General features: G+C 42.8%; 47 protein-coding genes (1 of these 47 only partly in view). 35 read left to right on the top strand and 12 right to left on the bottom strand.

Features of this window, described 5'->3' with window-relative positions; translation table 11 throughout:
- From LN995_RS03695 to LN995_RS03665, 7 genes are all read left to right on the top strand, one after another.
- Window positions 1-305 carry the 3' portion of a Gfo/Idh/MocA family protein gene (locus tag LN995_RS03695; protein WP_229958489.1) on the top strand. 733 nt of this gene lie to the left of the window's left edge, so 305 of the gene's 1038 nt are visible here — the last part of the coding sequence; its start codon lies beyond the left edge, outside the window; it ends in the stop codon at window positions 303-305.
- 5 nt (window positions 306-310) lie between these two features.
- Window positions 311-1435, top strand: a complete 1125-nt coding sequence (locus tag LN995_RS03690; protein WP_229958486.1) for a glycosyltransferase family 4 protein — start codon at window positions 311-313, stop codon at window positions 1433-1435.
- Window positions 1436-1528: 93 nt separating this feature from the next.
- A complete protein-coding gene (locus LN995_RS03685; RefSeq protein WP_229958484.1) occupies window positions 1529-2668 on the top strand; it encodes a CgeB family protein in 1140 nt (379 codons plus the stop codon).
- Window positions 2658-3764 (top strand): CgeB family protein, encoded by a 1107-nt coding sequence (locus LN995_RS03680; RefSeq protein ID WP_229958482.1) that lies wholly within the window; start codon window positions 2658-2660, stop codon window positions 3762-3764. The genes LN995_RS03685 and LN995_RS03680 overlap by 11 nt, the downstream gene beginning before the upstream one ends.
- Window positions 3761-4885, top strand: a complete 1125-nt coding sequence (locus tag LN995_RS03675) for a CgeB family protein (RefSeq protein ID WP_229958481.1) — start codon at window positions 3761-3763, stop codon at window positions 4883-4885. The genes LN995_RS03680 and LN995_RS03675 overlap by 4 nt, the downstream gene beginning before the upstream one ends.
- A 132-nt stretch (window positions 4886-5017) precedes the next feature.
- A complete protein-coding gene (locus LN995_RS03670) occupies window positions 5018-5848 on the top strand; it encodes a TIGR04290 family methyltransferase (protein WP_229958479.1) in 831 nt (276 codons plus the stop codon).
- Between the two features lie 105 nt (window positions 5849-5953).
- Window positions 5954-6517, top strand: coding sequence for an NUDIX hydrolase (locus LN995_RS03665; protein ID WP_229958477.1), 564 nt, complete (start codon window positions 5954-5956; stop codon window positions 6515-6517).
- A 55-nt stretch (window positions 6518-6572) separates the two neighbouring features.
- Here LN995_RS03665 and hisC read toward each other — a convergent pair whose 3' ends face one another.
- The gene (hisC, locus tag LN995_RS03660) at window positions 6573-8714 is read right to left on the bottom strand and encodes a histidinol-phosphate transaminase (RefSeq protein WP_229958475.1); all 2142 of its coding nucleotides are present in this window, start codon (window positions 8712-8714) and stop codon (window positions 6573-6575) included.
- A gap of 652 nt (window positions 8715-9366) precedes the next feature.
- On the opposite strand from hisC, the gene LN995_RS03655 reads away from it, so the two are divergent.
- The 4 genes from LN995_RS03655 to LN995_RS03640 all read left to right on the top strand — a co-directional run bounded on the left by LN995_RS03655 (window position 9367) and on the right by LN995_RS03640 (window position 14336).
- Window positions 9367-9957, top strand: a complete 591-nt coding sequence (locus tag LN995_RS03655) for a nitroreductase family protein (RefSeq protein WP_229958473.1) — start codon at window positions 9367-9369, stop codon at window positions 9955-9957.
- 21 nt (window positions 9958-9978) lie between these two features.
- Entirely contained in the window at window positions 9979-10692 is a 714-nt protein-coding gene (locus LN995_RS03650; protein ID WP_229958471.1) for a pirin family protein, read from the top strand.
- Window positions 10693-10993: 301 nt separating this feature from the next.
- Window positions 10994-12175 carry a serine hydrolase domain-containing protein gene (locus tag LN995_RS03645; RefSeq protein WP_229958469.1) on the top strand — a complete coding sequence of 394 codons (1182 nt, stop codon included), beginning with the start codon at window positions 10994-10996 and terminating at the stop codon, window positions 12173-12175.
- A 442-nt stretch (window positions 12176-12617) separates the two neighbouring features.
- The gene (locus LN995_RS03640; RefSeq protein WP_317206925.1) at window positions 12618-14336 is read left to right on the top strand and encodes an alpha-amylase family protein; all 1719 of its coding nucleotides are present in this window, start codon (window positions 12618-12620) and stop codon (window positions 14334-14336) included.
- A gap of 77 nt (window positions 14337-14413) precedes the next feature.
- On the opposite strand, the gene LN995_RS03635 is transcribed toward LN995_RS03640, so the two are convergent.
- Complete coding sequence (locus LN995_RS03635) at window positions 14414-17686, bottom strand: amidohydrolase family protein (protein ID WP_229958783.1); 3273 nt, start codon at window positions 17684-17686, stop codon at window positions 14414-14416.
- A 267-nt stretch (window positions 17687-17953) separates the two neighbouring features.
- Between LN995_RS03635 and LN995_RS03630 the strand changes: the two genes are divergently transcribed.
- From LN995_RS03630 to LN995_RS03610, 5 genes are all read left to right on the top strand, one after another.
- Complete coding sequence (locus LN995_RS03630; RefSeq protein ID WP_229958465.1) at window positions 17954-18556, top strand: RNA polymerase sigma factor; 603 nt, start codon at window positions 17954-17956, stop codon at window positions 18554-18556.
- A gap of 59 nt (window positions 18557-18615) precedes the next feature.
- The gene (locus tag LN995_RS03625) at window positions 18616-19629 is read left to right on the top strand and encodes a FecR family protein (protein WP_229958462.1); all 1014 of its coding nucleotides are present in this window, start codon (window positions 18616-18618) and stop codon (window positions 19627-19629) included.
- Window positions 19630-19786: 157 nt separating this feature from the next.
- Window positions 19787-23323: a SusC/RagA family TonB-linked outer membrane protein gene (locus LN995_RS03620; protein ID WP_229958460.1), complete on the top strand. Its 3537-nt coding sequence runs from the start codon at window positions 19787-19789 to the stop codon at window positions 23321-23323.
- A 138-nt stretch (window positions 23324-23461) separates the two neighbouring features.
- Window positions 23462-25234, top strand: coding sequence for a RagB/SusD family nutrient uptake outer membrane protein (locus LN995_RS03615; RefSeq protein ID WP_229958458.1), 1773 nt, complete (start codon window positions 23462-23464; stop codon window positions 25232-25234).
- A 100-nt stretch (window positions 25235-25334) separates the two neighbouring features.
- Window positions 25335-26186, top strand: a complete 852-nt coding sequence (locus LN995_RS03610) for an endonuclease/exonuclease/phosphatase family protein (RefSeq protein WP_229958456.1) — start codon at window positions 25335-25337, stop codon at window positions 26184-26186.
- A gap of 103 nt (window positions 26187-26289) precedes the next feature.
- On the opposite strand, the gene LN995_RS03605 is transcribed toward LN995_RS03610, so the two are convergent.
- The 4 genes from LN995_RS03605 to LN995_RS03590 all read right to left on the bottom strand — a co-directional run bounded on the left by LN995_RS03605 (window position 26290) and on the right by LN995_RS03590 (window position 30749).
- Window positions 26290-27063: a creatininase family protein gene (locus tag LN995_RS03605; protein ID WP_229958453.1), complete on the bottom strand. Its 774-nt coding sequence runs from the start codon at window positions 27061-27063 to the stop codon at window positions 26290-26292.
- Window positions 27064-27159: 96 nt separating this feature from the next.
- On the bottom strand, window positions 27160-28584 hold the full coding sequence (locus LN995_RS03600; protein ID WP_229958451.1) for a hypothetical protein: 1425 nt from the start codon (window positions 28582-28584) through the stop codon (window positions 27160-27162).
- A 98-nt stretch (window positions 28585-28682) separates the two neighbouring features.
- Window positions 28683-29987, bottom strand: coding sequence for a M20/M25/M40 family metallo-hydrolase (locus LN995_RS03595; RefSeq protein WP_229958449.1), 1305 nt, complete (start codon window positions 29985-29987; stop codon window positions 28683-28685).
- A gap of 198 nt (window positions 29988-30185) precedes the next feature.
- The gene (locus LN995_RS03590; protein WP_229958448.1) at window positions 30186-30749 is read right to left on the bottom strand and encodes a GNAT family N-acetyltransferase; all 564 of its coding nucleotides are present in this window, start codon (window positions 30747-30749) and stop codon (window positions 30186-30188) included.
- 196 nt (window positions 30750-30945) lie between these two features.
- Here LN995_RS03590 and LN995_RS03585 point away from each other — a divergent pair, with 196 nt between their 5' ends.
- On the top strand, window positions 30946-32322 hold the full coding sequence (locus tag LN995_RS03585) for an HTTM domain-containing protein (RefSeq protein ID WP_229958445.1): 1377 nt from the start codon (window positions 30946-30948) through the stop codon (window positions 32320-32322).
- A 316-nt stretch (window positions 32323-32638) separates the two neighbouring features.
- Here LN995_RS03585 and LN995_RS03580 read toward each other — a convergent pair whose 3' ends face one another.
- From LN995_RS03580 to fabG, 3 genes are all read right to left on the bottom strand, one after another.
- Window positions 32639-33238 (bottom strand): pseudouridine synthase, encoded by a 600-nt coding sequence (locus tag LN995_RS03580; protein WP_229958443.1) that lies wholly within the window; start codon window positions 33236-33238, stop codon window positions 32639-32641.
- A 72-nt stretch (window positions 33239-33310) separates the two neighbouring features.
- Complete coding sequence (locus LN995_RS03575) at window positions 33311-35392, bottom strand: VWA domain-containing protein (protein ID WP_229958441.1); 2082 nt, start codon at window positions 35390-35392, stop codon at window positions 33311-33313.
- Window positions 35393-35665: 273 nt separating this feature from the next.
- Window positions 35666-36412, bottom strand: coding sequence for a 3-oxoacyl-[acyl-carrier-protein] reductase (gene fabG / locus LN995_RS03570; protein WP_229958439.1), 747 nt, complete (start codon window positions 36410-36412; stop codon window positions 35666-35668).
- A 287-nt stretch (window positions 36413-36699) separates the two neighbouring features.
- Here fabG and LN995_RS03565 point away from each other — a divergent pair, with 287 nt between their 5' ends.
- From LN995_RS03565 to LN995_RS03555, 3 genes are all read left to right on the top strand, one after another.
- A complete protein-coding gene (locus tag LN995_RS03565) occupies window positions 36700-38052 on the top strand; it encodes a peptidoglycan DD-metalloendopeptidase family protein (RefSeq protein ID WP_229958437.1) in 1353 nt (450 codons plus the stop codon).
- A gap of 744 nt (window positions 38053-38796) precedes the next feature.
- Window positions 38797-39789 carry a gliding motility protein GldB-related protein gene (locus tag LN995_RS03560; protein WP_229958435.1) on the top strand — a complete coding sequence of 331 codons (993 nt, stop codon included), beginning with the start codon at window positions 38797-38799 and terminating at the stop codon, window positions 39787-39789.
- A 225-nt stretch (window positions 39790-40014) separates the two neighbouring features.
- A complete protein-coding gene (locus tag LN995_RS03555; protein WP_229958781.1) occupies window positions 40015-40362 on the top strand; it encodes a nuclear transport factor 2 family protein in 348 nt (115 codons plus the stop codon).
- A gap of 93 nt (window positions 40363-40455) precedes the next feature.
- Here the strand turns inward: LN995_RS03555 and LN995_RS03550 are convergent, their stop codons facing one another.
- Window positions 40456-41562 (bottom strand): glycoside hydrolase family 43 protein, encoded by a 1107-nt coding sequence (locus tag LN995_RS03550; protein ID WP_229958433.1) that lies wholly within the window; start codon window positions 41560-41562, stop codon window positions 40456-40458.
- 220 nt (window positions 41563-41782) lie between these two features.
- Here LN995_RS03550 and LN995_RS03545 point away from each other — a divergent pair, with 220 nt between their 5' ends.
- The 3 genes from LN995_RS03545 (at window position 41783) to LN995_RS03535 (ending at window position 44083) form a co-directional block, all read left to right on the top strand.
- Window positions 41783-42274 (top strand): YybH family protein, encoded by a 492-nt coding sequence (locus LN995_RS03545; RefSeq protein WP_229958431.1) that lies wholly within the window; start codon window positions 41783-41785, stop codon window positions 42272-42274.
- Window positions 42275-42322: 48 nt separating this feature from the next.
- On the top strand, window positions 42323-42895 hold the full coding sequence (locus LN995_RS03540; RefSeq protein ID WP_229958429.1) for a pentapeptide repeat-containing protein: 573 nt from the start codon (window positions 42323-42325) through the stop codon (window positions 42893-42895).
- A gap of 246 nt (window positions 42896-43141) precedes the next feature.
- Window positions 43142-44083 carry an NmrA family NAD(P)-binding protein gene (locus LN995_RS03535; RefSeq protein ID WP_229958428.1) on the top strand — a complete coding sequence of 314 codons (942 nt, stop codon included), beginning with the start codon at window positions 43142-43144 and terminating at the stop codon, window positions 44081-44083.
- 269 nt (window positions 44084-44352) lie between these two features.
- Here LN995_RS03535 and LN995_RS03530 read toward each other — a convergent pair whose 3' ends face one another.
- Entirely contained in the window at window positions 44353-44979 is a 627-nt protein-coding gene (locus LN995_RS03530; protein ID WP_229958426.1) for a tetratricopeptide repeat protein, read from the bottom strand.
- A gap of 205 nt (window positions 44980-45184) precedes the next feature.
- On the opposite strand from LN995_RS03530, the gene lpdA reads away from it, so the two are divergent.
- The 11 genes from lpdA (at window position 45185) to LN995_RS22010 (ending at window position 55253) form a co-directional block, all read left to right on the top strand.
- Complete coding sequence (gene lpdA, locus LN995_RS03525) at window positions 45185-46579, top strand: dihydrolipoyl dehydrogenase (RefSeq protein ID WP_229958424.1); 1395 nt, start codon at window positions 45185-45187, stop codon at window positions 46577-46579.
- A 189-nt stretch (window positions 46580-46768) separates the two neighbouring features.
- On the top strand, window positions 46769-47482 hold the full coding sequence (locus LN995_RS03520) for a hypothetical protein (protein ID WP_229958422.1): 714 nt from the start codon (window positions 46769-46771) through the stop codon (window positions 47480-47482).
- A gap of 208 nt (window positions 47483-47690) precedes the next feature.
- On the top strand, window positions 47691-48278 hold the full coding sequence (locus tag LN995_RS03515; protein WP_229958420.1) for a carboxymuconolactone decarboxylase family protein: 588 nt from the start codon (window positions 47691-47693) through the stop codon (window positions 48276-48278).
- 31 nt (window positions 48279-48309) lie between these two features.
- Entirely contained in the window at window positions 48310-49167 is an 858-nt protein-coding gene (locus tag LN995_RS03510; RefSeq protein WP_229958418.1) for a hypothetical protein, read from the top strand.
- 10 nt (window positions 49168-49177) lie between these two features.
- On the top strand, window positions 49178-49531 hold the full coding sequence (locus LN995_RS03505; protein WP_229958416.1) for a response regulator: 354 nt from the start codon (window positions 49178-49180) through the stop codon (window positions 49529-49531).
- A 481-nt stretch (window positions 49532-50012) separates the two neighbouring features.
- Window positions 50013-51344, top strand: a complete 1332-nt coding sequence (locus tag LN995_RS03500) for a DEAD/DEAH box helicase (RefSeq protein ID WP_229958413.1) — start codon at window positions 50013-50015, stop codon at window positions 51342-51344.
- A gap of 242 nt (window positions 51345-51586) precedes the next feature.
- The gene (locus LN995_RS03495) at window positions 51587-52108 is read left to right on the top strand and encodes a GNAT family N-acetyltransferase (RefSeq protein ID WP_229958411.1); all 522 of its coding nucleotides are present in this window, start codon (window positions 51587-51589) and stop codon (window positions 52106-52108) included.
- A 204-nt stretch (window positions 52109-52312) separates the two neighbouring features.
- Window positions 52313-53371: an AI-2E family transporter gene (locus LN995_RS03490; RefSeq protein ID WP_229958409.1), complete on the top strand. Its 1059-nt coding sequence runs from the start codon at window positions 52313-52315 to the stop codon at window positions 53369-53371.
- Between the two features lie 167 nt (window positions 53372-53538).
- The gene (locus tag LN995_RS03485; RefSeq protein WP_229958407.1) at window positions 53539-54183 is read left to right on the top strand and encodes an NAD(P)-dependent oxidoreductase; all 645 of its coding nucleotides are present in this window, start codon (window positions 53539-53541) and stop codon (window positions 54181-54183) included.
- Window positions 54184-54428: 245 nt separating this feature from the next.
- Complete coding sequence (gene ygiD / locus LN995_RS03480; RefSeq protein ID WP_317206924.1) at window positions 54429-54998, top strand: 4,5-DOPA-extradiol-dioxygenase; 570 nt, start codon at window positions 54429-54431, stop codon at window positions 54996-54998.
- A gap of 81 nt (window positions 54999-55079) precedes the next feature.
- The gene (locus LN995_RS22010; protein WP_317206923.1) at window positions 55080-55253 is read left to right on the top strand and encodes a hypothetical protein; all 174 of its coding nucleotides are present in this window, start codon (window positions 55080-55082) and stop codon (window positions 55251-55253) included.
- A gap of 179 nt (window positions 55254-55432) precedes the next feature.
- Here the strand turns inward: LN995_RS22010 and LN995_RS03475 are convergent, their stop codons facing one another.
- Window positions 55433-56341, bottom strand: a complete 909-nt coding sequence (locus tag LN995_RS03475; protein WP_229958405.1) for a DMT family transporter — start codon at window positions 56339-56341, stop codon at window positions 55433-55435.
- 309 nt (window positions 56342-56650) lie between these two features.
- On the opposite strand from LN995_RS03475, the gene LN995_RS03470 reads away from it, so the two are divergent.
- The gene (locus tag LN995_RS03470) at window positions 56651-57652 is read left to right on the top strand and encodes an MBL fold metallo-hydrolase (protein WP_229958403.1); all 1002 of its coding nucleotides are present in this window, start codon (window positions 56651-56653) and stop codon (window positions 57650-57652) included.
- Window positions 57653-57671 lie beyond the last annotated feature (19 nt).

The following is a 57671-nucleotide window of genomic DNA, read 5'->3' as shown; positions in this document are numbered from 1 at the left end:
GTACACACATGCAATTGAGCTGTTCCTGGAACCTTCCTGCAGGACAGGAAGCTGTAATCAGCGCTGTGTTTTACGGTACACAAGGGGGTGTTGCTCTTAAGAATGTAAACGGCTCCTTTTATGACTTTGTGGCCGAACGTTATTATGGTACTCGAGCTGAAGTATTAACATCTCCGCCAGACGATTGGTCGGGTAGAGCAGGAGTAGACTGGGCAGAACGCTTGTCAAAGGGTGAAAGCTTTAACGAGGAAGCAGAAGAGTTTGTGAAAGTGGCTGAAGTTTTAGACAGAATTTATAAGAGATAACATATATGGAAGTACATCATCCTTCAAAAATATTAATGACAGCAGACACCGTAGGTGGTGTCTGGACTTATACCTTAGAGTTGGTGCGTGCCTTAGAACCATTTGGCACCAAAGTGCATCTGGCAACAATGGGAGCACCTCTAAGCGAAAGTCAGTGGGAGCAGGTTGAAGGAATAAGCAATTTAACCATTTATGAAAGCAACTATAAGCTGGAGTGGATGGAGAACCCTTGGGAAGATGTAGAGAAAGCCGGACAGTGGTTGTTACAGTTAAAAGAAGAGATACAGCCGGAACTGGTGCATCTTAACAATATGACGCATGGCAGTCTTAACTGGGGAGTACCTGTAACAGTGGTTGTTCATTCCTGCGTTATGTCGTGGTGGCGGGCTGTTAAAGGCGAAGATGCTCCGAAGGAGTGGAATAAGTACCAGGAAATGGTAAAGCAGGGTTTGCAGGCTGCTGATATGGTAGTGGCCCCTACACAAGCCATGATGCGACAAGCTGAGGAATTATACGGGCCATTTAAACAGAGTACTGTTATCTACAACGGGCGTGGTCAGTATGGTTTTCAGTTTGGCAAAAAAGAGCCTTTTGTTTTCAGTATGGGCCGTGTTTGGGATGAGGCAAAAAATATTTCTATGCTAGCTCATATTGCTTCTGAACTTCCTTGGCCAGTTTATATTGCCGGTGATGAAGTGCATCCGGCTACAGGTAAAGCAGTTGAGTTGGAAAACGTACACTTTCTGGGGCAGCTCTCAGAAAAAGAAGTTTCAGAATGGCTATCCAGAGCCTCTATATATGCTCTGCCCGCCAAGTATGAGCCATTTGGATTAACTATTCTGGAAGCAGCAATGTCGGGTTGTGCGCTGGTTGTAGGTAATACAGAAAGCCTGACTGAAGTATGGGGTAATGCGGCCCGATACATTGCTCCTGGCAATGCAGACGAGCTTCGTGATACAATCTTGAGATTAATTGAGGATGAGTTTAGCCTTAATATTATGGCCTGCCGTGCCGTAAAACGCTCACATGGCTATACTTCTGACCCAATGGCACAGGATTACGATCATTTATATCGGTTGATCATGAAAAAAGAAGTACAATCTGAAGAAAAAGATGTTATTAAATTGTAATTATTCTTTTTTTATTTATATTTAAACCACAGCAAAAACTTGTAAGTGGTTGATTATTGTCAATCACTATTTTTATTTAAGCGAGAAAACTCAATGAATATTACTCTTTTCTACCACTCAATACTTTCTGACTGGAACCACGGAAACGCTCACTTCTTACGTGGCGTTGTGCGGGAGCTTGAGGAGAGGGGCCACCAGGTAAAAGTATATGAGCCAAAGGACGGCTGGAGCTTACAAAACCTGATTGAGGGATATGGTGAGGGGAAACTGGAAGAGCTGAAAACCTATTATCCGAATGTCAGTACTAACTTTTACACACTGGATACCTTAGATCTTGATAAAGAACTGAAAGGTGCAGACTTGGTACTGGTACACGAATGGAGTGAGCATGAACTGGTAAAGCGGGTAGGGGAACACAGCAAAGAAAGTGACTATAAGCTACTATTTCACGATACACATCATCGCGCTATAACAGAGCGTGAAAGCATGGCCAAGTACGACCTTAGTAACTACGATGGTGTACTTGCATTCGGACAGGTAATACGTGACCTGTACCTGAAAGAGGGGTGGACTGAAAAAGCCTGGACCTGGCATGAAGCGGCGGATACTTCTGTGTTTTACCCGCATGAGCGTAAGCCCTATGAGGGAGACCTGGTTTGGATCGGTAACTGGGGCGATGAGGAAAGAACAGCTGAATTGCATGAGTTTCTGATCAACCCTGTGAAAGAGCTGGGCTTAAAAGCTAAGATATATGGTGTTCGGTATCCGGAACACGCCAGAAAAGCTTTAGCCGATGCCGGAATAGAATATGGTGGATGGCTGCCAAATTATAAAGCTGCTGAAGAATTTGCGAAACATAAAGTAACAGTACACGTACCACGCAGACCTTATGTGGAGGCGCTGCCAGGTATACCTACTATTCGTCCGTTTGAGGCAATGGCTTGTGGTATTCCGCTTATCTCCTCCCCGTGGGATGATGCTGAGAATCTTTTCACACCAGGCGAGGACTTTCTGGTAGCCCGTACTGGAGAAGAAATGAAAAAACATTTGCAAACCATACTTTCAGACGCTGATAAAGCAAAGGAACTGGCGGAGCATGGCCTGCAAACAATAAATAACCGACACACATGCGCTCATCGTGTAGATGAGCTGGAGAAAGTTTGTGAAGAGCTAGGTATAGACTCTTCTAAAATTTATCTCGTACAAAAAGAACAAGTTCTGCATGAAGAATAATAAACTTGATATTGCTTTCTTTGGTTCAAGCCTTGTTTCTGCTTACTGGAACGGAGCAGCAACATATTATCGTGGTATAATCAGAGCGCTGAACGAGCGCGGCCATAAGGTCACTTTTTATGAGCCCGATGCTTATGATCGTCAACAGAACAGGGATATACCAGATCCAGACTGGGCCAAAGTAGTTGTTTACGAAGCTACGGAAGAGGCCGTGTATGCCTGCTTAGAAAAAGCAGCAGCGGCTGACATGGTGGTAAAAGCCAGTGGTGTGGGTGTTTTTGATGAATTGCTGGAGCGTGAAGTGCTGAAATTACAGACCGATGAGCGCCTAGTGGTGTTTTGGGATGTGGATGCACCAGCCACACTTGATCGGGTACATAATAATGCCGAAGATCAGTTCCTGCAATTGATTCCGCAGTACGACATGATTCTGACGTATGGCGGTGGAGACCCCGTAGTAAATGCATATAAGACATTGGGAGCTAAGAAGTGTGTGCCCATTTATAACGCACTGGATACTGCCACACATTTTCCTGTTGCCTCTGATACACGTTTCGAATGTGATCTGGCTTTTTTGGGCAATCGATTGCCTGACCGTGAAGCACGTGTAGAGGACTTCTTTCTGAAGCCTGCAACGGCAACACCGGGTAAGACATTTATGATAGGGGGCAGTGGCTGGGGCGATAAGCCGATGAGTGAAAACGTAAAGTACATTGGCCACGTTTATACAAAAGACCACAATGCTTTTAACTGCACTCCAAAAGCCGTTCTTAACATAAGCCGTGAAAGTATGGCCCGTTACGGTTTTTCTCCTGCTACACGCGTGTTTGAAGCAGCGGGAGCTGGTGCCTGTATCATAACAGATTACTGGGAGGGGATAGACTTATTCTTTGAGCCCGGAAAGGAAATTATGGTAGCTAAAACGGGAGACGATGTAGTGGCTATACTTGCAGAGCTGACAGAGGAGAACGCAAAGGCAATTGGCGAGGCAGCCTATAGGAAAGTTCTTTCGGCCCATACCTATAGCCATAGAGCAGAGCAATTAGAAACGTTATTATATGCAAAAGTGAAACAACAAAAGGAGGCAGTAGCATGAATATAGTAATTATTGGTCTTTCGATCACATCATCCTGGGGCAATGGCCACGCCACTACCTATCGCGGTTTGGTTCGCGAGCTAAATAAAGTTGGTCATAATGTGTTGTTTTTGGAGAGAGATGTGGCGTGGTATGCCGGCAACCGTGACTTACCTAACCCACAGTTTTGCAAAACCGAACTTTATGTTTCATTGGAAGACCTAGAAAACCGATTTACAGAACATGTTCGTGAAGCGGATATGGTTATAGTAGGGTCTTATGTACCCGATGGCGTGCAGGTTGGAAAGTGGGTTATTAAAACTGCAAAAGGCATCAAAGCCTTTTATGATATTGACACACCGGTAACACTGGCAAAACTGGAGCGCCAGGATTATGAGTACCTTAACCCTACGCTGATTCCTCAGTATGATCTGTACCTGTCGTTTACTGGCGGTCCTACACTCGATCTGCTGGAACAAAAATATGGCTCACCAATGGCTCGCCCTTTATATTGTGCTGTTGATCAGGAGCTGTACTTTCCGGAGTACCAGGAAACAGTATGGGACTTAGGTTATCTGGGTACTTATTCGGAAGATCGCCAGCCTCCATTAGAGAAATTAATGCTTGATGCTGCAAGACAGTGGGACAGAGGACGCTTTGTAGTGGTTGGGCCTCAATATCCGAAAGAGATACAATGGCCTGCTAACACAGCCTATTCAGAGCATTTGCCTCCATTGGAACACCGTCGGTTCTATAACAGCCAGCGCTATACGTTAAATGTTACCCGTGCTGATATGGTTAAGGCTGGTTACTCACCAAGTGTGCGTCTGTTTGAAGCTGCAGCCTGTGGCACACCAATAATCTCAGACTATTGGGATGGCCTTGAAACTATCTTTGAGCTGGATAAGGAAATTTTAGTTGCTAAATCAGCTAAAGATACCTTATGCTATCTGCGGGAAATGTGTAAATCTCAACGTAAATCTATAGGTGAGCTTGCTCGCCAAAAGGTACTTTCTAAGCATACAGCCGCACACCGTGCACAGGAACTGGAGAGTTATGCGCACGAGCTGATGACAATAAACAACGATTCTTTATCAACAGCTGATGGAGAAGGAACTGCTGTTAAAAGCTTTATTTCCTAATACTTAAAAAAAGTTGCGTTGGTTAAGTTACTGAGCTAAAGTACCAGTAACTTAACCAACGCAACTTTTTTTTACGATTAACGATTAACCGAAAATACATATACTTATTACATTATTTACGCATTATAATTAATGGATATACAGCAGGAGATAGAACAGCTTGGGCCATGGTTTCATAACTTACATTTACCGGGAGGAGAGCAGACAGCACCTAACCACAGGTTAGGAAACTTCCCTTCTTTTAAGTGGCAGGAGTTAGAAAACAGTATTCCAACGGATTTATCAGGATGGAATGTGCTGGATATAGGTTGTAACGCTGGTTTTTACTCTATAGAGCTTGCTAAGCGAGGTGCTAATGTATTAGGTATTGATGTAGATCCTCATTATCTGACACAGGCGATGTGGGCGGCAAAACAGTTTGGGCTTGATGACAAGATTGAGTTTAAACAAATGCAGGTATATGATGTAGCACGCCTTGACCGTCAGTTTGACCTGATCTGGTACATGGGAGTGCTTTATCACTTGCGTTACCCATTGCTTTCGCTGGACATACTGTCTCAGAAGACAAGAAAGATGATGGTGTTTCAAACGCTAACTATGCCAGGAGAGGAAAATAAAGCTACCCCGGAGGATATTGGCATACATGATAGAGTGCACATGCTGGAGAATAGTTGGCCTAAAATGGCTTTCATTGAAAAAAAGATGGCTGGTGACCTGACCAATTGGTGGGCTCCGAACCACGCCTGCATCGAAGCAATGATGCGTTCCTGCGGCTTAAAAGTTACCAGTCGCCCCGGGCATGAAATTTATATTTGTGAGGTTGATGAAGAACTTAGACAGCATCAGCAATGGAACCAGTCAGAGTATCTTTCTGCTGTAGGCTTAGACTGGCAGGAGGCTGTTCAGGAAAAAGTTGGCAGTAAAAACGAATATATGGTATCAGAATCAGACGATAAAAAATAAATTCTCACCTTAAATAATGCTGCCACGCCTGCTATTACTTAATAGCAGGCGTATTTTTTATGCTATATTGCTCTTCCAACAGCTGCAATATCAACATAATTCAACATGAAAGAAACACAACAAACTCCGAAACCCTGGAAAGTACTAAAATCTGAACTGGTATTTAATGAGAAGTGGTATAAGCTTAGACGTGACGAAGTTGAACTGCCAAACGGAATGGTGTTGGATGATTACTATGTGAGCGTGCGGCCTAATGTTGTGTTGACTTTTCCGGTTACAGAAGATAACCACGTGCTGTTTGTGCGGCAGTACAAGCATGCAGCTGCAGGTATATTTATCGAATTGCCAGGAGGCGTAATAGATGAGGGAGAGGATGTGCCTGTAGAGGCGGCTAAACGTGAGTTGTTGGAAGAAACAGGGTACACTTCTGATGAAATAGAGTTAGTTTTAGAAGTGATTGATAATCCTACCAAAGACACAAATAAAATTTATTTTTTTCTGGCTAAAAATGTGCGGAAGGTGGCAGAACAGGACTTGGATGAAACTGAAAATATTGAGGTGCTGAGAGTGCCGCTGGAAGATGTTGAAAACATGATTCTGAATGGTGAAGTTAGCGTTTCTGGTTCTGTTGCATTAAGCCTTCTGGCACTTAAAAAGCTTAGTTTCTGAATAAACCACCAACGGTTATCCATCAATAACTGTTGGTGGTTTACTATTCATGCTGCTATACCCAGGCAGTAGAAGAAATGACAGGCGTTCCTTTCCAATGCAATGTATAACCAGCTCCATTAGGCACCAAGGTAAAGTTCTCATGCAGGCGCAGCGCATATATTAGATCTTCAGCCATATCTTGTTCCTCGTAAGGAATAAAACCTAACCTTGTCAGGCGTCGCTGCCAGGCTTCATTACGCTCATGGCGCTCCACTCGTGCTGCCCCCTCACATGATGTTACGTTGATAATCTCCCTCCCAAAGAACTCCTGCTCTATTACCTGCCGCTCAGGCATATCTGCTGGTAACAGGGTTCCTAGAACATCAAAAACCGTATAGTAGTGGCGCAACGATTCCCGCAGGCGAGGCATAAACTCCAGTTTGTTATGTTCAGAGTCGGGCTCTGTTAAAGTGAAAACAGTTGGGCTTAATGCTTTAATTTGCTTTAACACCCCATCCCGCTGGTCCGGGCTTTTTACCAACTGATCAAAAATGTGGTGCAGCGTTAGAGCTGAGTTTATTACCAGTGTCTCACTAGGTGTGAATGTCAGTGTTCGGAGGTCAAACTCTTCCAGTTTTGTAGCAATACAACTATAGGTCGCATTAATGTTTAAGGAGGCAGCATGCTGCATTAACCTGTTACCTGTTTCCTGTAGGCGATGCTCTGGGGCACCTGTTGCTGCAGCAATATCGATACCTGTAAAGCGTATTTTAGGAGCACCGCCTGGTCTTGCTGCAAGTTGGTCTAACAAGTGAAACCATTGTACGCCACTACCTATTCCTAAATCAAGTATATGTACTTCCTGTGCATTTGCGACAGCATTAACTATCGTCAGGTTAGCGAACATATGGCCAAACGTTACCAGTGGAGTAGACTTTACTAACACGCCAAAGGCAGAGATCATATCTAACTCGCCAAAGTCGCTGCTGTACAGGTTACCGGAATACAAGCTGCCGTCTTGCTGGCAGGCCTGAAATGCTCTGGTATAAGCTAAGGCTATTCGTTCTGCCGGAGTTCCGGCCTTGTTGGCAAAGGAAGCTAGTGTTTCAGTAGCGCTTCTAAAGTCTGCTTTTTGAGAATCTGCCAAAGCTTGACCTGTTTCAAGTATTTGCGCTAAAGGCTGTTCTTCTAAAAGATGAGAGGGTGTTAGCATTGTTTTCAAAATATGGTGTAGGTAATCCTGGTGTTTTTTTGTTCCGATAGTTATGCGCAAGGAAAAAGAATCCTCACCTAACCGCACAAGTACACCTTGCTGCTGCAGTTGTTGGCAAAGCGGCCTGGCAGGCAATCCGGCATCAACATAAAGAAAGTTCCCTTCCGATGGCCAGTACTGTATGCCTAGTTTGTCCAGAACAGACTGCAGGTGTGCCTTACCAGTTGCCGTTTCCTGTAATGTGTACTGTAGGAAATCTTCATCCTGAAGGGCTGTCGCAGCGGCTATTTGTGCCAGATGATTTACATTAAAAGGCTGCTTAAGCTGTTTAACCTTGTCTATGGTTGCTTCCTGTGCCACCATATAGCCTACCCGAAGTGATGCCAGTCCATACACCTTTGAAAAGGTTCGTAGCACAACTAGGTTATCACGCTCCTGTAGGAATGGTAAGGCACTGCCAAAATCAGGTGAGGAGGCATATTCAATATAAGCCTCGTCCAACACCAGTGTTACATGGGCGGGAAGCTCCTGTATCAATCTTTTTAAATCTGCTACAGACAGGCAGGAGCCTGTAGGGTTATTAGGGTTAGAAATAAAGCAAAGCCTGGTGCTGTCATTAACTGCGTAAAGCAGATCATCTACCTGGATGTTATAGCTACTGTCTAAGGATATTGCCTCATAGCGCACCCCAAAGTCCCTGGCCTCCATCTGGTAAAGCGGGAAAGTTGGCCTAACAGACAGAATAGCCGATTCATGAAATGGGTAACAGTAAGCCTGTACAAGCAGTGATATTAATTCACCGGAACCGCTGCCTACTATTATCTGTGTTGAGCGAACAGACAGCTTTTGGGCAAGAGCCTCCCGAAGAGGAGTAGCATCCGGCTCCGGGTAACTGTTTAAGGTTACCAGTGCCTCTGTTACGGCAGCAGTTACCTTAGCAGAAGCGCCAAAAAGGTTCTCATTGGTGCCTGCGTTATAAACTGCTGTATTCTTATAAATCATCCGGATAGTAAATTAAAATAAAGTCTTAAAAGTAAATTTTAAACTTAAAAGGTCACAATATAAATCTTTCTTGATGTTATCACGCTGTTTTTGATATGAAAAAACTGTTAATATCCTTAACAGTTCAAGAATCAGAGTGATAGCAGAAACACATTTAAGGTGTTGGTAAAAGAAGAAAGCTTTCTAAGCTGCAGCCTGATTGTTATCAAAAGTGGTAACAGTAAAACCCAACTTTGCTTGTTTTCTACAAGTAGAAAATAAGTCAATAATAATTTCTTTTCATAATGTTTATCAGTACGAGGAGTACTTTTATGAAGTATATCTCTTTTACTGTTCATTTTGTGCTTTCTGAAAGAGTACTTCTTGAAGCAATTTGTGTCTAAAAAAACGATACTACTGTTGTTATGAAAGCTTTTGACTGATAGGGAACAGCAATAGTTATGTCTTCATTTTTCAAACTAAACTTTTTTTTAATTAATAATGTATATACATTTGTTGTATGTACATTAAAATATGACTAAGTCAAATAGTAGTGGACAAATGGTGGAAACGGAAGGCAAGCATGAAGCACCTACCAAACATCATTCTAATTTAAAGAGTAATTTATAACAAACAGGTAGCCAGTCTGCCAGTAATTTGTAGAAATATAAATATGAATACTGTGGAAGAAATCAGAATACATGATTTGATCAGAAACAGGCGAAGCACCAGAGCATACAGCTCTAAACCTGTTCCTGCAGAAGCTTTGACAGCTTTGTTTGAGGCAGCGCGTTGGGCACCGTCAACTATGAATGAGCAGCCCTGGCGCTTTATTTATGCAGATAAAAATGAAAACCCCGAAGGATATAATAAGTTGTTAGAATGCTTGTTCGAGGGCAACAGTAGCTGGGCACAGCATGCGCCTGTCCTAATCCTGACAATAGCCAAGAAAGGATATTCTACCCTTGATGTTGATTATGCACATGCCTGGCATGATGTAGGTTTAGCTACTGGTAACATGTTGGCACAAGCAACAGAGCTAGGTTTATATGTACACCTAATGGGAGGCTTCTCTGCCGAAAAAGCAGTTGAACTGTTGCAAATTCCAGAAGGGTATCAGCCGGTAGTAATGGCAACAGTAGGTTACCTGGGAGACGTAAATGAACTGCCAGAGAATTTGAAAGCAAGAGAAGCTGCTCCACGCACACGTAAACCTCTCAGCGAGCTGGTCTTTAATGGAAATTGGAATAATCAGGCATTTTAACCACAGAAACAGAGAGTAATTATGAGCAACACAATCATACACAAAGCTGACACACGTGGGCATGCTAACCATGGCTGGCTCGACTCACATCATACCTTTAGCTTTGCTCGCTATTATAACCCGGAGCGTATGGGCTTTGGCTTATTACGTGTAATAAACGATGATATAGTGGCAGGAGGCATGGGATTTGGCGCCCACCCTCATGATAATATGGAAATTATTTCCATTCCCTTGTCTGGTTCTCTGGAGCACCAGGATAGTACAGGTAACAGAGAGGTGATCCGTACAAATGATGTACAGATAATGTCTGCTGGGTTTGGGCTTACTCACTCTGAGTACAATCATTCTAAATCAGAAGAGGTAAACTTTCTGCAAATATGGGTTTTCCCAAAACTTAAAGACATTCCGCCTCGTTATGAACAAAAGACCTTCAAGCCTGATGATCGCCAGAATAAACTGCAAGTGGTAGTGTCGCCGGAAAAAGATGGGGAAGCAGTCTGGATTAATCAGGATGCATGGTTTTCGCTGGGCACACTGAAATCTGGTTTTTCAGAAGAGTACAAGATACACAAGCTTGGCAACGGTGTTTATGCTTTTGTAATAGACGGAGAAGTAGAAATAGACGGGAATAAGCTAAGCAAACGCGACGGTTTGGGTATCTCAGAGGCAGAAAGCTTCAGGGTAGAAGCCAGTACGGATGCTGAACTTCTGCTAATGGAGGTACCAATGAAATAAATGTGAATGATTAAGTAAGTGTTTAGTGTTTGTTGAACAGAGCCTTGGTGATTAATTTCGCTAAGGCTTTTTTCTTTTTAGAACAACTGATCAGGTACTAGGGTAAAGATATGGGCCTGGTTCACGCTACTTTTGTTGTTTAACATTTGCTTTCGGTGATTTTCAGGTGTTGTACCTGGTATAGCTTTAGAACAGGGCAGCATATCAGGTTATCAAAATTGCCGTTATGCCATTAGCGTTAGTAGAGATAAGTAACTTTTATGTAGCTTTAGCTCTTGTAGCAACTGATAATTAACCATACATGATTCGAATCAGATTTATTACACTCGCACTGGTGCTGGGCATGTTTGCCTGCCAGCAATCGAAGCAAGCGGGCACAACAACACAGGGCCAGCAAACAGCAGCAAAGGTATATTACCCCGGCAAAGGCGATAACTGGGAAAAGAAGAAACCGGAAGAGGTAGGTATGGATGCTGCCTTACTACAAGATGCTGTAACATGGGCTAAGGAGCAGGAAACAACTCAAATGAAGCCGGATTTTTCTACACAGGAGGAAATATTTGGAACACCACTTGGGCCTTTGCCCGACGGCAGAGCCACTACCAACGGTATTATTCTCAAAAATGGATACATTGTGGCTGAGTGGGGCGATACGGAGCGTGCCGATCCTACTTACAGTGTAGCTAAAAGTTTCCTTTCTACTATACTAGGCCTGACACTGGATCGTGGTATGATAGAAGACATACATGACCCGGTAACAAAATATATTCATGATGACGGCTATGATTCGGAGCAAAACAGTAAAGTAACATGGGAGCACCATGCGCGGCAAACTTCGGAATGGGAAGGAGAGCTTTGGGGCAAAAAGCACGATTTTGTAGGTAAAGAGGCTTATGGCAGAGGAGATCGCAAACCACGCGAGCTGCAGGAGCCGGGTACACATTATGAATACAATGATGTTCGCATTAACAGGTTAGCGTTATCGTTGTTGCGTTTGTGGGAAAAGCCCTTGCCAGAGGTGTTAGAAGATGAGGTTATGGACCCGATTGATGCTTCTGAGACGTGGCGCTGGGTGCCGTACAGAAATTCTACAGTAGAAATCAACTGTAAGCCAATGCCATCAGTAAGCGGCGGAACCCGCTGGGGTGGCGGCCTCTGGATTAATACCCGAGACGAAGCCCGGTTTGGTTACCTGTTCCTGCGTAACGGCCAGTGGAAAAATAAGCAGTTAGTATCAGAAGAATGGGTGAAGCAGGCAACTACAGTGCGTGGACCTGTTGGCCCGGATTATGGTTACCTGTGGTGGCTAAATACAGAAGGCAAAGCTTGGCCTGATGCGCCAACAAATAGCTATGCTGCACTTGGTGCAGGCTCTAATACCATCTGGGTTGATCCAGAACACGACATAGTTATTGTGTGGCGCTGGCACAATGGCAGTCCTAATGAGCTAATTAAGCGAGTATTGGCTGCTGTTAAAGAGTAGAGTTTCCCTTTTTTATAAATTAACTGTTAATGGCTGTGGAGAATCTACAGCCTTTTTTGTTTGATAGCTACATAAGCTAGCTTAAACTGGAGAATTAACTTTATAGAAATTGCCTGATAGTAAGTCTTCTTCAGTTTTGGAATCTGTAAAAGCCCATCTTGTCGGAGAGAATTACTTCTCAAGTTTTTCCGTAAGGTGTCGCACATATTGTGGTGCCACAATAGTAGCAGCCCCAGCACACAGCGCTTAGCAGGAAATGCTTCCTCACAGATGTGGAGCGCACAGGCAATGACAAGTAAAAGAAGTATGTAACATATGCACAACAGCCGCGAGACCTTAGGCAAAATCAGCTAAAGTAATCTTTATAACTTGAATGCTCGTTAAGGACACGGTATATAGTGCATCCTCTATGAAAAAGTTAATAGCCTGTCTGTTTTTAAGTTTGATTTTTGGATTTCGAATTAGCGAACCTGTCATTGCTCAAAGTAAGACAACTACTTCAGAGCAGTCTTTTTCTACTGGTCTGCAGGAAAATCGTTGGTATAAGAATGTTGTTATTTATAATCTTGAACTGGATACCTTTAAAGATTCTGACGGTAATGGCATCGGAGATTTTCAGGGGTTAATACAGCAGTTGGATTACTTGGATGTTTTAGGAGTTGATGTTATCTGGTTGGCTCCTTTTCAACCTTCACCCAGGCAAGATAACGGGTACGATATTTCTGATTACTACGGTGTAAACCCGATTTATGGGACTAGTGGTGATTTTTCGGAGTTTATGCATGAAGCCGAAAAACGAGGCATGCGGGTAATAATGGATCTGGTGGTAAATCATACTTCCGATCAGCATCCTTGGTTTCAGGAGGCTCGCCAGAGTATGAACTCAAAATATCGTTCCTGGTATGTCTGGTCAGAAGAAAGACCTAAGGACTGGAATAAAGGAATGGTTTTTCCTGGAGTACAACAGGAAACATGGACTTTTGATAAAAAAGCCGGAGCTTATTACTCTCATCGATTTTATAGGTTTCAGCCTGACCTGAACTTTAGTAATACTGAAGTTCAGACTGAGGTGCAGAAAGTGATGGGGCACTGGCTACGATCTGGTGTTGCCGGTTTCCGTCTTGATGCTGTTCCTTTTATTATAGAAGATCCTTATTCTGATAGAGAGAATCCAACGCACCGGTTTCAGTTATTGAAAGAGTTGCTCCGTTTTATAGGGTGGCGAAAAGGAGACGCCGTTGTTTTAGGAGAAGCAAATGTAGAGCCAGGGGAAGAGGTAGAATATTTTGGAAAGGAAGGTAATGGAATGTCCCTTATGTTTAATTTTTACGCCAACCAACACCTGTTTTATGCGCTTGCTACAGGCCAGATTAATGAATTTACAAATGCCTTACAAGCAACTAAAAGCATTCCGGAAGCGTCACAATGGGCTAATTTTCTTAGAAATCATGATGAGCTAGATTTAGGAAGGCTTACCGAAGAGCAGCGGGATGAAGTTTATCAGGCTTTTGGGCCGAAGAAGAACATGCAGCTATACGACAGGGGAATTCGCAGACGTTTAGCTCCGATGCTGGGTAACAGAAAGCAGTTAGAGTTAGCCTATAGCCTACTTTTCTCTTTACCAGGTACCCCTGTGATACGGTATGGAGATGAAATTGGCATGGGCGATGACCTGAGTCTGAAGGAGCGCAATGCTGTACGCACTCCCATGCAATGGTCCAACGAACCTAATGCTGGGTTTTCTGAAGCCAGTAAAACAGATCGGCCTGTTATTGATGAAGGACAGTACAGTTATCACCAGGTTAATGTAGCAGCGCAACGGCGTAATCCTAATTCATTGCTTAACTGGACAGCGAAAATGATACGCTTACGCAAAGAGTGCCCGGAGGTTGGCTTAGGCGACTGGACAATTCTTGACCTGAATTCTCCTCATGTACTGGCTATTAAGTATGACTGGAAAGGGAGCCAATTAGTTATGATTCATAATTTCAGCAAAGAGCCCCAACAGGTACAAATAAAGTCAGATGTTGCTTCAGGTAAAAAGCTGGTAAACCTGATAGAGGAAAAGGAAAATACAGTTAATAAAGAGGGAGTTTACCAGTTTAATCTGGAAGAATATGGGTACCAGTGGTATCGTGTAGGAGGAGTGATGCGAAATTAGCGCAGCTGAGTATTAAAAAAAGACAGCCACCTCTACTAAGTAGAAGTGGCTGTCCATTCCTGCATAAAATTAAACGATTAATGACGGCAGGTGCAGTGTTCTCCGGCTATGCCTTCGAAGCGGGTATCTGTGCCTTCGTGCCAGTCAAAAGCGGTAGCATAGTGGTTGTTTTCCCACCAGAACTTGCCTGGTTTGCGCTCGTAATTACCTGTTTCAGCCATGGTTGCGGCATCGTACAGGCGTCCGTTTACCATCGTGTACTTCACATGCTCTGAGTTCTGGATGTTATCCAGAGGGTTCTTGTCAAGCACAATCAGGTCGGCTAGTTTACCTGTTTCCAGTGAGCCTATATCTTTGCTCATGCCCAAGTATTCGGCACCATTTAATGTAGCCGCACGAAGTGCTTCTAGATTTGTCATGCCACCTTGCTGCAACATCCACAGTTCCCAGTGTGCGCCTAAGCCCTGCAACTGACCATGTGCACCCAGGTTTACTTTTACACCGTTGTCAGTAAGTAGCTTACAAGCTCTGGATACTGCCATATAACCATTTTCGTACTCTTCTTCAGGAACCTGTGTCACAAAGCGGGAACGGCCATCTATAACCGAGCGAGGTGTGAATTTCAGCAGGCGCTCTTTCTCCCATACATTGGTGTGCTGGTACCAGTAATACTCTCCGTTTACAGCACCATAGTTTACAATTAGTGTAGGTGTATAACCTGTTTTGCTGGCTTTCCATATTTCCACCACGTCTTTGTAAAGTGGGGCAATCGGAATGTTGTGTTCTATACCAGTGTGGCCATCCAGAATCATGCTCATGTTGTGGAAGAAGGTAGAACCGCCTTCCGGCACAACACTCATGTCCAACTCCCGGGCTGCTTGTATTACTTGCTGCCGCTGCTCACGGCGAGGCTGGTTATAGCTTTTTACTGAGAATCCTCCAGCAGCCTTAATGCGGCGCAGGTGCGAACGGGCATCATCTAAATTATTGATCACAGCTTTAAAGTTACCGTCGGCACCGTAAAGTACTGTACCCGTAGAGAAAATTCGCGGCCCCACCATAGCACCGGATTTAACTGCTTCAGACTGGCTGAAAACCATTTCGGTGGTAGAAGAAGGGTCGTGCGTGGTAGTAACACCGTAGGCAAGGTTGGTATAATATGCCCATTGCTTTTGCGGGCTCATGCCATTGCGGAAAGTACCCATGTGCGCGTGTACATCTACAATACCAGGCATAATGGTTTTGCCGGCAGCGTCAATTACTTTGGCATCTTTAGGCAAAGCAACATTTTTACCAACTGCCACAATGCGGTTGCCGTCTACCACAATTGTACCGCCTTCTATTACCTCATCGCCTTTCATGGTAATGATGCGGGCATTGGTGAAAGCTATTTTACCTTCTGGTATGTCTGTATCTAGCACTAAGCCTATTTTAGTGCCTGTGGTATCAATGGCTGGCAGCTCTTCAGGAGCACCTTCTACAAACTTAAAGCGGTCTTTCAGCTCGTTGGTGAAGTATTCGTCTCCTAATACCCAGTTTATTTTTTTGCTGTCAGCTGACCAGTGGATGCTGGTGCCTGCATCGCGGGTGAAGCGTGCTACCGGTACAGCTTTAGTATCAGCGCTTAAATCTAAGCCGGCTCCGTTAGCTGACAAAGGAGCAACATAGCCATTAAACATCTCTACAAAAGCCAGCCACTTGTTGTCCGGGCTTGGGTGGAACTCAGTAGTGTATTTAGAAGTATAATGTGTCACTTCTTCTTTGCCCTCAAGGTTAATACTTTTAAAGGCAGCATTACCGCCAGCATACCCTGTAAAGTAAATTCGGTCTGAGCTGGCATTGAAAATAGGCATTGAGCCTTTTTCTGTTACTAACACAGGTTTGCCTCCATTAGCAGGCATATAAAAAATTCCCTTCTCTTTGCTATAAGCGTAGCCCATGTGGTTGTTGCCACCCTCTTTGGTATAAGCAATATATTTACCGTTTGGAGAGAAAGAAGGCGTAGTATAGAAACCTTTGTCAGTAGTAAGCTTTGTTGGCTTGGCATTCTTCTTGCGGATATCTACTTTCATCAAGGCACCGTAATTCTCATCGTTCCAGGTAGAGTACACCACATATTTGCCATCTGGAGAGAAGGCCGGATAGAATTCGAAATCCTGACCGTTCGTAATGCGCTCTGGCTTGCCGTTTGGCAGTTCTTTTTTGTAGATGTGCCCAGCAGCATTGAACACTAACGTTTTACCATCTGGTGAGGTAACGGCATGGCGTATGGCTTTGGCTGTAAACTGTTTAGGCGCTATGCCTGTTTTGCTGTGGTCGTGGCGAACAGCCTCTGTAATATGGTGTGTCGCTGTAGCCTCGAAAGGAATGTTGGCTACTTTTTTGGTGGCCACGTCTACTTTATTTATTTTACCATCAGCCCAGAACACAATGCTCTTGTTGTCCGGTGTCCAGGAGAAGTTAGGATAAACGCCAAAAATAGCCCATGCTTCCTGCTGGTCGTGGTTTAGCTTATCGTAAACAGGCCACTCTTCACCTGTCTTTAAATCATGTATAAAAAGAACTGACTTGGTGCGCATACGACGTACAAAAGCAATGTACTTGCCATCAGGAGATACGACAGGTCGTACCGAGCCGCCATAACCTGTTACCACGTTTTCTATCTCACCTGTGTTACGGTCTACACGGCGTATCACATAAATCTGGCCGTTGGGGTCTTTGTTGTACTCAAAGGTAGAACCACCACTCATGTCTTCCGAAAAGTACACATATTTTCCATCAGGAGACACAAAGGGTTCTCCTGCATCCTGCTGGTCGTTTTTACGCTTTGTTAACTGAATGCCACTGCCTCCAGAGATGTGGTACATCCACATTTCACCGGCTCCCAGAGAGCGTGTGGCAGTAAAATGCTTGCGGGCAATCAGGTACTGGCCATCTGGTGTCCAGACAGCATTGTTCAGTAGCCGGAAGTTTTCATTTGTTACCTGCCGCGGGTTAGAGCCGTCACGGTTCATCACCCAGATGTTATCGCCACCAGCTCTGTCAGAAGTAAAAGAGATAAGCTTGCCATCGGGGCTAAAGCGAGGCTGCACGTCATAAGCGTGGCCACCAGTAAGTAACTTAGCTTTACCCCCTGATATAGGCATGCTGTAAATATCCCCCAGCATATCAAAAATAATTTCCTTACCGTCCGGGCTCACGTCCAGGCTCATCCAGGTGCCTTCGTCAGTAGTAACTGTAATCTCTTTTTGCGGACCGTGGGCTTCCTCCACTTTCCACTTTGGCTCTTCCTTTTTGTTCTGTGCTATAGCAGTACCGGAAGGGAGAGCCAGTGCCGCAGCCAGAAACATACTTAAATAAGTACGCTTGTTCATGTTTATGTTAAGTAGATAGATTAGAATGATTCTCAAATGTAGCTATTTTACAGTTGTTATAACAGCATCTTGTTTAGCGTATCCTGCTAAGGTTTGAGGGATTCTTTTCTCAAGTAATGTCCTTCAAAACTGTTTGAAGGGTAGTAAATAATGTTATCTCTTTAAACTTTCACAATTAACATTAACTTAATTCTGTTAAATTGAATCGTTCCTGGATATAGTATAAGTTTGTATGAGTCAATTATGCAAACCTCATGTACCAGGACCGATGCTGAGCTGTTAACCGCTCTTCAGGAAGGCGATGAAAGCGCTTTCAGGCTTCTGTATGAACGCTATTGGAGTGTGTTGTACACCATGCTCTACCGCCGCCTTTTAGATGAGGAAGCAACAAAAGACATTGTGCAGAATATATTTGTAAGCCTGTGGCTTAATAAAGCAACTGTTCCTGTAGAGGAATCTTTGGCTCCTTATCTTACCACTGCAGCCCGCAATCAGGCCATCAGCCATTACAAAAAGCACAAAGCCACATTAGAGCGGGAAACACACTTTCAAGGTCTCAATCCGCTTCAGCATTCTTCGGAGCAAACGCTAGAGGCTGGAGAGTTGGAGCTTATGCTCGATAGGGAAATAAACCAAATGCCCGAGAACATGAAAAAGGCTTTTGTGCTTAGCAGGATGGAAGAGCGTTCTATTAAAGAAATAGCTACTGAGCTTTGCCTGTCGGAGCAAACTGTAAAAAATAATATCTCTCAGGCATTACAACGGCTTCAGAAGAAAGTTAAAACCTTTTATGCAGAGCCAGCTAATGTATGTACACTTCTGCTGATTCTCTTAACAAACTCATAATATATAGTTAACAATTTAGAGAAGTACTTTTTCCCGTTTGCTCAGATGATAATAGTAGAATGGGAAAGAAGTATAACCACCGGTTAAGCCAACGCACTAAGTGCACCGGTTGCACAAAACAACTGGAAGCACATCGAAAAGCAAAACAATGGTACAATACCATTGATGATAACGTTGCTTCTGATATTTTAGAAAACCCAGATAAAAAAGAACAGCTAAAACTGGAGATATATAACCGGATACAGGAGGAAATAAGAAGCTATAACCACAGCCCCTTAGTTGCTCCTGATCAGGAAGTGAAAGTAAGGCCGCTATACCAGGCAGTGTGGCGCATAGCTGCTGCTGTTGCCTTGGTAGCTACGCTCAGCTTGCTAGTGTATCAGTATAAATGGATGCAAACAGAGGAGCCTGAGTGGGTAACTTACCAAACAGGGCCTGCTCAGTTTAAGAAGATTACTTTACCAGATAGCTCTATTGTGTATCTGCATGCCAACAGTATGCTTCGGGCGCCAAAATCTTTTGCTGCAAAGGTGCGTGAGCTGAACCTGGTATATGGGCAGTCTTTTTTTGAGGTAAAGAAAAATCCACAGAAACCTTTCGTGGTACACAGCCATGAAATTGAAACACGGGTATTGGGTACTTCCTTTAACATTAAAGCTTATCAGCAGGAAGGCTACATTGCTGTAACAGTAAACACAGGTAAGGTAGCAGTAGGAGAATATGAAAATAACAGTCTCATAACATTAGATAAACTTGTGCCTGGTGAGGAGTTAATCTTCGACAGGCCCAGTAAAACTTTCCTGAAGCAAAAGGTAGATGCCTCTGCTAATATTGCCTGGAAAGATGGAGTGCTCGTACTGCAGGATGCTACCTACCATGATGTAAAAACACAGATCGAAAACTGGTATGGTATGCCGGTAGAACTAATCGGTGAACAGAATGATGAATGCCTCTTTACCGCCAGGTTTAATAAAATGCAACTAGCGCATACGCTGGAGTCGCTGCAGCAGATAAACAGCTTTAGCTATGAGATTAAAGACGGGAAAGTATGGATTACAATGAGTAACTGCTAAAAAAAATTACCCAAGCCACACACTAACTAAACATAACTATAGCCTATGTAACAGAAAGTTTAACACAAGCACAAAAAAGACCGGGAAAGCTACCAACAATCCCGGCCTGATTAGAAGTCTTTAACAAGGTGACAACTTATTAAAAACAATTAAATGTATGAATTTTGTACCAATTAGTGTGCCACATTATATTAGAAAATCATGGAGACTGCTAATGTATGCAGTTGTTATGATTTTTATTTTTTCACAATCTCTATTTGCTGCACCAAGTTATGTGCAGCAAAGTATAAGTGAAGTGCAGGTAACTCTTAATCTACAGCATGTGCCATTAATAAAGGTGCTACAGGAGTTGCAGCGCACATCTGGGTTTAACTTTATGTATAACCGAAATCATATAGAAGGTGACAGAGTGGTAAACCTTGTAGTGGAACGGAAGTCGGTAAAAGAGGTTCTGGATGCTTTATTTGAAAACACAAATGTAGAATACCGTCAGGTAGAAAAGAATGTTTACCTGAATAAGGTTAATCCAGCGAAAACAGGTCAGGCGGGTAACCAACAGCAGAACGTTATCAATGGAACTGTTCGCGATGACCAGGGACCTCTTCCCGGAGTGTATATTACTGTAAAAGGAACAAGTCAAGGTACTGCAACAGACTCTGAAGGTAATTTTAGCATTGTAGCCAGCCCTAACGATGTGCTGGTTTTCACTATGCTTGGCTATCAGACTAAAGAACAGGTAGTGACTGGGAATACACTTAATGTTACCTTACAAACAGACACTAAAGCTCTTTCAGAAGTTGTAGTGGTTGGCTACGGCACACAGAAAAAAGCAAATCTGACAGGTGCGGTAGAACAGGTGACATCAGAAGTGCTGGAGAACAGGCCTTTGCCCAATTTGTCGCAAGGATTACAAGGCGCTATTCCTAACCTAAATCTTATACCAACAGATGGTAAACCTATCCAGTCGCCAACATTCAATGTAAGAGGTACAACTTCTATAGGTCAGGGTGGTAGCGCTTTAGTGTTGATAGATGGAGTACAGGGCGACCCAAGTTTGCTAAACCCGAACGATATTGCTACCATAACAGTGTTAAAAGATGCAGCTTCAGCAGCCATTTATGGAGCAAGAGGTGCTTTTGGCGTAGTGTTGATTACGACTAAAAACCCTGCTAAAGAAAAAACAAGTGTTACTTATTCAGGTAACTACTCTGTTAAAAGCCCTACTACTGTTCCGGATTTAGTAACAGATGGCTACACATTTGCCAGAATGTTTAACGAAGGATGGTCTGCCTGGAACGATTATTCTCAGACTCCACAAAATGTTAATAAAACAGTAAAGTTCTCTCCGGAGTACTTAGCCGAACTGGAGCGCAGGGCAAACGACCCAAGCTTGCCTAAAGTAGATGTTGGAGCTAACGGAGAATACGTTTATTACGACAATACAGACTGGTTTAAAGAACTGTATAAAGATCATAACAGCTCCACCGAACACAACATTTCTGTTTCCGGTAGCAGTGGCAAGGCAAGCTTCTATGTTACCGGAAGGTACTTTGGCCAGGAGGGTTTGTTCCGCTACAACTCAGATGATTATAAAATGTACAATTTCAGGGCCAAAGGTGCTATTGAGCTGTTTCCGTGGTTGCGTATTGATAACAACATAAACTATTCTAATATGAAATACCATAACCCATTAAACGTGGGAGAGGGTGGTGGTATCTGGAGAAACATTGCTGATGAAGGTCATACTATGGCACCTATGTTTAACCCTGACGGCACGTTAACCTATTCAGCAGCCTATACCGTGGGAGACTTGTGGTACGGGAAAAATGGCATTGATATGAATGAGCGGGAAATCAGGAACACCACTGGTTTTACAGCAAAATTCTTTGATAACAAACTCAGAGTTAGAGGTGATTTTACTTACCGTGATACAGATGATAATTCAACACGGCGGCGTGTGCCTGTTCCTTATAGCAGAATACCAGGTGTAATAGAATATGTAGGAACTAATACAAACGATATTCAAAATGTATATGGAGAAATACAGTACCTGGCTACAAACATCTACGGAGAATATGAAACTACTTTCAATGATGTGCATTACTTTAAGGCAATGGCTGGTTATAATTATGAGCAGTCAACTTTTGAGGAGCTTACCACACAGCGAAACGGTTTGATCTTTGAAGATGCAGAAAACCTTAACCTTGCTTTAGGGCAGTCTATCACAACAGGAGGAGATTGGGAGAAGTGGAATATTTTGGGCGGGTTTTACCGCTTAAACTACTCTTACAAAGATAAATATTTGTTAGAGGCAAATGGCCGTTATGATGGGTCTTCTAAATTTCCTGAAAATGAACGTTATGCTTTCTTCCCTTCTTTTTCTGCCGGTTGGAGAATATCAAACGAGTCTTTCTGGAAAATATCACCTAACCTTATTTCAGAGCTAAAAATCAGAGGCTCTTACGGTTCCTTAGGAAATGGAAATATAAAATCTTATGCATTCCAGGAGCAATTTGAGATAACACAATCAGGCAGAGTATTAAATGGCGTTCGGCCTCAGCAAACAAGCCAGCCTGGTGTTATACCGGATGGGCTAACCTGGGAAACTTCCACTACTCAAAACATCGGTCTAGACCTTGGTATGTTATCTAATCGGTTAATGATAAACGGAGATGCCTATATCCGGAAAACGACTGATATGTTCACCGTTGGTATGACGCTTCCTGCTGTTTTCGGTACAGCAGTTCCAAAAGGAAACTATGCCGATTTAAAAACAAAAGGATGGGAGCTGTCTGTTAGCTGGCAGGATATGTTTACAGTTGCTTCAAAGCCTTTAAACTACAATATACGGGTTGTTTTAGCTGATTATCAGGCTGAAATTACAAAATACAATAACCCCGACAAAAAGCTGTCCGACTACTATGAAGGGCAGAAAATAGGAGAAATCTGGGGCTATGTAACAGATGGCTTCTTTACTTCGCAGGATGAGATAGAAAACTCTCCTTCGCAGGCTTTGTTAAGAGCTTCAACCAGTGGCCAATGGTTGCCAGGCGACATCAAGTTTGCAGATATCAATGGTGACAACGTTATCAATAATGGCGATAATACAGTTGCAAGCCCTGGTGATAGAAAGATAATAGGCAATGCTACACCGAGGTATACTTATGGCATTAATTTAGGTGCAGACTGGAACAACTTCTTCTTCTCTACCTTCTTTCAGGGAGTAGGAAAGCAAGACTGGTACCCGGGGCGGGAGGCCAGCCTTTTCTGGGGGCAGTATAACAGACCTTATAACAAGATACCTGAGTGGCAGCTTGGTAACATATGGTCAGAAGATAACCCAGACACTTACCTTCCTAGATACAGGGGCTATGTAGCGCAGAATAGCTCAGGAGAACTTGCACAGGCTCAGACAAAGTACTTGCAAAACACAGCTTACATCCGCATGAAAAACATTCAGATTGGGTACATGTTGCCGCAGTCGCTCATCAGCAGGGTAGGTATAAGTAATGCCAGAGTCTTTTTATCAGGTGAAAATCTCTGGACATGGTCTCCTCTTTACAAATACACAAAAGACATTGATGTTGAGTCTATTAACGGGTCAGATAGGGTGCTGACCGATGGAACCAGTGGTAACGGCTACAATTATCCTATCCTGAAAAGTTTGAGCATGGGTTTGTCTCTAACATTCTAATATATCAGGAGAAACTAAAGAATTATAAAAGTAACCTGAGTTCAGTAGATATGCAGGCAAAAAAGGCTGTGTAGCTTTAGTACTTGGGTAGTTTATCAACAAGAATAGCAGAACAGAAGTTATAAAATGAAACTTATCATGAAGAAACAATTATGGAGGCTTTTGGTCCTTAGCGTGTTCTTTGCTAGCTGCGACGACCTGGACCAAGCCCCTGAAGCTACTGCCACCAAGGGTGCTGTCTTTAGCAGTGAAAGAGGCTTGGAACTCTATGCTAATTCCCTTTACGATGTGCTGCCGACTGCTAACGACATTCACAGAGGTGATCAGATGGCTGATTACGCAGCAAGAACACAAGTGCCTGACTTCTTAAGAGAAGGTGCTTACGGGCCCAGGCAGAGTTCTGGGTGGGATTGGACAGGCCTACGTAACATTAATTATTTTATAGCGAATAACAACGACCCAGGCATATCTTCAGCTGTACGAAACCATTACATTGGCTTGGCTAGATTCTTCCGGGCCTGGTTCTACTTTAATAAAGTGAAGAGGTTTGGTGATGTTCCCTGGATCAGTAAGCCAATGGATGTAAATGATCCTGATTTGTTTAATGGACGGGACCCTAGAACACAGGTTATGGACTCTGTTTTAGCTGACATTAACTTTGCCTGCGAAAACATTACAACAACTAACGACGAAACCCGCAGCCTTATTACCAGGGATGTTGCCTATGCCTTCAAGTCCAGAGTATGTTTGTACGAAGGTACATTCAGGAAATATCATACAGAATATAATCTGGAGAGCACTGCCAGCCAATGGTTAAACGAAGCTGTAGCTGCAGCTGAAGTGGTAATGAGTAGCGGGAGGTTTAGCCTGAACACCGCAGGAGGTGAAGATATGGCTTACAGGCAGTTGTTTATCAGCCCGGCACCAGTTGCTTCAGAAGTGATGCTTGCTGCCGTAGTTGACCCTGATGTAAATGTGTTCAACGATGCAAACTGGTGGTGGACGAGTGCTACTTATGGAGCAAGAGTAAGCCTTATCAGAACGTTTGTTAATACCTATCTCAATATAGATGGGACTCCTTTTACAAGCAACCCCGGCTATGAAACCACTATCTTTCCTGATGAAGTAAAAGGCAGAGATCTACGACTTAAGCAGACAATCCGTACTGGTGATTACACAAGAATAAATGGTGGTGTTGAAGAAGCGGCTCCTCCTGTGTTTTCTTACACCTACACAGGCTATCAGCCTATAAAGTGGACCTTGGATGATATGTACTACGATGGAGGCAGTAGAAACATTAACTCTATTTCTATGATACGTTATGCAGAGGTGCTGTTAAATTATGCAGAAGCTAAAGCCGAATTAGGTACATTAACAGATGAAGACTGGGCAAAAACTGTAGGAGCCTTACGCCGCAGAGCCGGTATAACAGGAGGTTTAACTGCTAAACCCACAGTGGTTGACCAGTACCTTAAAACAAACTATTTTCCTGCAATAAATGACCCGGTGTTGCTGGAGGTACGCAGAGAAAGAGGCATTGAACTGGCTTTAGAAGGTTTCAGGTTTGATGATATTGTACGTTGGAAGCGGGGAGAGTTGATGGAGATGGAGTGGAACGGCTTTTATGTACCAGCCCTAAACCAGCCTTTAGATTTAAATGAAGATGGTGTGCTGGATGTTAGTTTTTATAAAACAATGCCTGCCAATCCGGTACTGGGAGTAACGTACATAAACGTATCTGAAACCATAAGTGGCGGTGTTAACCCACAGCAATTGTCAGAGGATACGCATGGGGAGTTAACCTGGCTGAACAATATTCCGAGGAATTGGGAGGATAAGCATTATCTGTACCCGATACCTGAAACAGACAGATTAATGAATCCAAACCTGGGACAAAACCCGGGCTGGTAAAAATGATTATATGCTAAGGGAGCAGCTAACAATTACCGTCTGCTCTCTTAGTATTATTAAATGGAAATCATTTCATCAATATTTCTAACAAACTAAGTAAATGAAACTTAAGCGTTTTCTTTTTTCTCTTATAATTATTTGCAGCATCACTACTTTAGGTTATGCGCAGCAGCTTAAAGTCGGTACCTATAATCTGCGCTTTGACAACCCCAGAGATACTGGTAACCTTTGGGTGGACAGAGCTCCTGTTGTTGCTGCCCTGCTGCGCTTCCACGACTTTGATGTTTTTGGTACGCAGGAGGCATTAAAGAACCAGTTGGACGACGTTAGCAAGGCACTACCGCAGTATGAACGTTATGGTTTAGGTAGAGATGACGGCAAAGAAAAAGGGGAACACTCCGCCATTTTTTTTAAGAAAGATAAATTTAAACTGCTAGGTAAAGGTGACTTTTGGCTTTCGGAAACACCTGATAAGCCCTCCTTAGGCTGGGATGCTACCTGCTGTAATAGAATAGCCTCATGGGTGTATCTGCAGGATGTAAATACAAAAAAGAAGTTCTATTTCTTTAATGCGCACTATGACCATCAGGGAGTACAGGCCCGGAAAGAAAGCAGTAAGCTAATCCTGCGTAAAATACAGGAAATTGCAGGAAAGGAACCTGTTATATTTACAGGAGACCTTAATGGAGATCACTCAAGTGAATGGTATCAAACTGTTGCTAACTCAGGGCAGTTAAAAGATACTTACAGGCAAGTTGAATATCCTTATGCTACTAACGGCTCCTTCAACGGGTTTAAACAGCAGCCTGACCGGAACGAGATTATAGATCATGTTTTCGTTACAGACAATTTTAAAGTTAATAAGTGGGGAATCCTTACCGATACATATTACGGTAAATTTCCGTCTGACCATTTCCCGATAATGGTGGAGTTAAACTATGCTTCAAAATAAAAACACTAAGGTTGATTTAGTAAAAGAGGGTGTCCTGAAAGGGCACCTTTTTTTGTGTTCTATTTTAAAGAAGGAAGAGCCAGGTTAGCTGATTTATCTGCTCTTACCGTTCATACATATCTTTTATGTCGGCGTTGGCCAGGTCTACCAGAAAGCTTCCAATTTGTTTGGCTATGTCGGTTAAATAAGCTTTACCTTTCTCGGAAGATGCTTTTGCCGGGTTTCCTACCCCTGTGTCATTAGTTGCTTTACTCCATTCTCGCTGCGCCCACACCCATCCTTCCTGAAGACCTTTCAGTTTAAACTTATTCGAATGACCGTTTCCCGCTTGAGACAGAGGCAGTACCAGGTCAGGAGCTATATGCATCATGGCGCTGGTTTCCATTTCTCCTGCATGGTCGCCGGATTCATCAAAATACTTGTTCCAATCTAATGCCCTAAACCAGTTCATGGTACACAGAAACATATCGGGGTGCTGTGCCTGAAGTTCCCTTAGCATCTGTTTAAAATCGTTGCCACCATGCCCATTCATTACTACCAATTTTTTTATTCCCTGGCCCGAAAGAGACTGCACCACATCGCGCAGTACAGCCAGTTGTGTGCTTGGGTTCATGTTAATGTCCAGTTTAATATCTAGCTGACCTGTGTTAACGCCAAACGGAATAGTAGGCAACACGACAACTTTAGCTCCCGCTTCCCAGGCAACTTTGGCAGATTCAGCAGCTACATAATCGCATTGGGCAACATCTGTATTGTAAGGCAGGTGGTAATTATGCGCTTCTGTGGCACCCCAGGGTAGTATGGCTACTTCAAAGGGTGTATCTTTTACAACTTTCCAATTAGTTTCGGCAAGTATGTAGGGGCGTGGTGCTGGCATATCGGTGATGTTTATAAATTAATCAATTTAAGATAATACAAATTAATAATTGAGTAGTAAAGAGCATCAGAATATTCTGGTACGCAAAACCCTATGTCAGAACCGTAGCCGACCATACTTATAGTACCCTTCTCCAACGCCAAATACTATAAATTCACGGGGTGACACCTTATATGAGGTGCCAGGGCGGAGGTGGAACTCCTTACGTTTGTCTATCTGAGACTGCGGGAGGGAACTTACCTGTTGCTTCCCATCTGGGAAAACGGTTATAAGGAAAGGCATTTTCTGAATGTCTGTAGGGTTTCCGGTAACAGTAGTGTCTTGCTGGCCTGTATAAGTACGCTCTGTGTCTGAGCAAACTAGCTGAAGCGTATCTGAGAGTGCAGTGGCAAAGTAAGAGCCAGGGGTAGAAAGATCATTCGGAGAAGTTTGTCTTTTACCAACATTGGTAGTGTAGATTATAGAGTCATTATTACGTAGTCGCATAATTATAATATCTGTGTTATTTACCGTTTTAGAGGTTACTTCTCCAATCAGTATTGCGCCGCCATCTTTTAAAGCAAGAAGCTGTTTTGGTGTAAGGCTGCGCAGACGCTGGGTCTCACCAGAATCTGGCTTATGGGGTTTAAAAGTGGAGGTGAAAGAGGAGTCAAAGGGGGTGAAAGCACTGCTAGGCTTTTTGAGTGAACCTTTGTTAAAACTACAGAAAAAAGTTCCCACAGGTTCTGGTTGATGAGTGGTAACCTTATTAGACGCTGGAACCATGTATCCTGCAACAGTTATGCTTTGTCGGGGTGTTATAACCAGTTTGGCATTTAGCGGCCTGTAGTCTGGGTTCTTATTACTTAAGTTGAATATTTCGCTCTTACCGTTCTTGCTGTTTAGCCGGTGCAACTGAAATGCCTCTGCTGCCGGAGCAGATGTTTTTTCCAGTATAAAAGAAGTGCCGTCTTCCTGCATGGCTGTTTCTTGTACTAGCCCCTGTATAGGTAAAACCTTTGACCATTGTTGTTTCAACTTAGCATTTAGTAAAGTAGCTGTTAAACCCTGCTCTTTTTCACCAGAGAATATAACTAGAGTAGCGTTGGGTGTAGAGGCTATTCTGATAGAGTTGCTTGCATTGCCGGTAGCTATTGGCTGTATATCTGCACTGTAGTTTCCATTGGCATCTATTTCCTGAGCAAACAGAATCGTAATACCATCATACAGCACCTTAGACAACATATATAATTTACCTTGCAAGAGTTGCATTTGCACAAATTCAGAAGGCTGGCCTGTAGGTGTTGTAGGACGTAGTGCCGTAGCCCATATCCTGAGGTTCTGCTCATTATAGCGTTCTAAAGTTACTTGTCCCTCTTCTTCATAAACGGCATAAAAGCCATTGGTCACTGTCCCTACAATTGCTATATGCCTTAGTTCTCTTGGCTCACGATCTATAGCTGGCCCCCATGAAACTTCAGGAACCTGAGCAAAAGCCAGCACAGGAATAAAGTACAGTATAATATTCAAAAGCATCTTCATAACTCACTGTATACGTCCAGTAGCTGGATTCGATTGGGAAGTATATGAAACAAAAAAAGCCCTTCTGCAGGGCTTTTTTTTCTGTTGAAGTTGTTATGTTATTGCCTTACTGTTGACTTATCAACGCGGGTAGGTGTATCGTTACCATACACTATTCCACGTGAGGCCAGAGCAATTGCTTTAATCATGTTTGTCATATGAGCCATATCAAGCTGCTCTATCTCATCGTTTACAGAATGGTAGGATTTATCCTGGTCAATCTGAACGGAAGAAATGGTATGAGCCGGAACTCCCAAACGTGCAAGCGTAGCGTTATCGGAACGATAAAACAGGTTCTGCTCCGGGTAAGGGTCCGGGTGGATACTGTAAGTGGTGCCTTGCAGGTGCTTTTGCATTAATTCACCTAAGTTAGACTTTTCGAAACCCGTTAAGTATGCAGTGTTAGGGCCGAACTTAGATGGCTTGCCTACCATTTCAATGTTGAACATGGCTACAATCTGATCAGGGGGTAACTGTTCAGAAAAGTACCTGGAGCCGTAGCCTCCGATTTCTTCTGCTGTAAATGCTACAAAAATCAATGTTCGGTCTGGCTTGGGCTGCTTTTTATAATACTTAGCCAGCATGATCATAGCAGTAGTTCCAGAGGCATCATCGTCGGCACCGTTGGCAATACTGTCTCCGTCTACAGCAGTTAATATACCTATGTGGTCGTAGTGGCCGGAAAAAACAACTATTTCATCTTTGCGTTTCCCTTCTATCATACCGGCTATATTAGTCAGTGGGAGTTGCTCCGCCTGGTTCTCAATTTCTATCTTGTAATCTGTAGCTACAGTTTGGTCAGTAAGTACAAATACCTTACTGTTGCCTTCATTCTTTTTTTGCTGAATACCGCCACGGGTAAGGTAGCGCTGATATGCTTTGAAGGTGTCGGTATGCTTGGGGTGTACCAGCGCCAGCACGTTCTGCTCTAGGCTGTTTATCCTGGAAATAGCAGCTCTGAAATTGTCACTTTCTTTAATTACTTCTGTGGCAACGTTAATATCTTTGTCCCATTCCAGTTCTTCATAATTTGTTACTGCAAACACATTGTCAGCAGATACAGTTTGCCCATTTAGATGTACTTCCTTTTCCTGCGGAGTGAAGCGATAAACGGAGAATGTCTGCTTAAAATTATTCTCTTCAGGTAAAGGTTTTAATCCTGTCTTCTTAAACTCTCCTGCTATAAAATCTGCTGCTTTATCTACACCTGGCGTAAAGGCAGACCTGCCTTGCATATCGTCGGCACTTAAGGTTTTTATGATCCTTGAGGTTTCCTGCTGGCTGATAGCTGATAAATTCTGGGCAAATGTATTGGTGCCGAATATCAGAGCCAGTGCAGCTACTGCCAATTTCCTTTTTTTCATAGTTGCTTAGCTGTTGTTATTGTACTGGTGATTTTTAAACATTGAGGCAGGTAAACAAGAACTGCTACAGTATTTACCGCTCACAAGATAAGAATGAAAATGGATACAAGCACAAAAGCTAGCTGGCTAAGGCAGCGGAACTACATTGTAATGCTTTCTGCGGTTCTTATTTGGGTCGGGCTCTTTTTTGCCGTTCAGTTAGATCCTTGATGATCCTCTCTCTTTCCACTCCTTTTTAAGCAGACTATAAACTTCCAGATCATGGAAAGTTTCGTTCAAAAACTCACCCTCACGTTGTACGCCTTCCAATAGAAATCCGAGTTTTTTAGGAATGTTATTGCTTCTGTCGTTTCCTACACCAACGTTAATTTGAATACGATTCATGTTCATGTCTGAGAAAATATGATTTACTAAAGCTATGCAGGAGCGGCGCATAATGCCTTTGCCCTGAAATCTTTCACCAAGCCAGTAGCCAATCTCCAGTTTTTGGTTTATATAATCAATTACCTTCAAGCCAATCAGGCCCACTACTTCCTCCAGATATATAATACAAAACACTTCATCAGACTCATTTTCTGGAGAAGACACGCTTTGCAGGTACTGTTCAGTATCGGAAGTGCTCTGGCTAAGATCAATAAAAGGCAGCCATTCGCGCAGATAGCTTCTCCCTTCATCAATCAGACGGAAAACAGGTTCGGCATCAGCAGGAGTAGCTTTGCGTAAGAAGATATCTTCGGCAATAGGAATTTGTTCTTTTTTCATGTTGAAGTGCTTAATCTCTAGGTAGGAAGAAGTCTAAAGATAGTTTCTTTCCTGCAGTTTAGAAAAAGCTGTTAATTAATATTATTTTTAAGTGAAGTACAACATAAGGTTGTATGCGCCAGTTTCATTAAAACTTTTAATGTTCATTTAATAGTGCTACTTGCTATCAGTAGCTTTGTTATTCTTTCTGTAGTTTATGCAATGTCTCTTTAAACTTATTTCAGTCTATCCGCTGGTATACTTCCGTATTTTGTTTGGCCTGCTGATGTTTTGTGAGGGCATAGGAGCTGTGCTGTTAGGCTGGGTGCAGGAGCATTATGTGGAGCCTGCCTTTAACTTTGGGTATATTGGTTTAGAGTGGATTAAACCGCTGCCAGGTTTCGGAATGGTATATCTGTACCTGCTAATGTCCTTGTTGGGGTTCTGTATTATGCTGGGGTGGCGGTATAAGTTAACCTCGTTTTTATTTTTTCTGCTGTTTGGCTATAGCTTCTTTAGTGAAAAAACGCATTACCTGAATCATCATTACCTGATCTGGCTGGTGAGTGGATTGCTCGTGCTGCTACCTGCACACCTCCAACTGTCGTTGGATGTGCGCCGGAAGCCGGAACTGGAGCAGGATGCTGTACCACAGTGGACGTTATGGCTTCTGCGTATTCAGTTCGTGATTATTTACTTTTATGCTGGTATTGCTAAAATTCAGCCCGACTGGTTAGCAGCTAAATCCATGCATATCTGGATGGCTCACAAAACACATTTCTACGTTATAGGACCTTACCTGGATACAGAGCCTATGATCTGGCTTACGAGTTGGGGTGGACTTGCTTTTGATTTGCTGATTGGTTTTGCACTGCTGTGGCCCCGCACCCGCACAGTAGCTTTTTGGGTTGCCTTTGGCTTCCATATTTTTAACTCTGCTGTATTTCACGTGGGGGTGTTTCCTTACTTTATGATTGCCGCCAATGTGCTGTTCTTCAGGCCAGACCAGATAGCCAGGTGGTTCTTTAAGAAAAGAGTAAATGTGGCATCCACAGCTCAGAAAAGACTGCACCTGCCTGAGTGGAAAAAGCGACTGGCTGTTTCATTCTTTTCTGTTTACCTGCTGTTTCAGGCTTTGTTTCCCCTGCGCCATTTCTTTATTCCTGGTGATGTAAACTGGACGGAAGAAGGGCATCGGTATTCGTGGCGCATGATGCTGCGTACCAAAAGCGGCTATATCAACTACAAAGTGATAGATGCTGATACTGGTGAAGAGTATCAGGTGCCGCTACAAAGTTACCTGACACGGGACCAGATACACAAGCTGGCTGGGCACCCGGACATGATCTGGCAGTTTGCACAATTCCTCAAAGAAGAATACCAGCGGCAGGGCGTGGAGAATCCACAGGTATATGCATATAGTGATCTGCGGTTAAATGGTTATCCATTGCACCCGATTGTTGACTCCAGCGTTGATCTGGCCTCTGTTCCTTACACCTTAGGAGCTAAACCCTGGGTTACTCCCCGGCCAGAAGCTGACGGGTGGCCCTGGGGAAGATGGAGAGCTGGTGGAACTGCTGTTGCTGATGAATAGAGTAAATATCTAACGTATAGTCAGAGTTGTATAAGCTGCCGTAGTTACTGTTAATCCAGTCATATAATGCCTGTAGTGCATAGTTGGTTGCTGAACTCTCCAAGCCGAAAGCTTTCTTTTCCCTTTCATACACCGGGAAAAGAGGAATTCTGTTTGTAAATGTTGTGGTGCCGAATGTAGAGAGGGGTAGCCCTGAAGGCTGCCTCAGTTACACAGTGCTGAGCAGGAAACCAGATCTTCGTGTACTTGAAAAGTACAGACTATAACAACACAATCGTGGGATTAGCAGCTATGATAGCTTAGGCAAATAAAGTAACTATCTTCTTCCTCTAAGCTTCTGGTTCATAGTTGTCAGACCTTTTAATTCGTTTACCTCTTCAAAAGTCAGTTCACGATACTCACCTGGTTGTAAATTACCTACGGATAAGGGGCCGATGTTGGGGCGAATCAGGCGTAAGGTGGGGTAGCCAACAGCGGCAGTCATGCGGCGTATCTGGCGGTTCATGCCTTGTGATATTTTTATTTCGACCCAGGAGGTGGGTATGTTTTTGCGAAAGCGAATTGGTTTTGAACGCTCCCAGATTTGTGGATCTTCCTCCAGTACACGTACTCTGGCCGGGGATGTTTTTATGTTTTTTATGTAAACACCACGGCGCAATTCCTCTAAAGCATCCTCCGTAGGAACGTTATCCACCTGCACCCAATACGTTTTCTCCACTTTAAACTTAGGGTCGGAGAGGCGATGTTGTAAAGCTTTGTCATCGGTAAGGAGTACAAGGCCTTCGCTGTCGTAGTCGAGGCGGCCCACAGGGTAAATACCGGGCACGTTAACATATTTCTTCAGGGTTGCCCTGCCAGCTTCGTCCGTAAACTGTGTCAGTACCTCGTAAGGTTTATTTAAGATGATGTACTTCAAAGATAGATAAGGGATTTAAATATTAAATAAGCTTATTTGATGCTGTTCTTTAAGGTTTAGCCGGTAATTAGATTAATAGCTTCCGTTAAACTTACGCACAAACCATTCTACACTTACCATTAGTAGGATTACAAAAAAGAGCCACTTTATATCTACTAAGTCATTTAGTTCTTCTGAACTATAAATCTTTTTTTTGTGGTCAGCATTTAGAATGTCCTGCTGCAGTTGCTGAAGTTGAGCCGGGTAATACAGCTTTGAATTGGTGTTATTAGCTAACTGGTAAAGCAGGTTGTGGTCAGCTACAGCATTAAGCGCTTCCAGTTGAAGTTCCTCTACAACAAATTCTCCTTTGTCTTCGTGTGCTCGGCCCCCTATGTGGGCAGTGGCAGTGTAAGTGTAACGTCCTCCGAGTAGGGAACCAATATTTACTCCTGCCTGGTTTTCACCATTGGCAAAGTTAAAGGAGCGTTCTGACTCGTCTTCTCCGGTAACTTTTAAGGTAATGTTGTGGCCGTAGACAGGCTCCAGTGCTTCATTATATGCTTCTGCGGCAAAGCGGATTTCGTCAGAGCTGGTGTATTCCGTTTGTACCGGATAAACGTTCAGGCGCTTCTTGTTACGCGGTGCACTCAGCAACTGTATCAGGTTAGTCATGAGCTTGTCATATACAGCGGCATTTTCGAAGCTGGCGGCCTCCTGTATACGCCATTGCCAGGTGCCAGAGGCAAGCAATGTTGCGTTACGCTTTTCGCCGGCAGTTTGTACAGTTAGCAGAGGTTTATTGGTACGCACACGTCCTACCTGTTGATATAGGATAGCCTCCGTGTTAGGAGCCAGTGTATAATCTCCAAAAAGAACCTGTGCAGGAGGGTAAGCTGACAATCGCTCTGTTGCATCTTCCGGAAGGTTAAAGTTATTGAAGTTAGGGTTTGTTGTACTTAATACTTCATCAAAACTTCCGTTAGTAGAAATGTTAAGGCCCACGTTCAGCCGGTTGTAATTCTGAATGTCACTTTGGGGGCCTATAATATATAAAGCTGGTATTCCTTTCTGCCGGATATAGCTAACAGCTGCCTCCCCACCCGGAGTTCTGCCTGGAAGCTGGTGAAGTACCGCTACATCATAATCCTGCTGCTTTAGGGGGTTCAGGCCTGGTATGAAAAGCTCTGTTTCGTAATTCTCGTTAGTCTCTATGGCTGCCCGCAATGCCTTAATATCAGGGTGTGGAGCTGCTGCGGCTACAAGTATTTTTATTTTGCCTTTTACAACATCAATGTAAGCATGCTTGGTATTGTTAAGCGTAGTGAACTCGCCCTGCAGAGGCTGAACTTCCAGTTCATAATGTTTTTTGCCGGTGCCATTTGCCAAAACCTGAAAAGGTACCTGTTGTACAGGCTGCCCTTGTTTAAGCGTAATAGTTTTTCGCTCCAGCACATTATCGTTTTCTTTCAGCACCACCGTGACAGTAGTATTGCCAAAACGCTCATGCTGCAGCTCTGCCACAACAGGAAAGCGGTTGCCACTATAATTTACCTTATTGTAGCGCAGTGAAGCCATGATAACATCTTTTTTAGGGATAGTATCGCCTATAGCCACCGGGTAGATTTTGTAGCTGTAATTGGCATAAGTAGGAGAGATGCCTTGATTCACAATGCCATCAGATAGTAATACTACTCCTGCCAGGTTCTGATCCTGAAAATCACGCTGTACATCTGACATGAGCTGGCTCAGGTTAGATGCTTCTGCATTAAATGTGATCTGCTCTATTTCTTGCGGAGTTCTACCTGCGCTTAATGTTCTTATTTCAGTTTGATAGCCTTTACTCCGAATATCTGCTAAGATATTCTGCAAGCCTTGCTGGGTTTTCTGTAGTTGGACAGAGTCAGAAAATAGCGAGACAGACTGAGAGTCATCCACCGCAAACACAATGGTAGGTTTTATGGTAGTACTGGCTATATATCGGACCAACGGGCCAAGCAGCAGAAAACACAGAAAGCTGACTACAGTAAAACGTATAAAAGCCAGGACATAGTTTATCCCTTTAGACCAAGGGGTGCGCTTGCTATACAGCAGCCACGCGTACAGCACACCTACAGCCAGGCAGGCCAGTATAAGCCAGGGAGAGTATGTTGTTATTATTCTGAATGAAGACACACTAGTTCAATTACGAATGATGAATTAAGAATTCTGAATCAGCAGTGACGATGGAGGCTATCTGCACTGTTTTAATATAGTACAGGTATAAACTACTACAGCTGAGGATGCCTGACATTGCAAAACTGCCAGTGCTATAGCTCCAGGCTGTACTCCACATAGATACTTAAAGATATAATAAAAAGACCAATGCTACTAACGCAAAAGTTGTAGCATTGGTCTTTAAAAGTTTAATTATCTGCTCTTAAGCTATAAACTGTCTGTTCTTAATTTTTATGTCAGCATTCCGCCATCTACCTGCAGTACCTGACCTGAGATATAAGATGACTGATCTGAAGCCAGAAAAACAGCAGAGTTAGCTACATCTTCAGGAGTTCCACCACGCTTCAGTGGGATAGCCTTACGCCATTCATCTACTACTTTCTGGTCCAGCTCATCTGTCATTTCGGTTTCGATAAAACCAGGGGCAATTGCGTTGCTACGGATGTTACGGGAGCCAAGCTCCAGTGCCACAGATTTTGTAAAGCCTATAATACCAGCTTTAGAAGCCGCATAGTTTGCCTGGCCTGCGTTTCCTTTTATGCCTACCACAGAGGTAATGTTAATAATGGAGCCGCTTTTTGCACGCATCATGTGTTTGGTGCTGGCTTTGGTCAGGTTGAAAACCGATTTCAGGTTAGTGTTAATCACAGCGTCCCACTGGTCTACAGTCATTCGCATCAGTAAACCGTCGCGGGTAATGCCTGCGTTGTTTACCAGAATGTCGATTTTGCCAAACTCAGCAATGACATCTTCCACCAGTTTTTCTGCCTGCGTATTGTCGGCTGCGTCGGAGCGGAAACCTTTTGCTTTGCCACCGTTGGCAGATAGTTCCTGCTCTAAAGCCTGTCCTTTTTCTACACTAGACAGGTAGGTGAACGCTACCTGTGCGCCAAGCTCCACAAATTTTTGTGCTATAGCGCGGCCTATTCCTTTAGATGCCCCGGTTACAAGGGCTACTTTTCCTTCTAGTACTTTCATAGGCATCAAAGTTATAAAAGATTTCAAAATTCAGAAGCAAACACCGGCATCTGCGCAGCAGTAAAAATAAAAGATGTTGTAACTTAATCTGTTATATAATATATATGAAAGGATTTATCTAAAAGAGAATGAGGTAGTAAAGTGAGGTTTGTACTATACTTAGTCGCTATTATGTGGGGGTAACAGATTTGTAATCTGATTATTGTATTATATTTAATTTTTATTTCTATCGGTTAAACCATATTTTCGTGCAAATGTTTCAACTATAACCAAAGGTATATATTCTGATGTTCAAACGAAGTAAAGGCCTCGCCATCCTCCTCGCACTATCGTTCCTTATTTTTTTTACCGCTGCACAGACACTAAACTTTGACCTTAGCAGTCTTCTGCTCAACGTTCAGTCTGCGGAAGCTGCAGAAGGAACAGAAGATGACATACCTCCGGTTGCAGCAGTAGAGGATATTAAAAGACCTGCCCCCATTATTTATGGTATCCCGACTGACTCTTTAGAGATTGTGGAGGGAGTGGTAGAGCGAGGTGAAAGCCTCTCTGAAATTTTAGCCGCTTATAATATAGCCCCGACTACAATACATAACCTAGCGCAAAAAGCAAAGGACGTTTTTAGTGTAAGACGCATTAATGCGAAGCGGAACTATATTCTGCTGCATTCACTTGACTCGGCACAAACGGCGCAGTACTTTATTTATGAGCCAAATGAGCTGGAATATGTAATTTATGATCTGCGCGGCGACCTGAATGTAACCCGTACGCAGCGAGAAATGAAAGTAATAGAACGAGAACTGGCTGGGGAAATAAGAGGTTCGCTATATGAATCTGTACTGAAGGCTGGCGGCTCGGCTCAACTGGTAAATAAGTTTGCCGATATTTATGCCTGGCGCCTTAACCTGAACCGCATTCAGCCTGGCGATAAATTTAAGTTGATTTTTGAGGAAAAGCAGATTAATGGCAATACCATTGGCTATGGTGAACTGAAAGCTGCTTTCTTCGAGCATAGTGGAGAACCTCTTTATGCGATAGGCTTTGATGAAGGCAACGGCATCAGTTACTTTGACCAGGATGGCAAGAGCATGAAAAAAGCTTTTTTGAAAGAGCCACTGGAATATACTCGCATAAGTTCCCGTTACACAAAGCGACGTTTCCACCCAGTGCAGAAGCGCTATAAAGCACACCTTGGTACTGATTTTGCCGCTCCGCGTGGCACACCTATCAGAACGGTAGGCGAAGGCGTGGTGCTGGCAGCAACCTATACCAGGGGCAATGGCTACTTTGTGAAAATCAGACATAACAAAACCTATACAACACAATACCTGCACATGTCTAAATTTGCCAAAGGGATTCGTAAAGGTGCCCATGTAAGACAGGGGCAGACCATAGGCTACGTAGGCAGCACAGGGCTTGCTACCGGCCCGCACCTTTGCTACCGCTTCTGGAAAAACGGAAAACAGGTTGATGCTTTAAAAGTGAAGCTACCTTCTGCTAATCCGGTAAGCAAGAAGAACATGACTGCTTTCTTTGCCACCAAAGAAGAAATTGTAAACCGCATGGAAGCACTTGATGTTAATGGCGTAAAACAAGAACTACTAGCATCTGAGAAAGGAGAAGCTACCAAAGGAGCTTAAGCTTATTGTTAGCATTACTTATGAAGCAGGGCACTTAGAATGAGTGTCCTGCTTTTTTATTTTGTATCCCTACTAGCACAGGATCGCATTACCGATTTGTAAAAAAAAATAATAGAGAGAAGTTAAATTAATTCTAGAAGTTATCTATATTGTAATAGAGATATACTATACGGGTGATAGTGATAAGAATATAACAGGGTTATTTCTGTATATAGTGTTAAAGAGTAGATTAAGCATATCCGTAAGTTCTCGGTAATTTGAGTTTATAAATTTGAGAAAATTCACTCAAGTTAATAAAGACTGATATATGTGTCCAACATGTGAATCAGATAGGGGGCAAGTAATCTTCAAATGAGATTAGAAATAGTTAAAGGTGGTAATTGGATAGATTTAGAGCAATGCCCTGAGTGTGATGTGCTTTGGGCTCACTCTGATTATGAGCTGTCCATACTACGTAAAATGTAAATATTCACCACAGTTCTGGCATAAGGTGCATGAAACAGAAGCCGTAAAACAATATACTGTTGGTTTTATGTCAAACAAAGAAGTTGTGGCAAAGTTTACCTGCCAATGAAATAGAGATAGTAGAAAAACACAAGAAACGTACTTACGAACACTACAATCCTATTGACTAGCCAATTGAAGAAGTAGATTTAGAAGAAATAATAAAAGCTCTCGGGAACAAGGGCTAAAGCACATAAATGTGCCTTAGCCGAGAGGTCAGCTACTATAAGATATTTAAAAATGAGAAGAAATGTTATCAGCATTTTACTAATCAGTATACTTATGTTAGGGTGTGCCCGCCCTAAAGCGCCAATCGCAGATGTGAGTCTAAATAGCACAAACTATACAATAGAGACGCAGGAAATAGAAAGCTTTTGGGATGCCTATGACAGATTAAGCAACTCTACAGATAGCTCCCTGACGTTTCAGGAGTTGTACCTTGATAGGGCAAGCCCATACTTCAAGGAGTTTTTAAAGTTGAGGGGTTTTAAAGCAAATGAGTATGTTCAGTTGGTCAGGACTATGCCTGAATTCTGGAAATCTATCAGACCCTTGACGGAAAATGTGCAAAATAGAAAATCAGAGCTCCAGCCAGCTTTCGACAAACTCAAGGAGCTTTACCCAGCTTTCAAGCAGCCAGACGTGTGTTTTGCCATAGGAACTTTAAGAACTGGTGGAACAACATCGGAGAGCCTAATTTTAATTGGAACTGAAATAGTAGCAGCCGACAATGCGGTAAATATAAGCGAGTTTGACAATGATGACTTTATGAAGCTCGTTTTAAAGAACCAAACAGGTGACATAATAGGTGTAGTGGCTCACGAAGCTGTTCATACGCAGCAGCCAGGAGGTGACAATGGAGATGAATCTCTGCTGAAGCCGACAATAGTGGAGGGAGCAGCAGATTTTATCGCATCACTGATGTTGGGCAGGATTACTCAAAGCAAAGTCATATATGATTACGGCATAGAACACGAGAAGGAACTATGGAGTGAATTCTATTCAGATGTCAAGAACGGAAAGTCCATTGATAACACTGATTGGATGTATGACTACCGAACAAACCGAACAAACCGACCAGCCGATTTAGCCTATTTCATAGGTTTCAAAATTTGTGAGGAATATTATAATAATGCTCGAGATAAGACACAAGCTATTAAGGACATTATTATGATGTCAGATGCTGAAAGTTTCCTGCTAAAAAGTGGCTATACAGAGAAATACAGTAGCTAACAAGCACATGAACCAAGTTTTGGCTAAGCCTCGCTTACCTCATGTACGAGTAGTATTTATACCAGCCTAAGTTACTGTAAACAAGCTTAAAGCATAATAACAGCTAACAAAATAAAAAATCAGGCAATGAAACATTTGCTTATATTCTTAGTGGCCGCGTTTGTATTATCCTCATGTAATAATCAAAATCAGCAGACCATGCATACAAATGATAACCAAGAGTTGGTGAGACAGTATTTTGAGCACTTCAATAATCATGACTGGGCGACAATGTCCAGTATGTATTCTGAGAATGCTGACTTTAAAGACCCATCTTTAGGGCAGGGAATTGTGAAACAGAGTAGGGAACTGATAGTAAAGAAATACGAAGAATTAAGTCAAATATTTCCGGATATTAGGGATGAAGTAGTAAATATTTATCCGTCAGGAGATAAACATGTTGTTGTAGAATTTATATCAACAGGAACAGCACCCGACAGTTCATCGTTTGAATTGCCCATCTGCACAATTTTTACGATTGAGAACGGATTGATAACAAAAGACTTTACCTATTACGACAATTTTGAAGAGTAACTTGATTGTTTGGACAGTTGGGTTCTGTCTTAAGGCAAAACCCAACTCAGTTTAAACATGAGCTGGGTTTTGATTTATGATATAGGTACTACCTTATTGCCTGTAAGCAGTGATGGTTTCAATAGTACCGTCAGGGTTATGGGTAAGCTCCGTTACTTTAATGTTTCTCAGGTGCGTTTTACCTGACATCTGAATGTCATGGTAGAAAATGTACCATTTGCCATTCTGCTCTATAATAGAGTGGTGGTTTGTCCAGCCTTGTACAGGGTTTAATATTACTCCCTTGTAAGTAAATGGCCCAAGTGGACTGTCGCCAACGGCATAAACAATTTTATGTGTATCGCCGGTAGAGTAAGAGAAGTAGTATTTGCCGTTGTACTTGTGCATCCAAGATGCTTCGAAGAAACGTCTTTCATTATCTCCGGCTAACAGCGGTTGCCCGTTTTCATCCAGTATCTGTAAGTCTTTCAACTCACCGTCAAAGCTTAGCATGTCATCGCTCATTCTGGCTACTTTAGGACTTAAGGCTGGCTGGTCATCGTTCGGGTATTCATCATTGGGTTTGTATTGCCCGGTGCTCCATCTTTGCAATTGGCCTCCCCATATACCGCCCACATACATATAAGCACTGCCGTCGTCGTCTTTAAAAACAGCAGGGTCAATACTGTAGCTGTTTGCAATCGGTTGCGGCTCTGGTTTAAATGGTCCTGCCGGCGATGAACTGGTAGCTACCCCAATTCTGAAAACATCCTCTTTATCTTTAACAGGAAAATAAAAGTAGTAGGTGCCGTTCTTGAAGGCAGCATCAGGCGCCCACATTTGTCTGCCAGCCCACGGAACATCTTTAATGTCTAAGGCTACTCCATGATCTGTGATTTTTCCGCCTACACTATCCATCGAAAAAACATGGTAATCTCGCATGTCGTATTGGTCTCCGGTGTCATCTTCCGGTATACCGGCATCAACATCGTGCGAAGGGTATATGTAAATCTTGCCATTAAATACATGGGCAGAAGGGTCTGCCGTATACATGTCAGTTATCAATGGCTCTGATAAATATCTTGAATTAGTACTGGCAGATTCCTGTCCTTCAGACTCATTTGTTTCAGCCTCAGTATTACTGCTTTGGCAAGAACCTAGCAAACCTGATGTAACCAGCAAAGCAATCAGTGATTGCTTGAAATAGGAGTTTCTAATCATTTTCTTGTAAATTTGTTAAATAACATTTTAAGTGTAGCAAGAGAAACAGCTTGCCTGGTTAAGACTAATGAGGTGCCTGTAAACCACTGCAAAACTTAGCTGCCATACAAACATTAGTATTCAAATATAATCATTTTAGCTTACTGCAACCGATTTCATTGAATATTTTTATAAAATAATAAAACATTATTTTGTAGAAAACCGAGGCTGAGCAGATATTATGACGAACTATAGCAACTTAAACCAACCGGAAAGTATACCAAAAGTTTTTGCAGAAGCCTGGAATAACAGGGATGCCAAAAAGCTGGCTTCTCTTTTTGATGAGGATGCTTCATTTGTAAACGTAACCGGGCTTTGGTGGCACAACCGGAATGATATTGAAAAAGCCCATGCTTATGGCTTACGTACTATCTTCAATACTTCAACGCTATCCATTATTCGTACAGAGGTAAAATATCTGGCAGAAAACATTGCAGTGGTGCAGGCAAAGGTGAGGCTAACAGGGCAGACATCTTTTATTGAGGTGAGCCAGCCAGGGCAGCGGCGTACTATTTTCACTTTTGTTGTGCATAAAGAGGGAGAGGAGTGGAGTTGTGCCGCGGCTCATAACACGGACATTGTGCCAAACATGGAAACGCATATCAGAGATGGGAATAACCAATTAATACCTGTAGATTACAGGAAAGCAGGTAATTCATCAGAGAATAGTTAAGGACAAAAGCAGTTTTTTAGTTGTACAGACCAACAGGCTAAAGCAGATATGGAATCACTAATTCACGAAAACAAGGTATTTGAAAAAGTTACCTACGCAGGCAAGGATATTAAGAACAGGGAGTTTGAGAAATGTACCTTTAAACTCTGTGACTTTTCTGGTAGTAGCTTCTCCCATAGCCGCTTTACAGACTGCCAGTTTATAGGGTGTAACCTGGCAATGATGAAACTGAATAGCTCCACGTTGAGCGATGTTTTTTTTAAAGAGTGTAAAATGATTGGCGTTAATTTTAGTGAGTGCGAAGACTTTTTATTTACTGTCCGCTTTGAGAACAGCATTTTAGATTATGCGTCTTTCATGAGGAAGAAGATGCCAAAGACACAGTTCATTAACACTTCTTTAAAAAATGTAACCTTCGCAAACACTAATCTAGCCGGTGCTTTGTTTGATAATACTAATCTGGAGGGAGCTGTTTTTGAAAGAACTGAATTAAAAGAGGCCAACTTTGCCACCGCCTACAATTACATTCTCGACCCGGAGCATAACAACATCAGGAAAGCAAAGTTTTCACAATATGGTATAGCCGGCCTTTTAACCAAGCATGATATCAGAATAGAGTAAAAGAATAGTGGTTGAGATAGTCTTCTGAATTTCGTATCCTGTTTATGATACATAGTGTATCGTTGGTATAGTTATGTTTATTTGTCGCTACTAACGTACTATCTTATTTCTTCCCTTATTATCAAATTTATCCCAGGAAAGATAATGAAGCTGTAAACTTTTAATGATCTACTAGGTTGGAACAGTTATAGAGGTTGCAAATTCCAGCCAAGCTATAAAAGTTTATAATTTATAAAAAGAGAAATAATGGATTCAATAGTAGCAGGAAACAAAAGCAGTTCTAAACCGGAAAGTGCAACAATTATTTTGGCAGGAGCCACAGGAAACCTTGGAGCTCATATTGCTAGGCACCTGCTTCAACGTGGAGCCATAGTAAGGGCATTAGTTCGTCAAGGAAGTTCCAGGCATGCTGTTACCGCTTTGCGTCAGCAAGGTGCATCCATCGTTGAAGTCGATTTTAATAGTATCGGAAACTTAACGAAAGCTTGCTCCGGCGGCTCTTGTGTTGTGTCCGCATTGTCAGGGCTCCGGGAAGTGATTGTTGATACGCAGACAAGACTGCTTAATGCGGCTGTGGAGGCAGGTGTTCCACGCTTTATTCCTTCTGACTACTCAATTGACTTCACAAAGTTGCCCTACAGAAGTAACCGGAACCTTGACCTCCGTAGGGAGTTTAGCGAAACACTGGACAAAGCACCGATTGCAGCTACTTCCATTCTTAATGGCATGTTTACAGACTTACTTACCGGACAGGCTCCGGTTGTTCTTTTTGGACTAAAGCGGGTCATTTACTGGGGCAATGCAGACCAACTGCTTGATTTTACGACCATAGAAGCTACCGCAGCGTTTACTGCTGCAGCAGCACTCGATCCTTCTACTCCTCGTTTCCTTCGCATTGCTGGCGAGGTGGTAAACATTAGAGGAGTTAAAAATGCCGCAAGCAAAGCAACAGGAAAGGAATTCCACTTATTCCGTGTTGGGGGCTTGGGTGTTCTAGAATCCATGATTAAGTTTACCCGTACCTTGTTCCCCAAAAACAATGAGGTTTTTCCTCCGTGGCAGGGAATGCAATACCTGCATAATATGCTCAGTGGCCTTCCGAAGCTAGAGCCACTTAACAACAACCGCTATCCGGATATTCCTTGGAAATCTGTACACGAAGTGCTGGCGGCACGTGCCTCATCATGATAAAGGTAAAGGAAACGCTTAACCAAGAGGATATAATATAATGGATTGAATAGGATTCAGTGCAGGTTATAACTTTTACATCTGGGGCAGCATCCAAAATGTTGTGTCTTATTTAAATGATCTTATGCCTTTTAGCTGGCTGTGGTTGTCTTCGTCCTGTTTGGCTTCCTCTGAAAAAACGAGGAAGAACAGGTTCTTCGATAAGGCGGTTGCAGTGTTTGAGGACTAGTAGTGGAAGCTTTTACCAACAACCAGACTTGCGCTCTTTCTTACTTGGTAACTACTGGTTCTTTACAATACTTTTTCAGGTAAGCATCAGCATCCTTTAGTCCAAGTGATCGGGCCTTTGTCCAGTCGGAGCAGGCACCTGCTTTGTCACTGAGGTGGTATTTAGGAGCACCACGGTTATAATAGGCTTCTTCATAGCCCTCATGCAGCGAAACAGCCATATCATAATCCTTAATAGCTCCGCTGTAGTCTTTTAAACCATAGCGTGTAAGACCACGGTTGTTGTAAATTTTTGCGTCTTTAGGGGCCAGTTCTATAGCTTTGTTAAAGTCCAGCAAAGCAGCACGATAGTCTTTTAAATTATACTTAGAGAGACCACGGCTAAACCAGGCCTCCGTGTGCTTCGGGGCTAAGGCAATAGCTCGGGTAAAATCTTCTATAGCGCCACGGTAATCTTTAAGGCGGTCTTTAGCCACACCACGGTTAGTGATGGTAACTACATGTTGAGGCTCCAGCTTTAATACTGCATTATAGTCTTTGATAGCCTCGGCATAACTGCCAACTTTAAACTTCTGGTTTCCGCTTAGGAAGTAATCTTTAGCAGAATGCTGTGAAAGAGCAGAGAAAGAAATCAAAACTGATGCAAGCATCGTAAATAGTGTCTTCATAAGATAGCGCTATTTTAACGCGTGCAAAATAACAGTACATAGGCTGTTTAAAAAGCCTTTTCAACTATATGATGTATTATCATTATTCACTTACATCTTTATCTTGCTATTATTATATAACTATATAGCTGAGGCAAATAGAAGAGTAGTTTTGTGAAGTTGGAATTATGGCTTATTTTTGCTCATCATTAAAAATAAGGAAACCATGGCATCAAAATACGATTTAGTAGTTATTGGTAGTGGCCCGGGCGGATATGTGGCAGCAATACGTGCGTCGCAACTGGGTTTAAAAGTAGGTGTAATAGAGCGCGAGTCGCTTGGTGGAATCTGCCTGAACTGGGGCTGTATTCCTACAAAAGCTTTATTGAAAAGCGCAAGTGTATTTGAGTACATCAACCATGCTGCAGACTATGGCATTACAGTAGGCGATGCTTCTGTCGATTTTGGTGCTGTTATTAAGCGCAGCCGCGGTGTGGCCGACGGCATGAGCAAAGGAATTCAGTTCCTGTTCCGTAAGAACAAGATAGAGACTATCATGGGAACAGGTAAAGTTACAGGCAAAGGCAAAGTAGAAGTAACAGATGCCGATGGCAAAAAAAGCACTGTAGAAGCTACAAATATTATTCTGGCCACCGGTGCCCGTTCACGTGAACTTCCTAACCTGCCAATCGACGGTAAAAAAATCATTGGTTATCGCCAGGCAATGTCTCTAGACAAGAAGCCGGAAAGCATAGTAATAGTTGGTTCAGGTGCAATCGGGGTTGAGTTTGCTTACTTCTACAACGCCATGGGTACGAAAGTAACCATTGTAGAATACCTGCCAAATATAGTTCCTGTAGAGGATGAGGAAGTGTCTCGTCAGCTTTCAAAGTCTTTCAGAAAGTCTGGTATCAATATTATGACAGATTCTTCTGTAGAGTCTGTTGATACAAGCGGCGATATCTGCAAAGTGAAAGTTAAAACTGCTAAAGGCGAGCAAATACTTGAGGCTGAGGTCGTGCTTTCTGCTGTAGGTATTCAGACAAATCTGGAGAACCTTGGCCTGGAAGAGCTAGGTGTTAAAACTGACAGAGGCCGTGTGTTGGTAGATGATTTCTACAAAACTAATGTAGACGGAATCTATGCTATCGGTGATATTGTTCCTGGTCCTGCTTTAGCACACGTGGCTTCCGCAGAAGGTATTATCTGCGTAGAGAAAATAGCTGGTCAGAACCCAGAGCCATTGAACTATGGCAATATACCTGGCTGTACTTATTGCTCACCTGAAGTAGCTTCTGTTGGCTTAACAGAGAAAGCAGCCCGTGAGCAAGGTCTGGATATTAAAGTTGGTAAGTTCCCGTTCACAGCTTCTGGTAAGGCAAGTGCTGGCGGTGTGAAAGAAGGCTTTGTAAAAGTTATCTTCGATGCGAAGTATGGCGAGTTCCTGGGCGCGCACATGATTGGCTCTAACGTAACAGAAATGATTGCGGAAGTAGTAGTTGCCCGTAAGTTGGAAACTACCGGCCACGAAATCATCAAGGCTGTTCACCCACACCCAACCATGAGCGAAGCTATCATGGAGGCTTCTGCCGCAGCATATGACGAGGTAATCCACTTGTAATTTATATTTACAGATACTTTTAAGGGGTTGGTCGAGTTTTCGGTCAGCCCCTTTTTGCTTTAGATGGAATACAGCGAAAAGGGGCTTTATTTTGCACTTACTTCTGAGGCTTTCAGGAGCTTTATACTACAATACTATCTACAACTATGAAGATTACTACTGCTGGGCATCAGCTTTATGCTATGTGCCGTGAGTTACGCTCAACCCGATACCTTAGCTATCTCTGCTAAAGATTTAAAAGTAAAACAGCTTAAGCCAGGCACCCGGCAATATCTGGTAACTGTACAAACGCCAGGCAACCCCAAAGTACTTACCCAAAGCCTCTGGAACCGCAAGGTAAGTTATCAAACCATAGATGGCAAGGAGCGCCTGGTGATACGGCAGAACTGGATTGGCACCGATACATTATCCCACAGGGCTGTCTACTCTATCTGCAAGAAAAATTTTGTACCCATTTACCACACCAGCACTATTTACAGGGGCACTTTAGCCTATAATTTTTATGCTGACAGGGTAGAAGGCACAGACACTACTGTAAACAATGCAGCGAAAGGGTTTAAGGTAGCTTTGCAGGAGGCCACTTTTAATTGGGAACTGGACCTGGAGTTTTTTGAAAGCCTGCCCTTAAAGGCAAACACAGTGTACAAAATAAACTTTTATCACCCTGGCAGTAAAGCAGGTCCGAAAGACTACCTGTACGAGGTAACGGGTTCAGAAAAGCTTACCACTATTAATAATACTTCAGTCGAATGCTGGCAACTGAAGATAGACTATGGCAGCAGCAATTACGCCATCTTCTGGATAGCTAAAAAGACACATGAAGTACTCAAAATGGAGGAGAGGTTTAACAGTGTAAAACGCTATAAAGTAAAGCTTGGCACTAACGCAGGAACTTATATTTGAACTAAACAGGGGCGGGAGAAATTTTCTTATGTCCTTGCTTAGTTTGGTGCTTTGCCATCAGCAGTCTTACTTCATATCCTGATAAAGTTATGTGTATTAATTACTTCTTTGGCATCTTAAAATAATATTTGCAGAATAAAATATGTGGCATAAGAAAACTTGATCATAAAATATAGTACTTTTGTGATCCTTTAAACACAACATTAAAATGCAATTTTCAATTACCGCTTCCAACCCACGTTTCAAAGTTGTTACTTATGACGACGCCATTCCGGAGGTGAAAGCTATTTACGACGATACCATGCAAACGCTGCAATTGCCGTTTGTGCTGAACTGGTTTAAATGCCAAGGTACTAATGCCACATTGCTTCGCGGTAACTGGGCTAAACTAAAATCAACTTTAGTTGAAGGCCAGGTGCCTAACATTCTGAAACAGCTTATCATCTATAACGTGTCCAAAGAGCGGGGCTGCGATTATTGTGCGAAGGCGCATGGTATTTTTGCCGATAGCATGAGCGGATTGATCAGTGATGAAGAGAACTTCAAAGTAACCGAAAACCTGGATTCGCCAAGTTTACCAAATAGCTATAAAGTGGCCATTAATCTGGTAACGAAAGCTGCCATTACAACAACAGCTGTAACCGATGAAGACTTTCAGCAGTTGGCTGAAGCTGGTTTTACAGAAGAAGAAGTGCAGGAACTGATGGCACAGGCAGACCTTGTAAACATGCTAAACACAATTGCCACTATTTCCGGCATAAAGGTAGATAACGAACTGCTGGAAGTAGAGCTATAGTAGTTTTTGGTTGCTGTAAAATACCTCTGCTTTGTTAGTTTCAGAAAATCAGGCGCTCCGGATTACCTACGAGGCCTACTCCAGGTTCTCCAACAGTTTAATCAGGTGCCGCACTTTTGATGATGTGGCAGCCTGCTTTAAGGTTAACTTAAAATACCTGTTCAATTTTCATGTGTTCAGGGCAAGCTACCACCGTGGCAGCTATTATCTGCATCTGACGGTAACATCGGGTGGAGCTAATATGCAAGTGCAGCATGAGGCAGGTTATTTGGCACATGAAGAAGTGCTGCTGGAGAAGGGGATACCGGCCTGTTGGAAGGAATTAGAGCCTTTTTTGCTTCCGGAGGAGTATAAACTGCCTGAAGACGAGCAAGGAGAACTGTGGGGATGGCTTATAAGAAATGATGAGAAGCACCAGGTATTGGTATCGGTGCTGTCTGGTACAAGCAAGTTGTTTACTAAAAAAGATATAACATTTCTTAAGCTGGCAACCGAGAACTTGAAAACAAAGCTATTAGAGATTTGCCTGTTTAATGAACTGGATGAGAAGAACAAATACCTGAAGGATGCACTTGTTACCATCCATGAAAAGAACACAGAGATAACTTCTATCATAGAGCAACAGAAGGAGATTATAGCAAGCAGAACCAAAGAAATTGCAGATAAGAATGAGAAACTGCTGCAAATATCTGTACTCAACGCGCACGATGTGCGCGAGCCCCTTACCCGTATAATGGGCCTTATGTCATTAATGGAGCACTACGCTTCTTCGGATGATATAAAAGACAAGTTTCTGCCCAAACTAAAGGCATCTTCAGAAGATTTAGACAAGGCTCTGCAACATGTTATCTCCAAAGCCACTACAGATTTGCTAAAATTAAAGGCTTAAAAGTTATAAAATGAAAAAAATAGTTCTTGTAGATGATATGGAAATATCTAACTTCATCATATCTACAATGATAGAAAATATTTATCCGGGTTATGTTGTGCATGATTTCACAAATCCTGTACAAGCTTTCTCTTCCCTTAATATAATTGAACCAGATGCTATTCTGCTGGATTTAAATATGCCTGAAATGGATGGCTGGGCATTTCTGGATAGCATGCAAAGCCGTAATATGAGCTATCAGGTACATATCCTTACCTCTTCTACCAGTGAACTAGACAGAAGACGTTCCCTCACTTACAGTAATGTCATCAGTTATCAGTCAAAGCCTTTAGATGAGAAGGAGCTGGTTAAAATTCTGCAGTAAGTGTTAATGTAAGGTTTAACTAGATTAAGTTATGTTTTGGCAGGGCCACTGCTGTGTTACCCATCCCAAATACATCGAAGCTAATTTTAGAGGGATAAGTTAAAGTTGCTTTAAATGTTATGCTTTTAATGCCAGCTTGATGGTCGTTTCTTTTTCAGGTTTTAAAAGAGTTTGCTGCACATACAGCAGTAATCAAACCGTGTAAATGCCGGAGCTGGTTATAATTGGATGCACCTGATCGCATATAATAAAAATGGTTAATTAGGATGGTATAATTCTTAGACCTACCTTTACAGCATTATTACACCTCCATACCCTGATTTAGAACTATAGTTCTTCTAAAAAGGTTGATGAAGGAACAGACGGGCAATAGAACGTGATCCAGGTTTCGAATACCACTTTACGAACATGTCCTTCATCGCTTAAGCTGATCCACAGTAAAGAAAAAATGGATCGGTCTCCAATATTGAAAAATCAATTAATGACATTCGAAAATTTAAACCTGATAGAGCCTATTTTAAAGGCACTACAAAACGAAGGATATACTAACCCTACGCCTATTCAGGCTCAGGCTATACCTTATATTCTTCAGCAAAAAGATATTTTAGGTTGTGCCCAGACAGGTACTGGTAAAACCGCAGCTTTCTCTATTCCTATTCTGCAGCTCTTGCATGCGCAACAACCTCAGAAAGGAAATAAAACTATAAAAGCATTAGTACTTACGCCAACCCGTGAACTTGCTATCCAGATTGGCGAAAGTATGGCTGCCTATGGCAAGTACACAGGCTTAAAGCATACCGTTATTTTCGGTGGCGTATCGCAAAAAGCGCAAACAGATGCTCTTAGAGCTGGTGTGGATATTCTGGTGGCAACACCAGGCCGTCTGCTTGACCTGATGGCGCAGAAGTATATCAATCTAAATCATATTCAGCTGTTTGTGCTGGATGAGGCAGATCGTATGCTGGATATGGGATTTGTACATGATGTGAAGAAGGTGCTGAAAGTGTTGCCAGAGAAAAAGCAATCGCTGTTCTTCTCTGCTACCATGGCTCCTGAAATCATGAAACTGGCTGATACTATCTTAGTAAACCCTGCTAAAGTAGAAGTTACACCTGTATCGTCTACAGCCAATACAATAAAGCAGGCAGTGTACTATGTAAAGAAAGGTGATAAAAAGAACCTGCTTATTCACTTGTTGAAAGACGGTGATATTGACCGTGCCTTAGTGTTTACCCGCACCAAACACGGTGCCGACAGGGTAGCCAAAGATATGACCAAAGCAGGCGTACAGGCCGAAGCTATACATGGCAATAAGTCGCAGAATGCCCGCGTTCGTGCCCTGAGTAACTTTAAGAGCAGCCAGACCAGAGTGTTGGTAGCTACTGACATTGCAGCCCGGGGTATAGATGTGGACGACCTTTCGCACGTAATTAATTATGAGTTGCCAAACGAGCCGGAGACTTATGTACACCGTATCGGACGCACAGGTCGTGCTGGTGCAAGTGGGGTAGCATTGTCTTTCTGCGATGCTGAAGAAACACCTTACCTGGTGGGCATTCAGAAACTTATAAATAAGTCGGTTCCTGTTATTGAGAACCACCCTTACCCGATGACGGCGAAAGACTTTGCGGAAGCAGCCAGTACGGTAAAACAGCAAAAGCAACATGGAGGCAGAGGCGGCAGAACCCGTCCGAATAATTCTTCCAGAAGCACTGGCAACGGCGGAGGTAATACAAGAAACACTACAAGTGCTAATGGCAATAGTGGTGGTAACAGGCGCTGGGACAATAAGCCTAAAACAAGGCAAGCATAAGCTGCTTACACATACAAACAAAAAGCCCTGCTGGTATTTTACCAGCAGGGCTTTTTGTTATTCCTAGCTTTCAGAAGCTTGTACACCTGTAAAAGGTATTGGCTACAGAGTAATTAACTGTTGGCATCAGGTGCACAAAAGCAGCGTATGATTTGCCTTTGTAAAAGCCTCGCTACTAAAAATAAAGATACAGTAGGCTTGGCTTAAGCAAGCAAAGCCAATTCTTTGTAAGTTTGCTCTTCATGAGCAACATCAATATTGTCCCTTGCAGTCCCGATAGCTTATCTCAACTAAAGCAGATATCCATACAGGCTTATAAAGACCATTACCTGTACCTTTGGCACGACGAAGGCGAGTGGTACCTAAATTTTAGCTTTAGTGAACAGGCTTTACGAAAGGAGCTGACTGACCCCAATGCAGCTTTTTTCCAGATTTATGATGAAGGAAAACTAGTAGGTTTTCTGAAGTTGAATATAAACAAAGCCTTAGAAAATTACTCAGAAGAAGAGTGCCTGGAGCTGGAAAGAATATACCTGGTAAAACATGCATCAGGCAGGGGAATCGGCAGTAAACTGATAGAGTTTACCGTGTCTTTTGCACGAGAAAGGAATAAGAAGCTTGTCTGGCTGAAAGCAATTGATAGGAGCCGGTCGGTAAGCTTTTATGAACAGAATGGTTTTAACAAGTGCGGCACTTATACGTTGGAGTTCACCCAGATGAAAGAAGAATTCAGAGGCATGTACATAATGAAGCGGGAGCTTTAGCAGGCTGTGCGCATTTTTTTGTTATACTTTGTATAACCTTTCCTGCTTTAATGTCAGTTAGAGAACCCGTACTATGGAAAGAAAGCTGTTTTATAACTTCTAAGGCTGTTTTTGAGCCAGATTTTAAAACTCAGACTGGTTTTACCGTACTATCAGTTATAATATAGTAACTAGTTTAATAAAGCAACAGCCTTGTTTCATAACGTGAACTACAGTAAACTCAGGAAAACCAACATTGTACTTATAACCCTTTTTGCTGTTCTTGCTGGTCTGTACTTTGGATCCAGTTTTTTTGAGCCCTTTGCTTTTGCTGCCTTTTTGGCTATGCTTATGGTGCCTCTCACCAAAGTGTTCGAAAGAAAGGGAACAGGCAGAATTATATCATCTTTCATAAGTACTCTAATAGTTTTTCTAGGAGTGAGTGGTGTGGCTACTTTGCTTATTTACCAGTTGGGGAGCTTTATTAATGATTTGCCTGCGATCAAGGAAGCTGCAGAAAAGCTGATGCAGCAGCTACAGGAATACTTATACAGTGTGTCGGGTATTTCTCCAGCAAAGCAAATGCAGTTGCTGCAGAAGCGTTCAGATGATATTCTGGGAATGCTGCAGGAGTATCTTACCAATTTTTTAGGCGGTCTGGCGTTCACATCTTTTAAATTTCTGCTGGTAATTATTTATGTTTTCCTGTTCCTGCTAAACAGAGATAAGTTTGTGGAGGTTGTGCTGATGTATGTGCCAAAGGAGCGTGAAGCAAAAGCAAAACAGTCACTACACGAAATAAGCGAAGTGTCTTACCACTACCTATGGGGGCGCATAAAAGTAATGACAGCCTTAGCCGCCATGTACCTTATTACTTTTCTTGCCTTTGGAACCCCATATGCGGTGCTGCTTACTGTTTTTGGCGCTCTTGTTACAATCATTCCTTACATAGGGCCTTTCATAAGTGGTGTGCTGCCTGTTTGTATCATGCTTGTTTTCCAGAATAATTTTAATACAGTGCTGCTCTTCGGAACTATAATACTGATCGTGCAACTGATTGAAAGCTATGTACTGGAACCTATTATTATAGGCTCGGAAATTCAGCTGAGCCCGCTGGCGGTAATTGTAGCAGTTATAGTAGGTGGCCAGATATGGGGAATGACAGGTATGATTCTATTTGTTCCCTTGCTGGCCATCTTCAAAATTATCTCTGATAAAACAGCATCCATGCGCCCCATCGGCTACCTGTTGGGCAACAAAAAGCAAATGCAAGTACGGGAGTAAGGAATCTTATTTTTTCATAAAGTACAATAAATAGCTGAAACCATGGTCCCACCAAAGTAAGAAAGGTCTAGAACTATTAGCTATTTAATGTATATACATGTATTTTTATATTAATTAAACAAAGTGCTCAAAAGCAAGTAAGATAAGTTAAACCATAAAGATAAAACATGAAAATAGCCATTATAGGAGCCAGCGGACATGTGGGTTCTAAAATCACCTCTGAGGCACTAAACAGAGGCCATAAAGTTACAGCCATTGTACGCCACCCTGAAAACATCACAAGAGTTGACAAAGACTTTGTTCTTTTAAGAGGAGATGTGTTTAATGTAGATGAAACAGCGGACCAGATAGCAGGGCATGATGCTTTGGTAGTTTCATATAGTCCAGGCTGGGGACCGGGCACAGATTATCATAAGCACGTGAAAGCAGCCGAAGCAGCTATAGCGGCAGCTAAGAAAGCAGGAGTAAAGCGCCTTATAAGTGTAGGTGGGGCAGGTAGCTTATATGTTGGCCCTGATGTACAGGCCGTAGATACACCAGAGTTTCCTGCCGACTGGAAAGAGGGAGCCTCTGCACAGCGTGATTCACTGGAAGTGTATAAGAAGGAAAATGAACTTGACTGGACTTTCTTTTGCCCTGCATTTATGATAGGGCCAGGTGAACGCACCAGTAACTTCAGGCTTGGAACTGAAAATCCTGTGTTTGATGAAAAAGGCGAAAGTAATATTTCTTACGAGGATTATGCTGTTGCTTTAGTGGATGAACTGGAAGATCCTCAGTTCATTAAAAAGCGTTTTACAATTGGGTACTAATAAAGGTTTATCTTCCTGAAATAGAGAAGCAAATACAGGCATATACCTTACAGCGCCAGCCAAGTGTATGCCTGTAGCTTTGAAGACTTCATTCAGTTAATCTTTATTCTTCCTATAAGTCCTGCTCTCAATTGAGGGTAAACTTACTAATTGTTAAACTTACTAATTGTAAAGAAACCCGCTTCCTTTGTTTCCCTTATTAGGAAAGCAAAACTCTTGCTCTGTAACTCGTAATCAAAAACAAAGTGTCTGCTTTACAAAACTTAAAGAAGCTTACCGATGCGCTTAAGACGCAGGAACAGTTAATGCCTGTGTACTTTATAGAGCATGGGAGCCCCATGAACGCCATTGAGGAAAATGAATTTACCAGAAGCTGGAATGTACTTGGTAAAGATTTACCTAAACCCACTGCTATACTATGTATTTCGGCTCATTGGCAGACAAAAGGTACTTTTGTAACAGCTATGGAAAAGCCTCGCACCATCCACGACTTCTATGGCTTTCCGCAGGAACTGTTCGATGTAGCATATGCGGCACCCGGTTCTCCTGAACTGGCTGTACAAATGCAGCAGTTGATAAGGAAAACGGAGCTGCACCTAAACCATGAGTGGGGACTGGACCATGGGAGCTGGAGCGTAATCAAACATATTTACTCTGCTGCAGATGTGCCCGTGCTACAGCTAAGTCTTGATTACAGCAAGCCTCCTCAGTGGCACTTCGAACTGGCAAAAGAATTAGCTGATCTGCGTGAAAAAGGTGTATTGATTATAGGCAGTGGCAATATTGTGCATAACCTGCGTATGCTGGACTGGTAAGAGCCTGATGCAAAGCATGACTGGGCAGAAGAGTTTAACAATCAGGTAAAGGAAAACATTCTTTCCGGTGATTACCAGCCGTTGGTCCAATATACTATACTAGGTAGGGCGGCAGCTTTATCTATTCCGACACCGGAGCACTACCTGCCTTTGCTGTATACCCTTGGTCTGAAAAAAGAAAAGGATAAAACAACTTTTCTTAATGACCGGATGCAGTTAGGAGCTATTTCCATGACCTCTGTAAAGCTGGGGTAGGGTTAGCTTACTGCTGTTTATAAAAGAAAGAGGCAGATCCAGTAAGGATTTTGTGGAAAAGGAACTTAACCTACAAGTGAGCCAACAAAGCTTTTACAGATGACGCAGGAAGAATGAATATTATAAATCTTTGAATGTTATCTTTTATAATATCAGAAGCATTAAAGTATTGATGTTCTTTAAGGGGCCTGTTCTTTTGGCTGCATGTTCTGCCTTGTTCTGCTGACCAGGTATACTCCACAAAAGATCAACAAAGCGTATACTCCTTTTTGTACAGTAAACACATCTTTGCCAAAGCCTACAGCAATAGCAATTGCCAGTACCGGCTGAAGGTAAATATAAATACCAACTAAAGAAGGATTGGCATATTTTAGAGCCCATGTATTCAGGAGGTAGGCCATAATGGTAACGGCAACAATCATAAACACAATGGCCATCCAAATAGAAAAAGGAAAGGTCGTATAGGCAGGAGAGAGCACCTGGTTAAACCCAAAAGGCACTACTAAAATAGCCCCAACTGTAAAAATCCGGCTCACGACGGTAATAGCATTGTACTTTGCCATCAATGGTTTTACGAGCACCAGGTACAGACCAAAACTGGTGGCATTAAGTATAATCAGTAAATCGCCGAGCCAGTTACCTGTAGTATTTGCATTATGTGAACTGCTGATAAGCAGCATTGTGCCAAGGCAGGCTATTACAATGCCTGTTACCTTTCGCCAGCCAATCCGCTCTTTCAGAATAAGGGTAGAAAAAATCAGTACAGATACCGGGCTTATTACCATCAGCAAGGCTGCATTGATTGGTGCAGTTAAGTTAAGTCCTCCAAAAAAGCAAAGCTGGTTAATGGCTACACCTGTCACGCCGCAGGCGATGGAGCGTAAGTTATCAGGCCAGCCAACAATCTTTTCTTTCGTTATCAGCCGGGAAAAAAGACCAAAGAATATGGCTGCCGAAACCACACGTAACACAATAAGTCCAAATGGCCCGACATAGGTGGGCATTACTTCTTTTGCAATGCTATAGTTACTGCCATAAATCAGCGCTACCAGAAACAGCGCCATATGCACCTGTACTTGCTTACTCATACACACAAAAGTACATGTTTTTACAGTGATTAGTTATAAGGCGTTAATCTTCTTATGCTTATAGCTGTAGAAGAAGGTCTTGGTCTCGTTACTTTTCTTGCACTGGTAGTTTTTAAAGTAAATGGGTTTTTAGTATAGTTTGATTTGAATAGAGGTGACAAGTTTTACTTCTGTGCCTGCAGTAGAAAAAGGCTGAATAATCAATTGCCATAGACAATTGAAAAAGGTACAGTAGTTTATCAGCTAAACATATATCAGCCCAAACAAGTTGAAGTAATGTTTAAGAGATGTTCAAATGAAAATGATAATATGAGAAAGCCTCCTAGTGCGAGAGTTTCCCGGTATGCACATGGGAAGTTTTTAAATATATCAGCTACCAAACTTTTTCAAAAAGGAGACATGCTGGATACGATGAAGCGATATGCCACACGCCCAAGTGGAGCTAGCCAGCCTCCTTTCGAGATTCCGGTACATTACCTTTCTAGAGTTGATTTTGATAGAGAACCATCGGAGGAGATACGGGTAAACTGGCTAGGGCATGCCTCGTTATTACTGGAGTTGGGCAAGCGCCGTTACCTTATCGATCCGGTATTAAGCGAGCGGGCTTCACCAGTGCCTTTTGCAGGTCCGAAGCGCCTACATCCTGCTCCTCTTAAAGTAGAAGATGTTTATAATGTCGATGCTGTCGTTATTTCCCATGACCATTACGATCACCTGGATTATGCAACTATTAAGAGCTTGCAGGATAAAGTGCCGTTGTTTTATGTGCCGTTAAAAGTAAAAAAGCGGCTAGTTAACTGGGGAGTACCAGAACTGAACATAGTAGAATTTGACTGGTGGCAACGGATACATGATGGTGAAAATACATTGATCGCTACGCCTGCTCGTCACTTCTCCGGCAGGTGGCTCTTTGACCGTGATTCAACACTTTGGGTATCGTGGTGCTTTATTGGCAAAAAGCATCGAGTGTTTTATAGCGGAGATTCGGGACCAATGGATGAATTTTCCAACATAGGCGAAGCTTATGGGCCTTTCGACCTGACGCTGATGCCGATAGGAGCCTATGATAGGAATTGGGCCGACATTCATACAAACTCTGAAGAAGCCATAGAGGCTCACCAGCAGGTAAAGGGAAACAGGCTACTACCAATACATTGGGCTACTTTTGATTTAGCCTTACATTCCTGGGGCGAACCTATTAAGCGCTTACACGAGGCAGCAGTTAAAGAAGGAGTTCCTGTTCTAACTCCAGAAGTTGGGCAATGGGTACAGCCTGAAGCTTTTAACAATAAGGTTTGGTGGGAGCGATAGGAGATTATACGATACCCTG

The organism is Pontibacter silvestris (assembly GCF_020907275.1).
GTDB lineage: Bacteria > Bacteroidota > Bacteroidia > Cytophagales > Hymenobacteraceae > Pontibacter > Pontibacter silvestris.
The sequence above is the reverse complement of the archived record's forward strand: the minus strand, read 5'-3'. Positions and strand labels throughout refer to the sequence as shown.

Coding starts and splice junctions, on each gene's coding strand:
- LN995_RS03665 (WP_229958477.1), top strand. CDS start 5,954: ATGAAAGAAACACAACAAACTCCGAAACCCTGGAAAGTACTAAAATCT.
- LN995_RS03590 (WP_229958448.1), bottom strand. CDS start 30,749: ATGAAAAAAGAACAAATTCCTATTGCCGAAGATATCTTCTTACGCAAA.
- LN995_RS03655 (WP_229958473.1), top strand. CDS start 9,367: ATGAATACTGTGGAAGAAATCAGAATACATGATTTGATCAGAAACAGG.
- LN995_RS03605 (WP_229958453.1), bottom strand. CDS start 27,063: ATGCCAGCACCACGCCCCTACATACTTGCCGAAACTAATTGGAAAGTT.
- LN995_RS03595 (WP_229958449.1), bottom strand. CDS start 29,987: ATGAAAAAAAGGAAATTGGCAGTAGCTGCACTGGCTCTGATATTCGGC.
- LN995_RS03620 (WP_229958460.1), top strand. CDS start 19,787: ATGAATTTTGTACCAATTAGTGTGCCACATTATATTAGAAAATCATGG.
- LN995_RS03540 (WP_229958429.1), top strand. CDS start 42,323: ATGGAATCACTAATTCACGAAAACAAGGTATTTGAAAAAGTTACCTAC.
- LN995_RS03585 (WP_229958445.1), top strand. CDS start 30,946: ATGCAATGTCTCTTTAAACTTATTTCAGTCTATCCGCTGGTATACTTC.
- LN995_RS03495 (WP_229958411.1), top strand. CDS start 51,587: ATGAGCAACATCAATATTGTCCCTTGCAGTCCCGATAGCTTATCTCAA.
- LN995_RS03630 (WP_229958465.1), top strand. CDS start 17,954: ATGCAAACCTCATGTACCAGGACCGATGCTGAGCTGTTAACCGCTCTT.
- LN995_RS03535 (WP_229958428.1), top strand. CDS start 43,142: ATGGATTCAATAGTAGCAGGAAACAAAAGCAGTTCTAAACCGGAAAGT.
- LN995_RS03515 (WP_229958420.1), top strand. CDS start 47,691: ATGCAATTTTCAATTACCGCTTCCAACCCACGTTTCAAAGTTGTTACT.
- LN995_RS03565 (WP_229958437.1), top strand. CDS start 36,700: ATGTTCAAACGAAGTAAAGGCCTCGCCATCCTCCTCGCACTATCGTTC.
- LN995_RS03500 (WP_229958413.1), top strand. CDS start 50,013: ATGACATTCGAAAATTTAAACCTGATAGAGCCTATTTTAAAGGCACTA.
- lpdA (WP_229958424.1), top strand. CDS start 45,185: ATGGCATCAAAATACGATTTAGTAGTTATTGGTAGTGGCCCGGGCGGA.
- LN995_RS03635 (WP_229958783.1), bottom strand. CDS start 17,686: ATGTTTCTGGCTGCGGCACTGGCTCTCCCTTCCGGTACTGCTATAGCA.
- LN995_RS03600 (WP_229958451.1), bottom strand. CDS start 28,584: ATGAAGATGCTTTTGAATATTATACTGTACTTTATTCCTGTGCTGGCT.
- LN995_RS03505 (WP_229958416.1), top strand. CDS start 49,178: ATGAAAAAAATAGTTCTTGTAGATGATATGGAAATATCTAACTTCATC.
- LN995_RS03470 (WP_229958403.1), top strand. CDS start 56,651: ATGAGAAAGCCTCCTAGTGCGAGAGTTTCCCGGTATGCACATGGGAAG.
- LN995_RS03680 (WP_229958482.1), top strand. CDS start 2,658: ATGAAGAATAATAAACTTGATATTGCTTTCTTTGGTTCAAGCCTTGTT.
- LN995_RS03610 (WP_229958456.1), top strand. CDS start 25,335: ATGAAACTTAAGCGTTTTCTTTTTTCTCTTATAATTATTTGCAGCATC.
- LN995_RS03550 (WP_229958433.1), bottom strand. CDS start 41,562: ATGATTAGAAACTCCTATTTCAAGCAATCACTGATTGCTTTGCTGGTT.
- fabG (WP_229958439.1), bottom strand. CDS start 36,412: ATGAAAGTACTAGAAGGAAAAGTAGCCCTTGTAACCGGGGCATCTAAA.
- LN995_RS03645 (WP_229958469.1), top strand. CDS start 10,994: ATGATTCGAATCAGATTTATTACACTCGCACTGGTGCTGGGCATGTTT.
- LN995_RS03670 (WP_229958479.1), top strand. CDS start 5,018: ATGGATATACAGCAGGAGATAGAACAGCTTGGGCCATGGTTTCATAAC.
- LN995_RS03475 (WP_229958405.1), bottom strand. CDS start 56,341: ATGAGTAAGCAAGTACAGGTGCATATGGCGCTGTTTCTGGTAGCGCTG.
- LN995_RS03690 (WP_229958486.1), top strand. CDS start 311: ATGGAAGTACATCATCCTTCAAAAATATTAATGACAGCAGACACCGTA.
- LN995_RS03485 (WP_229958407.1), top strand. CDS start 53,539: ATGAAAATAGCCATTATAGGAGCCAGCGGACATGTGGGTTCTAAAATC.
- LN995_RS03560 (WP_229958435.1), top strand. CDS start 38,797: ATGAGAAGAAATGTTATCAGCATTTTACTAATCAGTATACTTATGTTA.
- LN995_RS03685 (WP_229958484.1), top strand. CDS start 1,529: ATGAATATTACTCTTTTCTACCACTCAATACTTTCTGACTGGAACCAC.
- hisC (WP_229958475.1), bottom strand. CDS start 8,714: ATGATTTATAAGAATACAGCAGTTTATAACGCAGGCACCAATGAGAAC.
- LN995_RS03545 (WP_229958431.1), top strand. CDS start 41,783: ATGACGAACTATAGCAACTTAAACCAACCGGAAAGTATACCAAAAGTT.
- LN995_RS03625 (WP_229958462.1), top strand. CDS start 18,616: ATGGGAAAGAAGTATAACCACCGGTTAAGCCAACGCACTAAGTGCACC.
- LN995_RS03650 (WP_229958471.1), top strand. CDS start 9,979: ATGAGCAACACAATCATACACAAAGCTGACACACGTGGGCATGCTAAC.
- LN995_RS03615 (WP_229958458.1), top strand. CDS start 23,462: ATGAAGAAACAATTATGGAGGCTTTTGGTCCTTAGCGTGTTCTTTGCT.
- LN995_RS03675 (WP_229958481.1), top strand. CDS start 3,761: ATGAATATAGTAATTATTGGTCTTTCGATCACATCATCCTGGGGCAAT.
- LN995_RS03530 (WP_229958426.1), bottom strand. CDS start 44,979: ATGAAGACACTATTTACGATGCTTGCATCAGTTTTGATTTCTTTCTCT.